53 protein-coding genes and 1 tRNA gene (2 of these 54 cut by a window edge) are annotated in these 55,503 nt (G+C 68.1%); 21 read left to right on the plus strand and 33 right to left on the minus strand.

The window, feature by feature from the left end; translation table 11 throughout:
• Positions 1-812: the 3' portion of a Bug family tripartite tricarboxylate transporter substrate binding protein gene (locus BMY35_RS25335; protein WP_093205329.1), read on the plus strand. It extends 181 nt beyond the left edge of the window; 812 of the gene's 993 nt are visible here — the last part of the coding sequence; its start codon lies beyond the left edge, outside the window; it ends in the stop codon at positions 810-812.
• 13 nt (positions 813-825) lie between these two features.
• Here the strand turns inward: BMY35_RS25335 and BMY35_RS25340 are convergent, their stop codons facing one another.
• Positions 826-1,398, minus strand: coding sequence for a putative glycolipid-binding domain-containing protein (locus BMY35_RS25340; protein ID WP_240652123.1), 573 nt, complete (start codon positions 1,396-1,398; stop codon positions 826-828).
• Positions 1,399-1,513: 115 nt separating this feature from the next.
• Here BMY35_RS25340 and BMY35_RS25345 point away from each other — a divergent pair, with 115 nt between their 5' ends.
• The 5 genes from BMY35_RS25345 to BMY35_RS25365 are packed head-to-tail and all read left to right on the plus strand — an operon-like array spanning position 1,514 to position 6,183.
• Positions 1,514-2,056: a TRAP transporter small permease subunit gene (locus BMY35_RS25345; RefSeq protein ID WP_256229529.1), complete on the plus strand. Its 543-nt coding sequence runs from the start codon at positions 1,514-1,516 to the stop codon at positions 2,054-2,056.
• Positions 2,057-3,541, plus strand: a complete 1,485-nt coding sequence (locus BMY35_RS25350; protein ID WP_093205333.1) for a TRAP transporter large permease subunit — start codon at positions 2,057-2,059, stop codon at positions 3,539-3,541.
• A gap of 33 nt (positions 3,542-3,574) precedes the next feature.
• Complete coding sequence (locus BMY35_RS25355) at positions 3,575-4,192, plus strand: YiiX family permuted papain-like enzyme (protein WP_093205335.1); 618 nt, start codon at positions 3,575-3,577, stop codon at positions 4,190-4,192.
• A gap of 52 nt (positions 4,193-4,244) precedes the next feature.
• The gene (locus tag BMY35_RS25360) at positions 4,245-5,492 is read left to right on the plus strand and encodes a Y-family DNA polymerase (RefSeq protein ID WP_093205338.1); all 1,248 of its coding nucleotides are present in this window, start codon (positions 4,245-4,247) and stop codon (positions 5,490-5,492) included.
• Between the two features lie 7 nt (positions 5,493-5,499).
• Positions 5,500-6,183 carry a TIGR02117 family protein gene (locus tag BMY35_RS25365; RefSeq protein WP_093205340.1) on the plus strand — a complete coding sequence of 228 codons (684 nt, stop codon included), beginning with the start codon at positions 5,500-5,502 and terminating at the stop codon, positions 6,181-6,183.
• A gap of 18 nt (positions 6,184-6,201) precedes the next feature.
• On the opposite strand, the gene BMY35_RS25370 is transcribed toward BMY35_RS25365, so the two are convergent.
• Complete coding sequence (locus BMY35_RS25370; protein ID WP_093205343.1) at positions 6,202-7,251, minus strand: purine-nucleoside phosphorylase; 1,050 nt, start codon at positions 7,249-7,251, stop codon at positions 6,202-6,204.
• A 137-nt stretch (positions 7,252-7,388) separates the two neighbouring features.
• On the opposite strand from BMY35_RS25370, the gene BMY35_RS25375 reads away from it, so the two are divergent.
• A complete protein-coding gene (locus BMY35_RS25375) occupies positions 7,389-8,657 on the plus strand; it encodes a DNA topoisomerase IB (protein ID WP_093205345.1) in 1,269 nt (422 codons plus the stop codon).
• Here the strand turns inward: BMY35_RS25375 and BMY35_RS25380 are convergent.
• Positions 8,600-9,280 (minus strand): hypothetical protein, encoded by a 681-nt coding sequence (locus BMY35_RS25380; protein ID WP_093205348.1) that lies wholly within the window; start codon positions 9,278-9,280, stop codon positions 8,600-8,602. The genes BMY35_RS25375 and BMY35_RS25380 overlap by 58 nt on opposite strands.
• Before the next feature lie 170 nt (positions 9,281-9,450).
• On the minus strand, positions 9,451-9,630 hold the full coding sequence (locus tag BMY35_RS25385; protein ID WP_093205350.1) for a DUF3606 domain-containing protein: 180 nt from the start codon (positions 9,628-9,630) through the stop codon (positions 9,451-9,453).
• A gap of 215 nt (positions 9,631-9,845) precedes the next feature.
• Here BMY35_RS25385 and BMY35_RS25390 point away from each other — a divergent pair, with 215 nt between their 5' ends.
• The gene (locus BMY35_RS25390) at positions 9,846-10,262 is read left to right on the plus strand and encodes a nuclear transport factor 2 family protein (protein WP_093205353.1); all 417 of its coding nucleotides are present in this window, start codon (positions 9,846-9,848) and stop codon (positions 10,260-10,262) included.
• 10 nt (positions 10,263-10,272) lie between these two features.
• Here BMY35_RS25390 and BMY35_RS25395 read toward each other — a convergent pair whose 3' ends face one another.
• The 3 genes from BMY35_RS25395 to BMY35_RS25405 all read right to left on the minus strand — a co-directional run bounded on the left by BMY35_RS25395 (position 10,273) and on the right by BMY35_RS25405 (position 15,254).
• A complete protein-coding gene (locus tag BMY35_RS25395; protein ID WP_093205356.1) occupies positions 10,273-11,775 on the minus strand; it encodes a class I adenylate-forming enzyme family protein in 1,503 nt (500 codons plus the stop codon).
• A 3-nt stretch (positions 11,776-11,778) separates the two neighbouring features.
• Positions 11,779-12,765 carry a Bug family tripartite tricarboxylate transporter substrate binding protein gene (locus BMY35_RS25400; protein WP_093205358.1) on the minus strand — a complete coding sequence of 329 codons (987 nt, stop codon included), beginning with the start codon at positions 12,763-12,765 and terminating at the stop codon, positions 11,779-11,781.
• A gap of 161 nt (positions 12,766-12,926) precedes the next feature.
• Positions 12,927-15,254, minus strand: coding sequence for an acyl-CoA dehydrogenase family protein (locus BMY35_RS25405; protein ID WP_093205525.1), 2,328 nt, complete (start codon positions 15,252-15,254; stop codon positions 12,927-12,929).
• 106 nt (positions 15,255-15,360) lie between these two features.
• On the opposite strand from BMY35_RS25405, the gene BMY35_RS25410 reads away from it, so the two are divergent.
• Genes BMY35_RS25410 through BMY35_RS25420 form a run of 3 tightly spaced genes read left to right on the plus strand, consistent with a single transcriptional unit; the run spans position 15,361 to position 18,692 of the window.
• On the plus strand, positions 15,361-16,146 hold the full coding sequence (locus tag BMY35_RS25410) for a citryl-CoA lyase (protein WP_093205361.1): 786 nt from the start codon (positions 15,361-15,363) through the stop codon (positions 16,144-16,146).
• 10 nt (positions 16,147-16,156) lie between these two features.
• Positions 16,157-17,320, plus strand: a complete 1,164-nt coding sequence (locus BMY35_RS25415; RefSeq protein ID WP_093205363.1) for an acyl-CoA dehydrogenase family protein — start codon at positions 16,157-16,159, stop codon at positions 17,318-17,320.
• A 10-nt stretch (positions 17,321-17,330) separates the two neighbouring features.
• Positions 17,331-18,692 (plus strand): MmgE/PrpD family protein, encoded by a 1,362-nt coding sequence (locus tag BMY35_RS25420; RefSeq protein WP_093205365.1) that lies wholly within the window; start codon positions 17,331-17,333, stop codon positions 18,690-18,692.
• An 18-nt stretch (positions 18,693-18,710) separates the two neighbouring features.
• Here BMY35_RS25420 and BMY35_RS25425 read toward each other — a convergent pair whose 3' ends face one another.
• The 10 genes from BMY35_RS25425 to yaaA all read right to left on the minus strand — a co-directional run bounded on the left by BMY35_RS25425 (position 18,711) and on the right by yaaA (position 28,290).
• On the minus strand, positions 18,711-19,436 hold the full coding sequence (locus BMY35_RS25425) for an arylmalonate decarboxylase (RefSeq protein WP_093205368.1): 726 nt from the start codon (positions 19,434-19,436) through the stop codon (positions 18,711-18,713).
• 2 nt (positions 19,437-19,438) lie between these two features.
• Entirely contained in the window at positions 19,439-20,446 is a 1,008-nt protein-coding gene (locus BMY35_RS25430) for a Bug family tripartite tricarboxylate transporter substrate binding protein (protein ID WP_093205528.1), read from the minus strand.
• A 91-nt stretch (positions 20,447-20,537) separates the two neighbouring features.
• A complete protein-coding gene (locus tag BMY35_RS25435) occupies positions 20,538-21,692 on the minus strand; it encodes a mandelate racemase/muconate lactonizing enzyme family protein (RefSeq protein WP_093205370.1) in 1,155 nt (384 codons plus the stop codon).
• A gap of 111 nt (positions 21,693-21,803) precedes the next feature.
• Positions 21,804-22,691: a LysR family transcriptional regulator gene (locus BMY35_RS25440; protein WP_093205373.1), complete on the minus strand. Its 888-nt coding sequence runs from the start codon at positions 22,689-22,691 to the stop codon at positions 21,804-21,806.
• 13 nt (positions 22,692-22,704) lie between these two features.
• Positions 22,705-23,595 (minus strand): LysR family transcriptional regulator, encoded by an 891-nt coding sequence (locus BMY35_RS25445; protein WP_093205376.1) that lies wholly within the window; start codon positions 23,593-23,595, stop codon positions 22,705-22,707.
• Between the two features lie 79 nt (positions 23,596-23,674).
• Entirely contained in the window at positions 23,675-24,580 is a 906-nt protein-coding gene (locus BMY35_RS25450) for an SDR family NAD(P)-dependent oxidoreductase (RefSeq protein ID WP_093205377.1), read from the minus strand.
• Between the two features lie 131 nt (positions 24,581-24,711).
• The gene (gene queF / locus BMY35_RS25455; RefSeq protein ID WP_093205378.1) at positions 24,712-25,581 is read right to left on the minus strand and encodes an NADPH-dependent 7-cyano-7-deazaguanine reductase QueF; all 870 of its coding nucleotides are present in this window, start codon (positions 25,579-25,581) and stop codon (positions 24,712-24,714) included.
• Positions 25,578-26,483, minus strand: a complete 906-nt coding sequence (locus tag BMY35_RS25460; RefSeq protein ID WP_093205380.1) for an alpha/beta fold hydrolase — start codon at positions 26,481-26,483, stop codon at positions 25,578-25,580. Before BMY35_RS25460 ends, queF begins: the two co-directional genes overlap by 4 nt.
• Before the next feature lie 22 nt (positions 26,484-26,505).
• Complete coding sequence (locus BMY35_RS25465; RefSeq protein WP_093205381.1) at positions 26,506-27,348, minus strand: 2OG-Fe(II) oxygenase; 843 nt, start codon at positions 27,346-27,348, stop codon at positions 26,506-26,508.
• Positions 27,349-27,504: 156 nt separating this feature from the next.
• A complete protein-coding gene (yaaA, locus tag BMY35_RS25470) occupies positions 27,505-28,290 on the minus strand; it encodes a peroxide stress protein YaaA (RefSeq protein ID WP_093205384.1) in 786 nt (261 codons plus the stop codon).
• 108 nt (positions 28,291-28,398) lie between these two features.
• Between yaaA and BMY35_RS25475 the strand changes: the two genes are divergently transcribed.
• Positions 28,399-31,278: a valine--tRNA ligase gene (locus BMY35_RS25475; RefSeq protein ID WP_093205386.1), complete on the plus strand. Its 2,880-nt coding sequence runs from the start codon at positions 28,399-28,401 to the stop codon at positions 31,276-31,278.
• 99 nt (positions 31,279-31,377) lie between these two features.
• Positions 31,378-32,268, plus strand: coding sequence for a UTP--glucose-1-phosphate uridylyltransferase GalU (gene galU / locus BMY35_RS25480; protein ID WP_093205389.1), 891 nt, complete (start codon positions 31,378-31,380; stop codon positions 32,266-32,268).
• Between the two features lie 72 nt (positions 32,269-32,340).
• Here the strand turns inward: galU and BMY35_RS25485 are convergent, their stop codons facing one another.
• From BMY35_RS25485 to cysM, 3 genes are all read right to left on the minus strand, one after another.
• Complete coding sequence (locus BMY35_RS25485) at positions 32,341-32,568, minus strand: sulfurtransferase TusA family protein (RefSeq protein ID WP_093205394.1); 228 nt, start codon at positions 32,566-32,568, stop codon at positions 32,341-32,343.
• The gene (locus BMY35_RS25490; protein WP_093205397.1) at positions 32,558-33,133 is read right to left on the minus strand and encodes an NUDIX domain-containing protein; all 576 of its coding nucleotides are present in this window, start codon (positions 33,131-33,133) and stop codon (positions 32,558-32,560) included. The genes BMY35_RS25485 and BMY35_RS25490 overlap by 11 nt, the downstream gene beginning before the upstream one ends.
• Positions 33,134-33,204: 71 nt before the next feature.
• On the minus strand, positions 33,205-34,107 hold the full coding sequence (gene cysM, locus BMY35_RS25495; RefSeq protein WP_093205399.1) for a cysteine synthase CysM: 903 nt from the start codon (positions 34,105-34,107) through the stop codon (positions 33,205-33,207).
• A gap of 42 nt (positions 34,108-34,149) precedes the next feature.
• Here cysM and BMY35_RS25500 point away from each other — a divergent pair.
• Positions 34,150-34,234, plus strand: a tRNA-Leu gene (locus BMY35_RS25500).
• Positions 34,235-34,359: 125 nt separating this feature from the next.
• Here the strand turns inward: BMY35_RS25500 and BMY35_RS25505 are convergent.
• The gene (locus tag BMY35_RS25505) at positions 34,360-35,301 is read right to left on the minus strand and encodes an SDR family oxidoreductase (protein ID WP_093205402.1); all 942 of its coding nucleotides are present in this window, start codon (positions 35,299-35,301) and stop codon (positions 34,360-34,362) included.
• 80 nt (positions 35,302-35,381) lie between these two features.
• Between BMY35_RS25505 and BMY35_RS25510 the strand changes: the two genes are divergently transcribed.
• Both BMY35_RS25510 and BMY35_RS25515 read left to right on the plus strand, forming a co-directional pair.
• Positions 35,382-36,446, plus strand: a complete 1,065-nt coding sequence (locus BMY35_RS25510; protein WP_093205404.1) for a CDP-6-deoxy-delta-3,4-glucoseen reductase — start codon at positions 35,382-35,384, stop codon at positions 36,444-36,446.
• A 34-nt stretch (positions 36,447-36,480) separates the two neighbouring features.
• The gene (locus BMY35_RS25515; RefSeq protein WP_093205407.1) at positions 36,481-37,461 is read left to right on the plus strand and encodes a Bug family tripartite tricarboxylate transporter substrate binding protein; all 981 of its coding nucleotides are present in this window, start codon (positions 36,481-36,483) and stop codon (positions 37,459-37,461) included.
• Here BMY35_RS25515 and BMY35_RS25520 read toward each other — a convergent pair.
• Positions 37,433-38,188, minus strand: a complete 756-nt coding sequence (locus BMY35_RS25520) for a Crp/Fnr family transcriptional regulator (RefSeq protein ID WP_093205409.1) — start codon at positions 38,186-38,188, stop codon at positions 37,433-37,435. The genes BMY35_RS25515 and BMY35_RS25520 overlap by 29 nt on opposite strands.
• Before the next feature lie 156 nt (positions 38,189-38,344).
• On the opposite strand from BMY35_RS25520, the gene BMY35_RS25525 reads away from it, so the two are divergent.
• Both BMY35_RS25525 and BMY35_RS25530 read left to right on the plus strand, forming a co-directional pair.
• Positions 38,345-40,549, plus strand: a complete 2,205-nt coding sequence (locus BMY35_RS25525) for a xanthine dehydrogenase family protein molybdopterin-binding subunit (RefSeq protein WP_093205412.1) — start codon at positions 38,345-38,347, stop codon at positions 40,547-40,549.
• Between the two features lie 11 nt (positions 40,550-40,560).
• Complete coding sequence (locus tag BMY35_RS25530; RefSeq protein ID WP_093205415.1) at positions 40,561-41,016, plus strand: (2Fe-2S)-binding protein; 456 nt, start codon at positions 40,561-40,563, stop codon at positions 41,014-41,016.
• A gap of 84 nt (positions 41,017-41,100) precedes the next feature.
• Here the strand turns inward: BMY35_RS25530 and BMY35_RS25535 are convergent, their stop codons facing one another.
• The 8 genes from BMY35_RS25535 to BMY35_RS25570 form a co-directional block, all read right to left on the minus strand.
• Entirely contained in the window at positions 41,101-41,865 is a 765-nt protein-coding gene (locus BMY35_RS25535) for an ABC transporter ATP-binding protein (RefSeq protein WP_256229546.1), read from the minus strand.
• Position 41,866: 1 nt separating this feature from the next.
• The gene (locus BMY35_RS25540; RefSeq protein WP_093205417.1) at positions 41,867-42,640 is read right to left on the minus strand and encodes an ABC transporter ATP-binding protein; all 774 of its coding nucleotides are present in this window, start codon (positions 42,638-42,640) and stop codon (positions 41,867-41,869) included.
• Positions 42,641-42,660: 20 nt separating this feature from the next.
• Positions 42,661-43,869, minus strand: coding sequence for a branched-chain amino acid ABC transporter permease (locus BMY35_RS25545; RefSeq protein WP_093205420.1), 1,209 nt, complete (start codon positions 43,867-43,869; stop codon positions 42,661-42,663).
• Positions 43,870-43,882: 13 nt separating this feature from the next.
• A complete protein-coding gene (locus BMY35_RS25550) occupies positions 43,883-44,812 on the minus strand; it encodes a branched-chain amino acid ABC transporter permease (RefSeq protein ID WP_019654264.1) in 930 nt (309 codons plus the stop codon).
• A gap of 251 nt (positions 44,813-45,063) precedes the next feature.
• Positions 45,064-46,356, minus strand: coding sequence for a replication-associated recombination protein A (locus BMY35_RS25555; protein ID WP_093205423.1), 1,293 nt, complete (start codon positions 46,354-46,356; stop codon positions 45,064-45,066).
• Positions 46,357-46,375: 19 nt separating this feature from the next.
• Positions 46,376-47,008, minus strand: coding sequence for an outer membrane lipoprotein periplasmic chaperone LolA (lolA, locus tag BMY35_RS25560; RefSeq protein ID WP_093205426.1), 633 nt, complete (start codon positions 47,006-47,008; stop codon positions 46,376-46,378).
• 165 nt (positions 47,009-47,173) lie between these two features.
• Positions 47,174-49,615, minus strand: coding sequence for a DNA translocase FtsK (locus BMY35_RS25565; protein ID WP_093205427.1), 2,442 nt, complete (start codon positions 49,613-49,615; stop codon positions 47,174-47,176).
• Positions 49,616-49,715: 100 nt separating this feature from the next.
• Positions 49,716-50,390, minus strand: coding sequence for a Crp/Fnr family transcriptional regulator (locus BMY35_RS25570; RefSeq protein ID WP_007830295.1), 675 nt, complete (start codon positions 50,388-50,390; stop codon positions 49,716-49,718).
• Positions 50,391-50,574: 184 nt separating this feature from the next.
• Here BMY35_RS25570 and trxB point away from each other — a divergent pair, with 184 nt between their 5' ends.
• The 3 genes from trxB (at position 50,575) to rpmG (ending at position 52,125) form a co-directional block, all read left to right on the plus strand.
• On the plus strand, positions 50,575-51,534 hold the full coding sequence (gene trxB / locus BMY35_RS25575) for a thioredoxin-disulfide reductase (RefSeq protein WP_093205428.1): 960 nt from the start codon (positions 50,575-50,577) through the stop codon (positions 51,532-51,534).
• A 172-nt stretch (positions 51,535-51,706) separates the two neighbouring features.
• On the plus strand, positions 51,707-51,940 hold the full coding sequence (gene rpmB, locus BMY35_RS25580) for a 50S ribosomal protein L28 (RefSeq protein WP_081265743.1): 234 nt from the start codon (positions 51,707-51,709) through the stop codon (positions 51,938-51,940).
• Between the two features lie 11 nt (positions 51,941-51,951).
• Positions 51,952-52,125 carry a 50S ribosomal protein L33 gene (rpmG, locus tag BMY35_RS25585; RefSeq protein ID WP_007830291.1) on the plus strand — a complete coding sequence of 58 codons (174 nt, stop codon included), beginning with the start codon at positions 51,952-51,954 and terminating at the stop codon, positions 52,123-52,125.
• A 157-nt stretch (positions 52,126-52,282) separates the two neighbouring features.
• Here the strand turns inward: rpmG and BMY35_RS25590 are convergent, their stop codons facing one another.
• From BMY35_RS25590 to BMY35_RS25600, 3 genes are all read right to left on the minus strand, one after another.
• On the minus strand, positions 52,283-53,497 hold the full coding sequence (locus BMY35_RS25590) for a DesA family fatty acid desaturase (protein WP_093205430.1): 1,215 nt from the start codon (positions 53,495-53,497) through the stop codon (positions 52,283-52,285).
• Between the two features lie 136 nt (positions 53,498-53,633).
• On the minus strand, positions 53,634-54,905 hold the full coding sequence (locus BMY35_RS25595; protein ID WP_093205432.1) for an RsmB/NOP family class I SAM-dependent RNA methyltransferase: 1,272 nt from the start codon (positions 54,903-54,905) through the stop codon (positions 53,634-53,636).
• Between the two features lie 40 nt (positions 54,906-54,945).
• On the minus strand, positions 54,946-55,503 hold the final stretch of the coding sequence (locus BMY35_RS25600; protein ID WP_093205434.1) for a M48 family metallopeptidase. It continues 1,296 nt past the right edge of the window; 558 of the gene's 1,854 nt are visible here — the last part of the coding sequence; the start codon falls outside the window, past its right edge; the stop codon is at positions 54,946-54,948.

Consider the following 55,503-nt stretch of genomic DNA (forward strand, 5'->3'; position numbering starts at 1 on the left):
TCGCACGTTCGCTCGGCGTGCCAGTGCTCATCGAGAACCGCCCCGGCGCGGGCGGCAGCCTCGGCATGGATGCGCTCGCCCGCGCCGCGCCCGACGGCTGCACGCTGGCCTTCTCGGCCATCAGCCCGCTCACGCTGCACCCGCTGCTGGCGCGCGTTCCCTACGACCCGATGCGCACCTTCGTGCCCGTGGCCAGCGTGATGCGCACGCCGGTGCTGGTGGTGGGCACGCCGGCCTTCACCGGTCGCGGATTCGGCGAGCTGATCGCGCAGGCGCGCAGGCAGCCGGGCGCGGTGCGCTGGGCGACATCGGGCGTGGCCACCATCGGCCACCTGGTGCTGGCGCAGGTCCGCGTGCAAAGCGGCACCGACATCACGCACATCCCCTACCAGGGCGGCGGCCCACAGCTCAACGATGCGCTGAGCGGCCAGTTCGAGGTGCTGTCGACCAATGTCGCCGCGCAGCAGCTGCAGTACATCGAGGGCGGCCGCTTCCAGGCGCTGGCGGTGGGCGCGCCCGCGCGCATCGAGGCACTGCCCACGGTGCCCACGCTCGCGGAGCTGGGCTTCGATAAGGCAAACCGCGACTCGCTCTTCGGCATCTTTGCGCCGGCACGCACGCCGGGCGCCGTGGTGCAGATGCTCAATGCGGAGATCAACCGGGTGCTGGAAAGCGATGCGGTGCGCTCGCGGCTGCGTGCGGCCTACAACCTGCCGGCCGGAGGCGGCACCGAGGCGTTCGCGCACGAGATCGCGATCGACCGGCGGCGCAACCGCGATCTGGTCGCGGGTGATCGGTCGCAGTTCGACTGAGCGTTGTGGGTGGCTACTTCTCGGCCACCCAGAGCCGGGGGTAGTCGCTGACGAAGCAGTCGGGCGTCACGCTCAGCGTGGCCGCATAGTCGAAGCGCTTCGCCTCGTAGGCGTACTCGTTGTCGCTGCGCCGCTCGTAGCGCTGCATCAGCTCGCTGAGCACGCCGCCGCCGTCGATGTCGACCCATGCGGCGGGTGCATCCGCGCCCTCGCCTTTCGAGAGCCCGAGGCGGCGCAGCTGCAGCAGGTTGGTGGCGGGCGTGAAGCCCAGGTCGAGGTCGATGCAGTGCGACAGGTCGGGCACGGGCTCGTCGTTGAGCTTCCAGTGGCCGCGCGCGTCGCGGGCGATCGACAGGTCGACTGCCGAGTCGCCGAGCCAGCCGCGCACCGTGCCCCACTGGGTGTGCCATAGCAGGTCGCAGCGCACGCGGTAGTGCAGCTGGCCGATACGGCCGTCTTCAAGACGGAACACGGCGGCTCCGTCGAGTTGCCAGGCCGAGGCGTTGCGTTCGAGGCGACAGGCGTCGTGGCCCGGTACATCGAGCCTGCGCCAGAGGATGGAGGCGACCGTTTGCATGGCGCGCATGATGGCACCTGCATGCTGCGGCGCGCAAGCAATGACCCGCCGCCCCGCAGGTGCCAGTCAGGTTCGGGGAAGACGATTTCCCCGCATGACGCCTCCGGCAGACACCCCTCCCCCCGTGGACTCCGCGGAGCCCTCCGGCCCGCCCGCGCCGCGCTGGCTCGACTGGATCGACCGCGTGGCGATGACTTTCGCCGTCGCCATCGCGCTGCTGCTGTTCGCCCAATGGCCGTTGCGCGACCTGGCCGGCTCCGGCAACGGGCCGACGCAGGCCAACGACCTGGCGCAGTGGCTGTTCGCGCTTTACGTGGCGGTGGCGCTGCGGCACGCAGGCCGGCGCGGCGCGCATCTGGTGGCCCGTCCCGACCTGGCGGCCGACAACGCCGGGCGCCGTGCGCGGCTGCGCCGCATCGGCGCGGCGCTGTGCGTGCTGCCCTGGGCGCTGTTCCTGGTCTTCACGGCGGCGGCACCGGTGATGCGCTCGGTGGAGGCGCTCGAACTTTTTCCCGACACCTTCAACCCCGGCTATTTCATGATCAAGGTGGCCCTGCTGCTGCTCGCCGCGCTGCTGGCCCTGCAGAGCGCGCTCGACCTCTGGCAGGAGCTGCGCCCAGCGAACCCGCCCGAGGACACCGGCCAACCCGGACAGCCCGGCCCGTAGATGCCCTGGCTCGGACTCGCACTCCTCGCGCTGGCCCTGGCGCTGATGATGACCACCGGCTGGCCGACCTACGCCGTGCTGCTGGGCACATGCACGATCGGCGCGCTGGCCGGCCTGGCATTGGGCACCTTCGACCTGGCGCTGCTGCAGAACCTGCCCTGGCGCATCGTCGGCCTGCTGGAGCACGACCTGCTGCAGGCACTGGCGCTCTATGCGCTGGTGGGCGCACTGCTCAACCGGCTGTCGCTCGCCGGCTACCTGTACAACGGCCTGCGCAAGGTGCTGGCCTTCGTCGCGCCGCGCGCCGCACCCGAGCTCGCCGGCATGGTTCTGGGACTGCTGCTCGCGCCGATGAACGGCTCGGTGGGCGCCAGCCTGCTGACGCTGGCGCGCACCGCTGGCCAGGGCTGGGCGAGCGAGGGCCTGCCCCCCGCGCGCCGCACCGCGCTCGTGGCCGTGACCAGTACGCTGGGCGTGATCGTGCCGCCATCCCTGGTGCTCCTGCTGCTCGGCGACGCGATGCTGCGCGCCCACACCGAGGGCATGAACATGGCGCGCGAACTGGCGCTGCCCTCGGCGAGCGCGGCCAGCCGCGTCGTCAACACGCAGGACATCCTCCAGGCCGCGCTGGTGCCGGCGGCGGCGCTGCTGCTGGGCTGGCTGGCCGTGGCGTGGTTCGGTGCGCGGAGCAAGCCGAAGAGCGCCGCACCGCGCGAGCCGCTGGAGCGGCGCGAGGGCTGGACGCTGCTTGTCGTGCCTTCGCTGATCGGTGCCCTGCTGGTGCTGGTCACGCTCGGCAAGGTGCGCGCGGTCGAAGGCGCGGCCGCCGCCTGCGTGCTGCTGCTGGGTTGGGGCGCGGTGTCGCGCCAGCTCACGCGCGCCGTGTTGCGGCAAGTGCTCGACGACGCGATGGCGCTCACCGGCGCGCTCTATGCGCTGCTGGTGGCCGCCACCACCTTCTCGCTGCTGCTGCGCGGCTTCGGCACCGACGGGCTGATCGCGCGGCTCATGCTGTCGCTGCAGGACCATCCGGTGATCGGGCTCGCGGTGGTGCTGGCCGTGCTGCTGGCCTTCGCCTTCGTGCTCGACGCCTTCGAGCTGATCTTCCTGATCGTGCCCATCGTCATGCCGCCTGTGCTCGCGCAGCTCGACGACGCGGCATGGATCGCCACGCTCACGCTGCTGGTGCTGCAGGCCGGCTTCCTGCTGCCGCCCTTCGGCTACGCGCTGGTGCTGGCGCGCGGGCAGGTGAAGCCGCGCCCGCCGGCGGTCGCCGTCGGCCGGGTGCTGGTGCCGTACCTCGCGGTGCTCGCGGCGGTGACGGTGCTGGTGATGGCGCTGCCCCAGACCACGCGCTGGCTTCGCACCTCGCCCACCGCGCTCGCGCCCGCCCAACCGATGAACGACGAGGCGGTGGAGCGTCTGATGCGCGAGATGGCGCCGCCCGACACTGGCGACAGTGCCCCTCCGCCAGAAGAGAAATAGATTGCCGCGCGGCGTGCCGCACAATGCGCGCCCATGACCTTCAAGCTCCCTGCAGCCGTCGCGCTCGTGCTGTCCGCTCTCCTGGCAGGCGCCGCCCATGCCTCGACGGAGCTGAAGGACGGCGACATCATCTTCCACACCTCGCGCTCGGCGCAGAGCATCGCGGTGCAGCGCGCGACCGGCTCGCGCTACAGCCACATGGGCATCGTGCTGATGCGCAACGGCAAGCCCCATGTGTTCGAGGCCGTGTCCACGGTGCGCTACACGCCGCTCGCGCAATGGACGGCGCGCGGCAACGGCGGGCACTACGTGGTGAAGCGGCTGCGCAACGCCGACACGCTGCTCACGCCGGGCGCGATCGCGAAGCTGCGCGCCGGCACATCCGACTTCGAGGGCCGGCCCTACGACCTGACCTTCGAGTGGTCGGACAAGCGCATCTACTGCTCCGAGCTCGTGTGGAAGCTCTACCAGCGCGCGCTGGGCGTGCGCATCGGCGAGCTGCAGAAGATCCGCGAGTTCAACCTCACCGACCCGGCGGTGCGCGCCAAGATGCGCGAGCGCTACGGCGACAAGGTGCCGATGGACGAGCCCGTGATCTCCCCCGTGGCGATGTTCGAATCGCCCCTGCTGGTGACGGTGGAAACGCGCTGATCGAATCGCCCCCGGCGCACACGTGGCGCCCAGCCGCGAGACAATTGTTTCCGTGAGCTCCCAGACCCCGACGGCACCGCCGATCCGCCGCATCGCGCACCTCGACATGGACGCCTTCTATGCGTCCGTCGAGTTGCTTCGCTATCCGCAGCTCAAGGGCCTGCCGGTGGTGATCGGCGGCGGGCGGCGGCGCGTGGACGAGGCCATCCGCAACCTGCCCGAGGGCGGCACGCTGGCCGACATTCCGGTCGATTCGTTCCCGCTGCTGAAGGACTACACCGGCCGCGGCGTGATCACCACCGCCACCTACCCCGCGCGGCAGTTCGGCGTGGGTTCCGCGATGGGGCTCATGAAGGCGGCCAAGCTGTGCCCGCAGGCCATCATCCTGCCGGTGGACTTCGACGAATACCGGCGCTACTCGCGCACCTTCAAGAAGATCATCCTGGAGGTCGCGCCGCTCATGGAAGACCGGGGCGTGGACGAGGTGTACATCGACTTCACCGACGTGCCCGGCGGGCAGCGCGACGGCGGGCGCTCGCTGGCGCGGCTGCTGCAGAAGGCCATCCTCGACGCCACCGGCCTCACTTGTTCCATCGGCGTGGCGCCCAACAAGCTCATCGCCAAGATGGCGAGCGAGTTCAACAAGCCCAACGGCATCTCGGTCGTCTACGAGGACGACCTGGAAAAACTCATCTGGCCCCTGCCCTGCCGCAAGGTGAACGGCATCGGCCCCAAGGCCGACGAGAAGCTCAAGCGCTTCGGCATCGAGACCGTGGGGCAGCTCGCGGCGCGCGATCGCGACTGGCTCGTCGCCAACTTCGGCAAGGCCACCGGCGCTTGGATGCACGAGGTCTCGTGGGGCCGCGACAGCCGCCCGGTGGTGACCGAGAGCGAGCCCGTGTCGATGAGCCGCGAGACCACCTTCGACCGCGACCTGCACGCGGTGCGCGACCGCGCCGAGCTGGGCGCGATCTTCACGAAGCTGTGCGAGCAACTGGCCGCCGACCTGCAGCGCAAGGGCTACGTGGGCAAGACCATCGGCATCAAGCTGCGCTACGACGACTTCAGGATCGCCACCCGCGACCAGACCATCGACCGCTTCACCGACGACGCGAAGACCATCCGCCACACCGGCGGCCTGTGCCTGAAGCGCGTGCCGCTGGAGCGCCCGCTGCGCCTGCTGGGCGTGCGCGTGGGCACGCTGGCGAAGGCCGGCAGCCCCGAGGCGCTGGCGCCCGCAGGTTCCGGCACGCACCGCGCGACGGCGGAACCGGTGGCCACCACCGCTTCGCTCTTCTGAGTACGCGATGGTCCGACGCTGGCTGCGCCGCATCGCCTTCACGCTGCTGGGCTTCTTCGCGCTGGTGGGCCTGTACGTGGCGACGGCCTGCGCGCTCGTGTTCTGGCCCGCCAATCCTGAGCCTCCGCAGAGCACCAAGGCAGAAGTGCAGGCCTGGGTCCTGAGCAACGGCGTGCATACCGACTACGTGTTCCCGATCCGCACGGCCACCATCGACTGGCTGCAGCTCTTTCCGCTGAAGGACTTCAAGGCGCCGCCGCCCGACGCCGAATTCATCGCCATCGGCTGGGGCGACCGCGAGTTCTACCTGAACACGCCCACCTGGGCCGACCTGACGGCGGCACGCGCGTTCGGCGCGCTCGTCGGCGGCAACCGCGCGCTGATGCACGTGAGCTACCTGCGGCGCAACCAGCTGGGGCAAGGCGCATATGCGCTGCCGCTCACGCAGGCGCAGTACGCGCAGCTCGCAGACTACGTGCGCGCCGCGCTGCCTTCCGGCCGGGCAACGCCCATCGCCGGCGCGCACTACGACAACCAGGACGCCTTCTACGAGGCCGAGGGCGGCTACAACCTCTTCGAGACCTGCAACACCTGGACCGGCCGCGGCCTGCGGCGCGCAGGCGTCACCGCCAGCCGCTGGACGCCCTTCGACTTCACGGTGACGTGGCACCTGAAGCCGGCGCGGCCCTGACCAGCTTCGGATTCAGGCTCAGGGCTTCGGCACGCCGCCCGACCACTTGGGCCAGTTCGCGACGATGTGATCGACCACGCGCGAGCCCACCAGCTCGATGTTCTCCACCGTCTCGGCGAAGCCGCCGGCCGTCTCGCCCGGCGCGGGGTCGAGGTGCTGCAGCGTGGTTTCCTTCGGGTTGCCCTGGTCGAAGTTGACGGCGCCGCGCAGGCTCATCACGCGGTCGGTGCCGTGGGTGCGCTTGATGACGAGGGTGATGGCGGCGGCCTCCATCTCGGTGATGACGTAGTCGTCGGCGCCGTAGAGCTTGGCGATGTACTGCGCCTGCTTCGACATGCCGGGGCCGTGGAAGAAGGTGTCGCCGGTCATGTGCGTGCCGGTGCCGACGAAGGGCGCGCGGCGCGCCGCGGCGTCGGGGTAGCGCAGGCGGTACTTGCGGGCCGAGTCGGAGTCCTTCAGCGGCGTGTCGGCCGAGAGCTTCATGGCCCAGCCCACGAGGTCGGGGTTGAGCTTGAAGCGGCGGTATTCCTCGTAGCCCTTGCGCGGCATGAAGGTGGGCTCGCCGGGCTTGTTCTCCTCGGGCGCCCAGCGGTGGCCGAGGTCGTAGTCGACCAGCCAGGTGGCCCAGCTCACTTCGCCGATGGTGCCGCGCGAGGGCGGCGTGCCGGCCACGCCGGAGATGACGTAGTAGCTCTGCGAGAAGTCGAACTGCGGGTTCAGCAGGATGGCCTGCATCGACGACGACGAGTTCACCTTGCCCATGCCGAGCACCGAGCCGCACACGCCGTCGGCGTTGCAGTACACGGGCTGCAGCGCGCCGGGCACGGCGATGGGCTTGGCGTCCTTCCAGTAGCGCTCGTACCAGTGCTGGAACTCGCCGGCGCGGTCGCCGGTGTTCTTGCCGATCTCGAACATGGCGGCGACGAAGACCTTGACCTTCACCGGCGCGGCCGGGGCCTGCGTCGAGGCGGTCGTGGTGGACGTGGAGGCGCAGGCCGTGAAGAGCAGCGCCGCGGCGGGCACGGCCAGCCAGCGGACGGCGAGAAGGGAAGGCTTGAAAGAACTCATTCTGGAACCCGGTGAGAAAGAAAAAACGGCATGGCCGGCGGCACAAGCGCGCCCGGCGCACCGCCGGCGCCTGCGGCGTCCTACAACCGGCGATTGTCGGTGCTGGCAAAAGCGCGGTGTACCACCACGCAAGCCCCATGCCGGCCTCTTCCCCTCCTTCCTCTTCGCCCTCCACCGCCAAGCCTCCGTCCAGGCCGACGCCCATCTCCAACGGCCTGGTCTACGTGAACCCCGACATGCCCGGCATCCGCCGCCTGAAGAACGGCGAGCGCTTCCGCTACCGCGATGCCCGCGGCAGATGGGTGCGCGACGCGGACGATCTCTCGCGCATCCGCATGCTGGCCATTCCGCCGGCCTACACGCAGGTGTGGATCTGCCCGCTGCCCAACGGCCACCTGCAGGCCACCGGCATCGACGCGCGCGGGCGCAAGCAGTACCGCTACCACGCCGACTGGCGCTCGATGCAGGACGAGACCAAGTTCGACCGCCTCGAGGCCTTCGCGCTCGCGCTGCCGGGCATCCGCGCCCGCGTGGCGCGCGACCTGCAACTGCCTGCGGGCCGCAAGGCGCCCGGCCGCGCCCAGGTGCTCGCGGCGCTGGTGCGCCTTCTCGACACCACGCTGCTGCGCGTGGGCAACGAGGAATATGCGAACAGCAACGGCTCCTTCGGCCTCACCACGCTGCGCAACCGGCACGCGGCGGTGAAGGGCCAGGCGCTCAGGCTGCGCTTCCGCGGCAAGAGCGGCGTGATGCACGAGGCGCAGCTCGACGACCCGCGCGTGGCGAAGGTGGTGCGGCAGTGCCAGCAGCTGCCGGGGCAGGCGCTCTTCCAGTACGTGGATGCCGGCGACGAAGGCGATGACGGAGAAGGCGAACTGCGCGGCGTCTCGTCCACCGACGTGAACGACTACCTCGCCGAAGCCGCCGGCGGCGAGCGCTTCACCGCGAAGGATTTCCGTACCTGGCACGGCACGGTGCAGGCGCTGGAACTCACCCGGCTGGCCTGCGAGCCCGGCCGCACCGCCGCCGACGGCAGCCGCTACAGCGCCAGGGACATCCTCGGCGCGGTGGCGAAGCAGCTGGGCAACACGCCGGCGGTCTGCAGGAAGGCCTACGTGCACCCGGCCGTGCTGGCACTAGGCAGCGCGCTGTCGGACGGCGACGAGGCCACCGCCGCGCTGTTCGAAAAGATCGGCGGCAGCCGCAGCGCGAGGCCTTCGCGCGGGCTGCATGCAGCCGAGCGCCGGCTGATGGCGTTCCTGAAGGCGCACCGGCGCGAACAGGGGCGCGCCAGCGCGAGCACCTCAGCCGCCAGGAGACAGAGAAAAGGGAAGGAAAAGGAAAAGGCTCAGGTCCGCGTCACGAGCACCAGGCGCACGCTGGCGGCATCGAGCGCCACCGCGTAGCCCAGGTCTTCCGCGAGGTTCTGCAGCGCCACGGCGTCGATGGCCAGCGCGCGCGGCGCGCGGTGGGCGTCGAGCACGGCCTCGGAGGCGCCCGGCTCGCGCGGCAGCGCCGTGAGGCGCAGCGCGTTCGCGCCATCGGCCTCGATGCGGATGGCACCGGCCTCGTCCGCGCCGTCATGCAGGTAGCCCATTGCGCCGAGGAACAGGTAGCGCAGCGCGGCCGCGGCGGGCCAGAGGTGTTCGTCGTCGGACGGCGCCAGCGAAGGGTCCGTTTCCAGCGCCACGCCGTGCAGGTCGAAGGCCGAGCGCATCAGCGTCACGCATTGCGCCACCAGCGCGCTGCGGGTGATGCCGTCGTCGACGGTGGCGAGCTCCCAGTCGCGCAGCGAGCGGATGGCTTCCACCAGTTCCGAAACCTGGCTGTCGATCAGCCCCACCCGCTCCTCGCAGGCCGCCGCATCGACGGTGGCGGCGCCGATCTGCCGCTTGAGCATCAGCAGTGCCATGCGGATCACCGAGACCGGAGCGGCCATGTCGTGTCGCAGGGCGGGCAATGCGCGGGTGAGAAGTTCGTGGCGCACGCCGGCGGCGATCCAACTGCGCGCGCTGGGGGAGGATTTCATTGGGCGGTGGCCACGGGCTTCGGGTTCATCATCGGCAGGATCAAGAACTGCTTGGCTCCAGAAACGTTCTGGTAACAAGTATGAAGTATGGCGCGCGCCCGCAGATGTAGGAGGGTGCCTACCATGACGCCACCACGGCGCGCCGGGCCTTCCGGCCGCCGCCGGCTCGCTCAGGGCTTGCCGAGGTAGGCGCGCACGTCCTTCACCTCGACGCCCGCCGCGGCAATGGCCGAGCGCAGCTGCGCCTCGGTCACGCCCAGCGTCCGGGTCCAGTAGCGCACCTCGTGCGCCTCGTTCACGTTGATGCGGGAGGCATCCTGCGGCCCGCGCTTGTTCAGGTCATCGGCCATGATTGGGTTTCCCTATCGGTGGAGGTCCTGTTTGCATGGAACCCCACCATGCGGCGCTCGCGCGGTGCGTGCTGGAGGACTTCGGCGCGCCCGCTTGCAGGAGAAGGCCGAAGCGGGGCCGAAGCGGCGCCCGGGTTGGGAATGTCCGGAAACGGCGTGCCGGCGCCCTCCTCCGCTCCTAACTTCGGGCTGCACCAACTCCCGACCCTCACGTGATGACCCCGGAACAGAACAAGCGCGCCGTCACCGACGCCTGGAAAGCCTTCGCGAGCCGCGACCGGCAACGCATCGAGGCCGTCTTCACAGACGACGCCGAATGGCTCGCGCCGAAGGGCAACGCCACGGCCGTGGCACTCGGCGTGCCCGACCACATGATCGGCCCGGTCGCCATCGCGCGCTTTCTCGTGGACGACTTTCCGAGGCTCTTCGTGGCCGACGTCGCCGTGAGCTTCTCGCACCTGCATTGCGACGGCGACACCGTGATCCTCGAGGAGCGCATGCAGGCCACGCTGGCCGGCGGCAGGCACTACGACAACGACTACTGCTTCGTCTTCGAGCTGCGCGAAGGCCGCATCGCCCGCGTGCGCGAGTACATGGACACGCGCAAGGGCCACGCGGCGATCTTCGGCTGAACCCGTTCGCTCAACTCACGGCCGCGACGCAGCGCGCCTTCAGCTCCCGCTTGAGCAGCTTGCCGTTGGCCGTGGTGGGCATCGCGTCGATCAGCTCGATGCGCGCCGGGCGCTTGTAGGGCGACAGGTTCTCGGCAAGATGCGCGCGCAGCGCCGTCTCGTCGAGCGCCGCGCCGGGCTTCAGCTCGATGAAGGCGACCACCTGCTCGTTGCCATCGGCCTCGGGCACGCCGATCACCGCGCACAGGTGCACGCCCTCGAAGCGGCCGATGACCGCCTCGATCTCCGCCGGGTACACGTTGAAGCCCGAGCGGATGATCATTTCCTTCAGCCGGCCCACCACGAAGAGCGCGCCGTCGTCACCGAAGCGCCCGAGGTCGCCGGAGGCGTACCACCCGCCGGGCCGCATCACCTGTGCCGTGGCGGCGGCGTCGCGGAAATAGCCGAGCATGAGGCCGGGGCCGCGCAGCCAGATCTCGCCGGTGTCGCCTGGCGGCACGTCGTTGCCGTCGGGGCCCACGATGCGGGCCTCGCCGCCCTCCACCGCATGACCGGCCGAGGTGTCTGAGCGCGGAGACTCGGTGCGCGTGAGAAACACCGAGCCCGCGTACTCCGACAGCCCGTAGCCGTAGTGCAGCGGCTGGCCGAAGAGCCCCTCCACGCGCTGCTTGAGCGCCGGATCGAGCGGCGCCGAGCCGGTGTAGACGTAGCGCAGCTGCGGAAAGCGCGGCGCGGCGCCTTCGGCCTCGATGTGGGCAAGCAGGCGCGCGTACATCGTCGGCGGGCCGAGCAGGTTCGACACCTGCTCGTTCGCCAGCGCCTGCAGCACGTCGGCCGGCGAGAAGCTGCCGCGCAGCACCAGCGCGGCGCCGCCCGTGAGCGCGGCCATCAGCACGGTGCCGATGCCGAAGATGTGCGTCATCGGCAGGAAGGCATAGACGCGGTCGTTCTCGTCCAGCGCACGCACCCGCGCCGACACGCGCCCGAAATGCAGCAGGCCGCGGTGCGACACCATCACGCCCTTGGGCGTGCCCGATGTGCCGGAGGTGAAGATGATGGCGGCCGTGTCGGCCAGCGCCGGGTCGGGCTCGGTGCGCGCGTCGTCGCGGGCGGCCGAGCACATCACGCCTGCAAGCGAGGTCGGTTTCGCACCGACCCTCTGCGCATGCTTTGCGGCGGCCTCGGAGGCTCCGGTCGTGAAGCAGCAAAGCCGCGCATCCGCCCGTTCGGCGATGGCCGCGATCTCGCCCGGCGACATGCGCGCGTTCACGCCGCACGACCACGCGCCCACGCGGCTGCAGGCCATGAGCAGCGCGATGTGCGCGGCGCAGTTCTCGGCCACCAGCAGCACGCGGTCGGTGGGCCGCACGCCGGCCGCGAGCAGGTCCTGTGCGGCGACGTCGACCATGGACTGCAGCTGCGCGTAGGTCGTGGTGTTTCCGGGCTCGAGGAGAAAGACCGCATCCGGCGTTCGCTCCGCGCGCTCTTCCAGCAATTGGTGAATCCGCTGCATCTTCTATTCCGCCTCGATGCCCTTGGAGGCCGTCGCCCACAGCTGGCGGTCGGCCTTGCCCTTGGTCGCCAGCACATCGGCCGCGCCCGACCACACGTCGTAGCCCTGCTCGCGCAGCCGGCTGGCGATGTCCTCGCGCGCCAGCATCTTCTGCGCGGCGGCGTTCATGCGCGCGACCATCGCGGGGTCCATGCGCGCCGGGCCGTAGAGGCCGAACCAGCCGCCCACGTCGTAGCCGGGCACGCCCGACTCGACCATGGTCGGCACCTCCGGCAGCATGCGGTTGCGCTGGCGCGAGGTGACGGCCAGCGCGCGCACCTTGCCCGTCTGGATGAAGGGCTTGGAGGTGGCGATGATGTCGAACATCATGGTCACGGTGCCGGCCATCACGTCGGCCAGCGCCGGTGCGCTGCCCTTGTACGGCACGTGCGTGAGCTGCACCCCCGTCATCTTCTCCAGCAGCGCGCCGCTCAGGTGGTTGGAGGCGCCCACGCCGGCCGAGCCGTAGAACACCTTGCCCGGCCGCGCCTTCGCATAGGCCAGCAGCTCGGACACGCTGCGCACCGGCACATCGTTGTTGACGACCAGCACGTTGGTGTAGTCCACCAGCGGCGCTATGGGCACCAGGTCCTTCATCGGGTCGAAGGCCATTCTGCGCTGCACGTTGGGGTTGATGGTGATGGTCGGGCTCGCGCCGAAGAACAGCGTCGCGCCGTCGGGCGCGGCCTTGGCCACCGCGTCGCCGCCCAGCGAGCCGCTGGCGCCGGGGCGGTTGTCCACGATCACCTGCGTGCCCAGTTCCTGGCTCAGCGCGGGCGCGAGCAGGCGCGCCGCCCCATCCACCGGACCGCCGGCCGAATAGCCCACCACCAGCTTGATGAGCGAAGGCAAGGGCTGCTGCGCGAATGCACGCTGCGACAGCACGCCGAGTGCCGCACCGCCGGTCAGCGCGGCCATGAGTTGGCGGCGCGAGAAGTGAATCGATGTCATGAGCGTTGTCTCCTGTTGTTGATCTACAAGTCAGGCTCAAAAGCCAAGCAGGACTGTTCTTTCGTGAAACACCGCGGAACCGGCTTTGCCGGGCCGCAGGTGTTGCCCCCGGTAGGGGGTTGGCGAAGCGACACGAAGTGCGCGAAGACTGGGGGCGAGCCTCATACGGGCAAGTCCAGAACCTGCCGCGCGAGGATGTTGCGCTGTATCTCGTTGGTACCGCCGTAGATCATTGCGGCCGTGGAGCCGATGAGCGGCGAGAGCACGTTGAAGCTCTGGCCGTCGAGCACCTGGTCGCCGGCCACCGCGCCCTGCTCCTCGCCGGCCTCGACCAGCAGCGCGCCGATGCGGTGATAGGTCTCGCTCGCCCAGACCTTCAGCAACGACACCGAAGCCGGCAGCGGCTTGCCCGCGCGCACGATGTTCGCGAAGCCGGTGTAGGCGGCTGAGAGGTCGAGCACGTCGAGCCGCAGCGCCGCGAAGCGCTGCGCGAACACCGGGTCGGCAAAGAGCCGCCGCGCCTGCGCCAGCCGCGCGAGCTGGCCCAGCGCGTACTGCGACTGCTTGGGGCTGCCGAGGAAGATTCGCTCGAAGCCCAGCAGCGCCTTCGCGATGCTCCAGCCGCCGTGCAGCTTGCCCACGAGGTTCTCCGCCGGCACGCGTACGTTGTCGAAGAACACCTCGCAGAACTCCGGCTCACCCGCCAGCGTATGGATCGGCCGGATGGTGATGCCCGGCGTGCGCAGGTCGCACAGCAGGAAGCTGATGCCCTCCTGCTTGCGCGCGTCCTTGTCGGTGCGCACCAGCATGAAGATGTGGTTGGCATCCTGCGCGAGCGTGGTCCAGATCTTCTGGCCGTTGACGACGAAATGCTCGCCCTGCGCGTCGCGCGCCGGCATGGCCTCGGTGCGCAGGCCCGCGAGATCGGAGCCGGCGTTGGGCTCCGAATAGCCCTGGCACCAGACATGCTCGCCGCTGAGGATGCGCGGCAGAAAGCGCTGCTGCTGCTGTGGCGTGCCGTGCTGGATCAGCAGCGGTCCGATCATCACGATGCCCTGGTCGGGCGCGCGCGCCACGCCGTACTGCTCCAGCTCCTCGATCCACGCGATGAGCTTGTCGGCCGGCAGGCCCATGCCGCCGTGCACCTGCGGCCACGCGGGTGCGATCCAGCCTTGCGCCGACAGCGTGAGGTACCAATCGCGCATCTCGCTCCAGCGCGCACGGTGCGAGAGGTAGCGCAGTTGCTGCGGGTAGCGCTGCTGCAGGAAGGCGCGCACCATGCGGCGGAAATCGGCCTCGGACATCGAGGACCAATCGGCGGTGCGCGGGAATTCGCCTTCCCATGCGGCGGAGACCGCCACCGTGTCCGCATCGCCGCTCAGCGCCGCATGCCTGCGCTGATGCGCGCTCACATTGCCCAGCCACGCCGAAAGGCACAGCACGCGCTTGTAGAACAGGCTCAGGTCGCACTCCTGCGTGTAGCCGATGGCGCCGTGCAGCTGCACGGAAGCGCGCGAGGCCTGCAGCGCGGCGGCGGTGCAGCGCGCGTTGACGCGGCTCGCCTCGGCCTCGAGCCTCTGCGCCGGCAGGCCCTGCGCCGCCAGCGCCAGCACCTCGTCCAGCGTGGCCTTCGCCACTTCGAGATGGATGAACATGTCGACGCAGCGGTGCTGCAGCGCCTGGAAGCTGCCGATGGGCTTGCCGAACTGCGAGCGCGTGCGCAGGTAGGCCAGCGTCTGTGCCAGCATGGCCTGCCCCGCGCCCAGCAGCTCGGCCGACTGCAGGATCTGGCCGGCCGCGAGCGCATGGCGCAGGGCCTCCTGCGCGGCCGGGCCTTCGGCCAGCACCGCATCGGCCGGCAGCGCCACCTGCTCGAAGCGCAGGTTCGAGGCCTGGCTGCCGTCGACCAGCGGCACCGGCGTTTCGATCACGCCTTCGGTGCCGCGCGGCACCCACAGCAGCACGGCATCGTCTTCGCCGCGCGCCGACACCAGCCAGCCGCTGGCGGCCGCGCCGGGCAGCACCATGAGCTTTTCGCCCTGCAGCAGCACGCCGCCCCGGTGCCCGGGCCGTGCCTCGCAACCGCAGGCCAGCGGCACGGCGCTCAGGTCGCCGGCGCTTTCCTGCCAGGCCAGCGCGGGCAGGTTGCGGCCCGCGACCAGTTCGGCGAGCAGCGCGCCCGCACCGGGCGTGCCCAGCCGAGCCAGCAGCAGCGCGCCGAGGCCTGCCACGGCCAGCAGCGGTTCGGGCGCGGCATGCTCGCCCGCTGCGCGGAAGATCTCGGCCGCGCCGTCGAGGCCCAGTGCCAGCCCTTCCGCGGACTCGGGCGCCAGCATGCCGGTCCAGCCGAGCCCTGCGATGTCCTGCCAGCCCTCGGCCTCGTCGCCGCCGGGGTGTTCCATGCGTGCACGCCGCCGCTGGATGGCACGGCTGCGGGTGAAGTAGTCGAGCGCCGATTCGCGCACTGCCGAAAGTGATTCGAGGTCCATCGCCGCAGCGTGCCCGAAGACCCCGCCGGGCGGCATTTGCATTTGCCGAAGGGAGGGTTTCGCAATCAGAGAGCCGCTGCGCGCGCGTGCGGGCTAGATTCGGCCCATGACCACCAAGATCAAGAAATCCCTGCACACGGAGCTGGGCCACAGCACGCCCGACAGGATCACCGTGCGCGGGCGCGACCTGCCCTCGGAGATCCTCGGCCACCTCAACCTCGGCGACATGGCCTTCCTGGAGCTGACCGGGCGCATCCCGACGCCGCAGGAGTCGGTGACCTTCAACGCCATCGTCGTCACGCTGGTGGAGCACGGTGTCACGCCCAGCGCGCTGGCCGCGCGCCTCACCTATGCAGGCGCGCCCGAGGCGCTGCAGGCGGCCGTGGCGGCCGGCCTGTGCGGGCTGGGCACGGTGTTCGTCGGCAGCACCGAGGGCGCCGCGAAGATGCTCTACGAGGCGATCCCCTTCGGCGAGAAGCCCTCGCGTCCGCTGGCCGACATGGCGAAGGACATCGTGGCCGACCACCGCGCGCGCAAGCTGATCGTGCCGGGGCTGGGCCATCCGCTGCACAAGCCCATCGATCCGCGCACGCCGAGGCTCTTCCAGATCGCGGCGGAGAACGGCCTTTCCACGCACTACGTCGCGCTGATGCAGGCGGTGCAGGAAGAGGCCGAGCGCGTGTCGGGCAAGTCGCTGCCGATCAATGCGACGGGTGCCATCGGCGCCATCGCGGCCGAGTTCGGCTTTCCCTGGAAGATCATCCGCGGCTTCGGCGTGATGGCGCGCGCCATCGGCCTGGTGGGCCACATCCTGGAGGAGATCGACGACCCGATGGCCATCGAGATCTGGCAGCGCGTGGAAAAAGAGGCGGGCGGCCCCCGCCAGGATTGAGCCAAGACCGATGAACAACGCCAACGACAAGAACTTTCCCGACATCCGCGACGCGGTGCGCGACCTGTGCGCGCAGTTTCCCGACGCCTACTTCCGCAAGATCGACGAGGAGCGCGGCTACCCCGCCGACTTCGTCGACGCGCTCACCAAGGCCGGCTGGATGGCCGCGCTGATCCCGCAGGAGTACGGCGGCTCGGGTCTGGGCCTGACCGAGGCCTCGGTCATCATGGAAGAGATCAACCGCTGCGGCGGCAACTCCGGCGCCTGCCACGGCCAGATGTACAACATGGGCACGCTGCTGCGCCACGGCAGCGAGGCGCAGAAGCGCGCCTACCTGCCCAAGATCGCCAACGGCGAACTGCGCCTGCAGTCCATGGGCGTGACCGAGCCCACCACCGGCACCGACACCACCAAGATCAAGACCACCGCCGTGAAGAAGGGCGACCGCTACGTCGTCAACGGCCAGAAGGTGTGGATCTCGCGCATCCAGCACTCCGACCTGATGATCCTGCTGGCGCGCACCACGCCGCTTTCGGAGGTGAAGAAGAAGTCCGAGGGCATGTCGATCTTCATCGTCGACCTGCGCGAGGCCATCGGCAAGGGGCTGGAGGTGCGACCCATCCTGAACATGGTGAACCACGAGACCAACGAGCTGTTCTTCGAGAACCTGGAGATTCCGGCCGAGAACCTGATCGGCGAGGAAGGCCAGGGCTTCAAGTACATCCTCGACGGGCTCAACGCGGAGCGTACGCTGATCGCGGCCGAGTGCATCGGCGACGGCTACTGGTTCATCGACCGGGTCACGAAGTACACGAAGGAGCGCGTGGTGTTCGGCCGCCCCATCGGCCAGAACCAGGGCGTGCAGTTCCCGATCGCCGAATCGTTCATCGAGGTGGAAGCCGCCAACCTCATGCGCTACGAGGCCTGCCGCCTGTTCGATGCGCACCAGCCCTGCGGCGCGCAGGCCAACATGGCGAAGTACCTCGCGGCCAAGGCGAGCTGGGAGGCGGCCAACGCCTGCCTGCAGTTCCACGGCGGCTTCGGCTTCGCCTGCGAATACGACATCGAGCGCAAGTTCAGGGAGACGCGGCTGTACCAGGTGGCGCCGATCTCGACCAACCTGATCCTGAGCTACGTGGCCGAGCACATGCTCGGCCTCCCCCGTTCGTTCTGAAGGACTTCCCATGAACTCCATCGACCATCCGAGCAAGGTGCTCGCGACTTTCGCGGCCGACCTGAAGTTCGCCGACATTCCCGCCCCCGTGCTGCGCCGCACAGAAGACCTGATGCTCGACTGGCTGGGCTCGGTGCTCGCGGCCCGTACGGCGCGGCCGGTGCGCAGCATCGAGCGCTTCGCGCAGATGATGGGCCCCGCCGAAGGGCCGAGCGAGCTGCTGACCTCGCGGCGCACCACGTCGCCGGTGTTCGCCGCGCTGGTCAACGCGGCGGCCTCGCATTTCGTGGAGCAGGACGACGTGCACAACGGCTCGGTGTTCCACCCGGCCGCCGTCGTCATCGCGCCCGCGCTCGCGGTGGCGCAGAGCATCGGCGCGAGCGGCGCGCAACTGCTCACGGCCGTGGTCGCGGGCTACGAGGTCGGCATCCGCGTCGGCGAGTTCCTCGGCCGCTCGCACTACAAGACCTTCCACACGACGGCGACCGCGGGCACGCTCGCGGCCGCTGCTGCAGTGGGACGCCTGCTTGAACTCACGCCGCAGCAGATGCTGCATGCCTTCGGCTCCGCGGGCACGCAATCGGCCGGCGTGTGGGAGTTCCTGCGCGACGCGGCCGATTCCAAGCAGCTGCACTGCGCGCACGCTGCGGCAAGCGGGCTGATGTCGGCCTACCTCGCGCAGGACGGCTTCACGGGCGCCGCGAAGATCCTCGAAGGCGCGCAGGGCCTGGGCGTGGGCATGTCGAGCGACGCCGACCCGGCGAAGCTCATCGACGGCCTGGGCACGCGCTGGACGCTGGCCGAGACTTCCTTCAAGTACCACGCCTCCTGCCGCCACACGCACCCCGCCGCCGACGCGCTGCTGCAGGTGATGACGCAGAACAGGCTGAAGCCCGCGGACGTGTCGCGCGTGACCACGCACGTGCACCAGGGTGCCATCGACGTGCTGGGCCGCGTCGACGTGCCCGCCACGGTGCACCAGGGCAAGTTCTCGATGGGCACGGTGCTGGGCCTCATCGCCGTGCACGGCCGCGCGGGCCTGGGCGAGTTCGACCGCGACTTCCTCGCGCCCGAGGTCTCGGCCTTCCGCGAGAAGGTGGCGATGCAGCTCGACGAGGAGGTCGACACGGCCTACCCCGCGCGCTGGATCGGCAAGGTCAGCGTGCAGACCGCCGACGGCCGCACGCTGCAGGGCCGCGTGGACGAGCCCAAAGGCGACCCCGGCAACAGCCTGAGCCGCGCGGAGATCGAGGACAAGATGCTGCGCCTCGCGCACTACGGCGAAGGCGCGACCGCCGACGAGGCCAAGGCGCTGTGCCAGCGTGTCTGGCAGCTGGCCGACACGCCGCGCGTGGGGCGCTGGCTGGCCTGAGGGCTCTCGGGAGGGCGTTCAGGCCGGCGCGGTCCAGGCGAAGAGCCGTCCGCAGCCGGGCGAGCGCGCATCGAGCCCCGCGGTGCGCGCCAGGTCCCAGAAGCCGGCTGGCGAGCTGGACACCACGGGCACCTGCAGGCGCTCCTCCACCTCGCGCACCGCATCGAGCGTGACCAGCCCGCCGCACGAGATCAGGATGCCGTCGGCTCCCGGCTGCGCCTCGAACACCTTCACGCACAGGTCCACCAGTGCCCTGGTCGGCACCTTGCCCACGGCCTGCACGTCGGAGATCGAAAGGCCTTCGAGTGCCAAGGGCTCGAAGTCGCTCTGCTCCAGGTAGCCGCGCAGCTGCGCGTTGACCTCGTCGATGTAGGCCGTCGCCACCGCCACGCGCCGCACCTTCAGGTGACGCAGCCCGTTGACGATGGCGTTGCTCATGGTCGTGCACGGCAGGCCCGTGGCGCGCGCCATCTCGACCTCGAGCTGGCGGTTGAAGGTCGCGCCGCGGAAGAAGCTCAGCGAGGTGCCCATGAGCGAGATCGCGGAAACGCCCTCTTCCTTCTTCAGCTCGACCGCCTTCGCGACCACCGAGTCGATCACGTCGAGGTAGCCGCGCGTGGAGATTTCTCCCAGGCCCAGCCCGCGCGCGCTGAAGCGGATGCGCTCGCCGTACAGCAGCGGCCCGTCCACCGGCACAGCGCCCGCGGCGGGCGGCACGATCAGGCCCAGATGAGGCTGCGCCATGCTCAGCTCCCCTCGGCGACGATGCGCTGGTCCTCGATGATCTTCTTCCACCGCGAGGTCTCCGCCGCCATGTCCTTGCCGAGCTGGGCCGGCGTGGAGTAGGCGCGCAGCGTGCCCTGCGCGGCGGCAGCGGTGCCGGCTTCCGGCGTGTCGAGCACCGACTTCACCGCGGCCGAGAGCTTGTCGACGATGTCGTTCGGCGTGCCGGCCGGCGCCAGCACGAAGATGCGCGGCGCCACGTCGAAGCCGGGCAAGGCGTCGGCCAGCGGCGGCACGTTCTCCGCGCCTTCGAGCTTGGCCGTGTTCATCATCGCCAGCGCGCGCAGCTTGCCCGCCTTGGCCTGCGCCATGCCGGCCGTGGCGCTCACCACGCCCAGGGGAATCTGGCCGCCGATCACGTCGGGCACGATCTGCGCCGCGCCCCGGTACGGCACGTGCACCACCGGGCTGCCGGTGGCCTGCTTGAGCATCTCGAAGCCCAGGTGCTGCACGGTGCCCACGCCCGAAGTGGCGTACGAATAGCGCGAGGCGTTGGCCTTGAGCTCCTTCACCAGCTCGGCCGGCGTCTTCGCGGGGAAGTCGTTGCTGGCCACGATCATCAGCGGCGAGATGAAGGCCCCCGCCACCGGCCTGAAGCTGGTGAGCGGGTCGATCGCGATCTTCGGCTGCAGCAGCTTGGCGGCGAGCAAGGCGCTGTCGCCCATCATCAACGTGTAGCCGTCGGGCGGCGCCTTGGCGACGAAGTCGGCCGCGATGAGCCCCGTTGCACCGGTGCGGTTCTCCACCAGCACCTGCTGGCCCAGCACGTTCGACAGGCGCGTGCCGAGCAGCCGCGCCACCGCATCGACGCCGCCGCCGGCGGAATAGCCGACGATGAGGCGAATGGGCTTGTCGGGGTATTTCTGGGCCCAGGCCGCGGGCGCAGCGAAGGCGGCCGCGAGGCCCAGGGCGGCCATCGCGCGCAATGCATGGCGGCGCGCGGGTGGTCGAATCGCTTGTCTGGCTTTCATCATGTCTCCGTTGTCTTGATCGGACGCCGGCCGTCTGTCGCGGCCCGGTCGTGAAGGAAGAAAGTGTCGCCCCCGCGGCGACGCGGGCCGCTCAGGCCTTGCCCTTGCCGTGCGAGGTCGGCAGCTTCGCCAGCTCGCGCACGCGCTCGGCATTGGGCGCGAAGCCCAGGCCGGGCGTCTCGGGCAGCGTGAGCCAGCCCTGCTCGGGCACCGGCAGGCCGTCGAAGATCTGCTTGAGCATCTGCACCGCCACGTAGTGGTACTCGACCAGCCCGCCGTTCGACACGCCCGCATGCAGGTGCATGTTGTGGAAGGGCCAGGCGCCGCCGTTGTCGATGGGCACGTTGAAGGCCTGCGCCATGCCCGCGATCTTCAGCACCTGCGAATAGCCGCCCGAGATGGTCACGTTGGGCTGCAGCACGTCGGCCGCCTGGTTCACCAGCAGATCGCGGAAGCGGAAGGCCAGGCCCTCGTTCTGGCCGCAGGCCAGCGGGATGCGGGTGCGCGCGCGCAGCTGGGCCATCTGCCGCACGTCGTTCTGCGTGAGCGGCTCCTCGAAGAAGCTGATGCCGTAGGGTTCGATGCGGTGCGCCAGTTCGGTGGCGTGGAACAGGTCGAGGCCGCAGTTGGCGTCGACGTAGAGCTTCACGTCGGGGCCGACCGCCTCGCGCACGGCGGCGACGCGGCGCACGTCTTCGGCGATGACCTCGTCGAGCGGGCGCGGCTCATCGCGGCGCGCGAGCGCATGGTTGCCGACAGTCATCTTCAGCCGCTGGAAGCCCTGCGAGACCCACAGCTTCGCCGCCGCCGCGAGCTGGTCGCGCTCGAAGAAGCCGAAGCCGAAGGTGGCGTACACCGGCACCTTCGCGCGCGCGCCGCCGAGCAGGCGCCACAGCGGCTGGCCCAGCGCGCGGGCCTTGATGTCCCACAGCGCGATGTCGAGCGCGGCGATGGTGTGGCTGGCGTAGCCGGTCTGGCCGCGCGGCGAAAGCAGCCAGTAGAGCTTTTCCCACAGGCGCTCGGTGGCCATCGGGTCTTCGCCGATCAGCGCCGGGCCGGCCACCTCGCGCACGGCGGCGGCGATGATCTCCTCCTCGGTGATGGCCGTCATGCCATGGCCGACGAGGCCGGTGTCGGTCTCGATCTCGGTGAGGCACAGCGACAGCGAGGTCTGCTTGTTCATGCCGACCACGTCGATGGTGACGGGAATGTTCAGCGGCGTGGCGCTGACGCGAACGATCTTCAAGAGTGTCTCCTTTGTTGGTGCGCGCATCTTTGCGTGCGAACCGCGGGAGAACAATTCGTTTTTGGCGAGTTCGAGCCTTCGCGTGGCGCGAAGGCTGACGCAAGAACCCGCTCAGTCGGGCAGGCCCAGATGCTCCAGCACCGAGCGCGCGGCCACCGTCAGGTCCTGCTGCCTGCGCACGCACAGCAGGTGGCGCCTGTTGGCCCAGGGTGCGTCGAGCTTCAGGCAGCGCAGCTTCAGTATCTGCAGCTGCGGCAGGATGGCCGCGTAGGGCAGCACGCCGATGCCCGCACCCTGCTCCACCATGCGGCAGACCATGTCGAAGCTGCCCACCTGCATGCGCACCTTCAGCGGCACCTGCGCCTCCAGCGCCGCGGCCAGCAGCACGCGGTGCAGCGCCGTGCCTTCGCGCACCACGATGTGGTCGTGGCTCAGCACCTCGTCGACGCCGATGCGCCTGCGCCGTGCCAGCGGATGGTCGCGCGCCACCACCACGGCCAGCTCGTCGGTGCGATAGGGCAGGCATTCGAGGCCCTCGGCGGGCGTGTTGCCCTCGATCACGCCGATGTCGGCGAGGCCCGCCTGCACCGCCTTCACGACCTCGGTGCTGGCGCGCTCCTGCAGGTCGATCTTCAGCACCGGATGAAGGCGCAGGAAGGAGCCGATCTGCGCCGGAAGAAACTGCGCGATGGTCGAGGCATTGGCCGTGATGCTGACCACGCCGGCCACGCCGTTCTGGAAGTCGTCGAGCTCGGCGCCGAGGCGGTCCATGGCCGAGAGCACGGCGCGCGCATGCAGCAGCAGCCCGTGCCCCGCCGAGGTGAGCGTGACGCCGCGCGCATGACGCACCAGCAACGGCAGCCGCGCGCGGGCCTCCAGGTCGGAGATGCGCTTGCTGGCAGCCGCCAGCGCGATGTGGCAGCGCTTGGCGCCCTCGCTGATGCTGCCGTTGTCGGCAACGGCCACGAACAGGCGCAGCGACTTCAGGTCGGCCGACATGGCTGCGGCCTCCTCAGCGCGCCGCGAGGTGGTCGAACAACTCGCGCGCCAGGGCGGGCAGCTGCTCGCGGCTGCGCGCGATCAGCTTCAGCTCGCGCTCGGCCCAGGTGTCGCTGAGCGCCACGGTCGAGATGCGCATCGCCATCGAAAGCCGCTGCGCAGAAGACATCGGCAGCACGCCGATGCCCACGCCCGCTTCGATCATCAGGCAGATGGCCTCGAAGCTGCTGACCTGGATGCGCGGGTTGAAGCCGCGCCCTGCAAGCTCGGCACGGCGCTGCAGGAAGCGGTGAATGGCACTGCCGTGGTGCAGGCCCACGTGCTGTTCATCGAGCGTGTCGGCAAAGGCCACCGAGGGCGCGCCCGCGAGGCGGTGCGTGGTGGGCACCACCAGCACGAGCTGGTTGCTGCCGAAGGGCCGTGCGTCGAAGTCACCCGTGTGCACGTCGCCCGCGAGGATGCCGATGTCGGCCTCGCCATCGGCCACGGCGCGCACGATCTCTTCGCTGAGGTATTCGCGCAGATCGACCTGCACGGCCGGGTGCTGCGTGAGAAAGCCCGCCAGCTTCTGCGGTAGGTATTCGGTGATCGAGGTGGTGTTGGCGAACACCCGCACATGGCCCTTGATGCCCTTGCCGAAGTCCTGCATGTCGCAACGCAGGTGCTCCATCTGCTGCATCACGCGCTTGGCGTGGTAGAGCACCGCCTGCCCCGCCGCTGTGAGGCTCACGCCCTGCGCGCTGCGGTGCAGCAGCTTGCCGCCCACGGCCTCCTCCATCTGCTTGATGCGCGTGGAGGCGGCGGCCAGCGAGATGCAGGCCTTCTCCGCGCCGCGCGTAAGGCTGTGCGCGTCCGCCACGTAGACGAACAGTTTCAGGTCGAACAGGTCGAAGTGCAGGTTCACCGGGCGCCGGTATCAAGGGGAAACGGAACGCGCATTGTCCGGCGAATGAGGCTGCTCGCCGCCCTCTGCGGGTTTGTCCTCAGACCGGGTCCCAGCTGAACACGTCGGCCGAGCGGTCCAGCGGGTAGAAGCTGGCGCGCATCGCGGGCATGGCGTGCTCGGCGATGCTCTGCGGCGTCCAGCCCTCCGAGCGGTGGATGGAGCGAACCGGGCGCGGCTGGCTGATGAGCGAGATCTCGTTGTTGCGCACCGAGAAGATCTGGCCGTTGACTGCCGCGGCGGCATCGCTCGCGAGATAGACGGCCAGCGGAGCGACCTTGGCCGGCGTCATCTGCTTGATCTTGTCGACGCGGGCGCGCTGCTCGTCGGTGTCGGTGGGAATGGCGCCGATCATGCGGCTCCAGGCGAAGGGCGCGATGCAGTTGGAGCGCACGTTGAATTTCTGCATGTCCAGCGCGATCGACTTCGACAGCGCGGCAATGCCGAGCTTGGCCGCCGCGTAGTTGGCCTGGCCGAAGTTGCCGATGAGGCCCGAGGTCGAGGTCATGTGCACCAGCGCGCCCGACTCCTGCTCCTTGAAATGCGTGGCGGCGGCACGGCTCACGTAGTACGCGCCGTACAGGTGCACCTTGAGCACCGAGTCCCATTCGTCCACCGACATCTTGTGGAAGAAGCGGTCGCGCAGGATGCCGGCGTTGTTGACCACCGCGTCGATGCGCCCGAAGTTCTCGACCGCGCATTCCACGATGCGCGCCGCGCTCGCGGCATCGGCCACGCTGTCGGTGTTGGGCACGGCCTGTCCGCCGGCCGAGCGGATCTCGTCGACCACCTGCTGCGCGGGGCCTGCGCTGCCGCCGGCACCATCGAGCGCCGCGCCGATGTCGTTGACCACCACCTTCGCGCCATGCGCCGCCATCGCCAGCGCGATGTCTCGCCCGATGCCGCCGCCAGCGCCGGTGACGACGACCACTTTTCCTTCAACCATGCTTGTCTGCGCTCCAGATGTTCGTTCGCCCACGGGGTCGGGGGCGAAATCCAGAATGCCACAGGGAGGGGTGAAGCGGGTTTCGGTTTTCCGAAGAGGGGCTTCGGCGGCGGGCCCGCAGGCCCGTCGGTTTACTGCCTCGCCGTCCGGATGTTCGGCGGCAGCGCCTGCGGCCAGCTCGTGCGGAACGGGTTGATGTCCAGGCCGCCGCGCCGCGTGTAGCGCGCGTACACCGCGAGCTTGTTCGGCTTGCAGCGGGTCCAGATGTCCGTGAACATGCGCTCGGCGCAGGGCTCGTGGAACTCGTTGTGGTTGCGGAAGCTGATGATGTACGCGAGCAGCCCCGCCTGGTCGATGGGCGGGCCGCTGTAGCGGATCTGCACGCTGCCCCAGTCGGGCTGGCCGGTGACGAGGCAGTTGCTCTTCAGCAGGCGGCTGGTGAGCGTTTCGTTGACGGGCGCCTGCGTGGTGTCGCTGCTCAGCAGCTCGGGCGTGGGCTGGTAGTGGGTGCACTCGATGTCGAGGCGGTCGAGGTCGAGGCCGTCGAGTTCGTGCACCGGCTCGCGGTCGAACATGTCGGGCGCGAGCAGGCTCACGCCGATGGTGGCCTGCTGGTCGCTGCCGCGCCATGCGGCTTCCGACAGGTCGGCGCGCAGGCGCTCGCGCACGGCGTCTGCGCTCGCGAACTGGCTGTTGTTGAAGCTGTTGAGGTAGAGCTTGAAGCTCTTGCTCTCGATGATGTTGGGCGTCTCGCAGGGAATGGTGAAGTGCGCGATGGCCAGCTGCGGCTTGCCGCGAAGGTTGAGCCAGCTCACCTCGAAGGCGGTCCAGAGGTCGGCGCCGAAGAACGGCAGCGCGCCGGTCTTGATGCCCATGGCCTCGCGCTGCGTGGCTCGTGCGATGGGAAAGAGCAGCGTCGGGTCGTAGCGGTCGGCGTAGGCCGAGGCGCGGCCCAGTTGCGATTGCTCGGGAGTATTGGGGTTGTGCGGGTCGTGGCTCATGATGGTCTCGTATCTGCGGCATCCGCCGCCTGGGCGAACGGTGCGATGTGGTTGGCGAGGATGTTGCACACCTCGGGCGGCAGGTCGTGGCCCATGCCGGGAATGGAAACGAATTGCGAACCCGGAATGCGCCGGGCCGTGTCTTCGCCGCAGGCGATGGGCACGAGCGCATCGGCGTCGCCGTGCAGCACCAGCGTGGGCGAGCGGATGCCCTGCAGTATGCGGGGGCGCTCGTCGTCGGCGCCGATGGCCAGCATCTGCCGCAGCAGTCCGGCCGGGTGGTACGCGCGACGCAGGCCGAAGGTGAGGCGCTCGGCCAGTTCCTCGTCGGTCTGCGGGTAGGCCGGGCTCTGGATGAGCCGCAGCAGCCGGATGCTGTGCGCGACCAGCGCGGCCTCGTCGCGGCTGGCCGGGCGGCGCATGAGCATGGTGGTGACCTCGCGGCGCGGGCCGGGCAGTCCGCGCGCGCCGCTGGAGCTCATGATGCTCACGAGGCTGGTCGTGCGCTGCGGCGCGAAGGCCGCGATGCGCTGCGCGATCATGCCGCCCATGGAGGCGCCGACGATGTGGGCCTTCTGGATGCCCAGCGCGTCGAGCACGCCGAGCGAATCGATGGCCATGTCCTGCAGGGTGTAGGCCGAGCGCACCTTCAGGCCGAGGCGGTGGCGGATGGTCTCCCACACGATGTTGCCGGTGCCGGCATGGTCGAAGCCCTGGCTCAGGCCGATGTCTCGATTGTCGTGACGTATCACGCGAAAGCCCGCGTCCGCCAGCTGCCGCACGAAGGCCGTCGGCCACGCGACGAGCTGCATGCCCAGGCCCATGATGAGCAGGATGACGGGGCGCCCCTCGCCTCCGGTGTCGTCGACTTCGATCTGCAGCCCGTTGGCGGTGACTTTCATCGGGTCCTTGCTTGTTCTTCCGCTACTTGAACTCGCGCTCGCGCAGCCACTTGGTGGCGACCCACTTCTCGCCCGCCAGCACCGGCGCGCCGCCGTGCAGGGTGCGGGTGACGGGGTCGGGCCGGTCATAGCTGAAGAACACGCCGCAGCCCCGCGCCGGGGCCACTTCGAGGCCCACGTCGGGGAAGGTGGTGGCGCCGCCGCCCTCGGGCTCCTGCAGGTACATCACCAGCGTGGCGACGCGCTGCCCGCCGCGCTTGAGGATGGTGGGCGTGCCGGACTCGTTCGGGTCGAAATAGTCGTAGTGCGGGCGGTATTGCGCGCCGGGAGCGTAGCGCAGGATCTGCAGGCCCTCGCCGAACTCGAGCGGCCAGCGCAGCAGCGCGGCAATGCGCTGCTCGAGGCGCGCGACGATCTCGTTCTCGCCGCGCTCGAAGAACATGCCGTCGCTGGTGCGATCGACGTTGAGCACCTCGCCGCCGGTGCGCGTCTCGACGGTGAGCGAGCGCGCGAGCCGCACGCGCGCGGCGGCGATCAGGCCTTCGCACTCCTCGGCAGACAGCAGGTTGCCGAAAACCACCACGCGCGGGTGCCGCATGGTCTGCAGCACCTGCACGCGGCGGTCGCCCGCATCGATGTACAGGGGCGCGCCGTCGAGGTCGGGCCCGGGCATCTTCGCCTGCACGGAAGGCAGCGCGACTTCCACGTTGGGGAAGCCGGCTTCGAGCTGGGCCAGCGCCACGTCGGCGGCGGCGTCGTGCCAGCCGGCCGCGCGCATCGAGGCGCGCAGGGCCGGCACCGAATGCCCGGCGGCGAGCTGGGCAACCAGCCATTCGCGCAGTTCCGGACTGATCGCTTGGGACATCTCAATACTCCTCCACGCCGCGGCAATCCCCGCAACGCATGAAAAAACCGCCACGCCCCATTCCGGGAACACCGCGGAACCGGCTTTGCCGGGCCGCCGGTGTCGCCGCCTGCAAGACAGGCTGGCGCAGCGACACGAAGTGCGCGAAGGCCGGGGTCAGTCCAGCCTTCTCCTGAACACCAACCTGTCGGGTTTGGACACTTCCGCGTCGAAACCATAACCCTCGAGGTCGAACTTTTCCAGTGCCTTGGGCGTGGCCGCCTTGTGCTGCACGGCCCAGCGCGCCAGCAGGCCGCGGGCGCGCTTGGCGAAGAAGCTCACGATCTTGTACCGGTCGCCCTTCCATTCCTCGAACACGCATTCGACCACGCGGGCCTTGAGCACCTTGCGGTCGACCGACTTGAAGTATTCCTGCGAGGCGACGTTGACCACCACGGGGGTGCGGTCGGCCGCGAGGCGTTCGTTCAGGTGCTCGGCGATGCGCGGGCCCCAGAAGGCGTAGAGGTCCTTGCCGTGGCGGTTGGCCAGCTGGGTGCCCATTTCGAGACGGTAGGGCTGCAGCAGGTCGAGCGGGCGCAGCAGGCCGTAGAGGCCGCTGAGGATGCAGACGTGGTCCTGCGCCCAGGCCAGCTGGGTTTTCGTGAGGGTGCGGGCGTCGAGGCCGCCGTAGACGTCGCCGTCGAAGGCGAAGGCGGCCTGGCGGGCGTTCTTCGGGGTGCTCTTGCTCGACCAGGCCTCGTAGCGGGCCACGTTCAGTGCCGAGAGCTTGTCCGACAGGCTCATGAGCTCGGAAATCTGCTGGGGCGACTTCTCGCGCAGCAGCTTGATGAGTTCGACCGAGGGGCCGCGGGGCGATTCGAAATGGGGTTGGGTGGCGGGGAGTTCGGAGGGGACCGGGGTGTCGTAGTCGAGTGACTTTGCAGGGGAAAGCAGGAACAGCATCCCGGAATTATCAGTGGCTGCCGTGACACGGGGCCGCCCCGGTAAAATCGCCGGCTACCCACCTGTGTCCCCCCAACGGCTCCCCGAAGGGCCGTTCCTGCATTTCCCATGAGCGAACCCACCACCCCTCCCGCCCAGCCTGGACTGGACAGCCTTTCCAAATCGTTCGAGCCCGCCGCCATCGAGGCGCACTGGGGCCCCGAATGGGAGAAGCGCGGCTACGCCAAGGCCGGCTTCAGAGGCACGCAGCAACCCAAGGATGGCGCCGAGTCGTTCGCGATCCAGCTGCCGCCGCCCAACGTGACGGGCACGCTGCACATGGGCCATGCGTTCAACCAGACGATCATGGACAGCCTCACGCGGTACCACCGCATGAAGGGCGACAACACGCTGTGGGTGCCCGGCACCGACCACGCCGGCATCGCGACTCAGATCGTGGTGGAGCGCCAGCTGCAGGAGCAGAAGGTCAGCCGCCACGACCTGGGCCGCAAGAACTTCGTGGCGCGCGTGTGGGAGTGGAAGGAAAAATCGGGCAACACCATCACCCAGCAGATGCGCCGCATGGGCGACACGGTGGACTGGAGCCGCGAGTACTTCACGATGGACGACGACCTCTCCAAGGTCGTGACGCATACCTTCGTGAAGCTGTATGAAGAGGGCCTGATCTACCGCGGCAAGCGCCTGGGCAACTGGGACCCGGTGCTCAAGACCTCCGTGAGCGACCTCGAAGTCGAGAGCGAGGAAGAAGACGGCTCGCTCTGGCACATCGCCTATCCGCTCGAAGACGGCAGCGGCACGCTGACCGTAGCCACCACCCGGCCCGAAACCATGCTCGGCGACACGGCCGTGATGGTTCACCCCGAGGACGAGCGCTACAGGCACCTCATCGGCAAGCGCGTGAAGCTGCCGCTGGTGGACCGGCTGATCCCGATCATTGCCGACGACTACGTCGACAAGGAATTCGGCACCGGCGTCGTGAAGGTCACGCCCGCGCACGATTACAACGACTACGCCGTCGGCCAGCGCCACAAGCTCGAGATGATCGGCGTGCTGACGCTCGACGCGACCATCAACGACAACGCGCCCGAGAAGTACCGCGGCCTCGACCGCTTCGTGGCGCGCAAGGCCATCGTGGCCGACCTCGACGCGCTGGGCCTGCTGGTCGAGGTGAAGAAGCACAGGCTGATGGTGCCGCGCTGCGCGCGCTCGGGCGCCATCGTCGAGCCCATGCTCACCGACCAGTGGTACGTGGCCATGACGCGCCCCGGCGCCGACGGCCAGTCGATCGCGCAGAAGGCCATCGACGTGGTGAAGTCGGGCGAAGTGCGCTTCGTGCCCGAGAACTGGGTCAACACCTACAACCACTGGATGGAGAACATCCAGGACTGGACCATCTCGCGCCAGCTCTGGTGGGGCCACCAGATTCCCGCCTGGTACGACGAGGAAGGCAACGTGTACGTGGCGGAGGACGAAGCCGCCGCCCAGGCCAAGGCGCCCGGCAAGAAGCTGACGCGCGACGAGGACGTGCTCGACACCTGGTATTCGTCGGCGCTGGTGCCCTTCTCTTCGCTGGGCTGGCCCGAGAAGACACAGGACCTCGACCTGTACCTGCCCTCGACCGTGCTGGTGACCGGCTACGACATCATCTTCTTCTGGGTCGCCCGGATGATCATGATGACCAAGCACTTCATCGGCAAGGTGCCCTTCAAGCACGTGTACATCCACGGCCTGGTGCGCGACGCGCAGGGCAAGAAGATGAGCAAGTCGGAAGGCAACGTGCTCGACCCGGTGGACCTGATCGACGGCATCGAGCTGCCCGCGCTGCTCGACAAGCGCACGCAAGGCCTGCGCAAGCCCGAGACGGCGCCCGCCGTGCGCAAGAACACGCAGAAGGAGTTTCCGGACGGCATTCCGGCCTTCGGCGCCGATGCGCTTCGTTTCACCTTTGCCTCGCTCGCCTCGCTGGGCCGCAGCATCAACTTCGATTCGAAGCGCTGCGAGGGCTATCGCAACTTCTGCAACAAGCTGTGGAACGCCACGCGCTTCGTGCTGATGAACTGCGAAGGCCAGGACTGCGGCCTGCTGGAGCACACGAAGGAAGAGTGCAAGGTCGGCGGCCCGGCGCACGGCTACCTGAAGTTCAGCCGCGCCGACTACTGGATCGTGTCGAAGCTGCAGCGCGTGGAGGCCGAAGTGGCTCAGGGCTTCGAGGAATACCGCCTCGACAACGTGGCCACCACGATCTACCAGTTCGCCTGGGACGAGTTCTGCGACTGGTACCTCGAGATCGCCAAGGTGCAGATCCAGACCGGCGACGACGCACAGAAGCGCGCCACGCGCCGCACGCTCATCCGCGTGCTCGAGACGCTGCTGCGCCTGGCGCACCCCATCATTCCGTTCATCACGGAAGAGCTGTGGCAGAAGGTGTCGAAGGTTGCAGGACGTGAGGGCGAGTCGATCATGATCGCGGCCTATCCGAAGAGCCAGCCCGAGAAGATCGACGAGGCGGCCGAGGCTTACGTGGCGCGGTTGAAGGCACTGGTGGATGCGTGCCGCACGCTGCGTGGCGAAATGAACGTGTCGCCCGCCACGCGCCTGCCGCTCTACGCGGTGGCAGACGATGCCGAAGGCGCGGCTTTCCTGCGCGAATCGGCCTCGGTGCTGCAGGCGCTCGCCAAGCTCAAGGAAGTGAAGGTCTTCGACGACGAGGCCTCGTGGTCGGCTGCCGCCGAAGCCGCACCCGTCGCCGTGGTGGGCGCCGCACGCCTGTGCCTGCACATGGAGATCGACAAGGCTGCGGAGAAAGTTCGCATTGGCAAGGAAGTTGCACGCGTCGAAGGCGAAATTGCCAAGGTGCACTCCAAGTTGGGCAACGAAGCCTTCGTCGCGAAGGCCCCTCCGGCCGTGATCGAGCAGGAACGTAAACGTCTGACTGACTTCACTGCCACTCTGGAGCGCTTGCGCGACCAGCTTGTGCGCCTCGGCTGACAGACTCGGAGTTTCGAAGGCGTTTAGGATGCTTGGAGCGGCCCCGCGCCGTTCTGCATCCTGCCATCCCTACCTTTGACGAAAGACGCTGAACTGCCCATGTCCACATCCGCGACCCGCATCCGCAAGGCCGTATTTCCTGTTGCAGGCTTCGGCACCCGCTTCCTGCCGGCCACCAAGGCGCAACCCAAGGAAATGCTGCCGGTGGTCGACAAGCCGCTGATCCAGTACGCCGTCGAGGAAGCGTACGCAGCCGGCATCCGCGACATGATCTTCGTGACCGGTCGCAACAAGCGCGCCATCGAAGACCACTACGACACCGCCTACGAGCTCGAGAGCCAGCTCGAGGCCAGCGGCAAGACCGCTCTGCTCAACATCGCGCGTTCGGTCATGCCCGACGACATGACCTGCTCGTATGTGCGCCAGCCGCGCATGCTGGGCTTGGGCCATGCGGTGCTGTGCGCCGAGCACCTGGTCGGCAACGAACCCTTCGCCGTGCTGCTGGCGGACGACCTGATGGTCGGCCCCGATGGCGGACAACCCGTGCTGGCGCAGATGACCGAAGCCTTCGGCCGCCTCGGCGGCTCGCTGCTGGCAGTGCAGGAAGTGCCGCTCGCGCACGTCAAGCGCTACGGCATCGTGGCTGGCGACGCGATCGAGGAAGGCCTCGTGAAGGTCAGCCGCATGGTCGAGAAGCCGAAGCCCGAAGAGGCGCCTTCACGTCTCGGTGTGGCAGGCCGCTACATCCTCACGCCGGGCGTGTTCGACGAGATCCGCAACCAGCCCAAGGGCGCGGGTGGCGAGATCCAGCTCACCGACGGCATCGCGGCGCTGATGAAGAAGGAATCGGTCTACGCGTACTCGTACAAGGGCATCCGCTACGACTGCGGCAGCAAGGAAGGCTTCCTGCAGGCATCGGTGGAACTGGCGCTGGCGCACCCGGAAGTGGGCGCGGATTTCCGCGAGTACCTCAAGAGCCTGAAGCTGTAATCGCCGCTTCGAGCACACGAACAAAAAGGGCCGCGACTGCGGCCCTTTTTCTTTGCTGCTTCTGCAGCCTCGTCAGCGGCGTTTCAGCACGTGGATGAAGTCGGTGCCGACAGTTTCCTGCTCCATCAGCTCGTTGCCCGTCTGGCGCGCGAAGGCCTGGAAGTCGCGGATCGATCCCGGGTCTGTCGACACCACCTTCAGCAGCTGGCCGCTCGCCATCTCGTTGAGCGACTTCTTCGCCTTGAGGATGGGCAGCGGGCAGTTCAACCCGCGCGTGTCGAGCTCGCGATCAACTTGCATTGCCAGGCTCCGGCGGCAGGTTCAGGCCGCGGCGGCGCTCCTCGTTCTCGGCGGCCGTGAAGAACACAGGCTCGTGTCCGCGCGTGCGCAGCCAGTCGGCCAGCGCGTAGCCGGTGCCGGCGGGCCAGCACTTGAGATCGGGCAGGTCGTAGAGGCGGTAGTCGACCAGTTCGGGCGAGAGCTTCACCTCGCCGTCGGCCACCACGTGGTAGGCGATGATGACCTGATTCATGCGCTGGAAGTCGTAGGCGCCGACGATCCTGGCGGCGCTCACGTCGAGGTTGGTTTCTTCCTTCACCTCGCGCGCGATGCCTTCCTCGGGCGTCTCGCCGGCCTCCATGAAGCCGGTGATGAGCGCGAACATCTTGCCCGGCCACGCGGCATTGCGCGCCAGCAGCACCTGTCCGCGGTACTCGACGATGGCGGCGAGCACGGGCGTCGGGTTGTTCCAGTGCGTGTGACCGCAGTTGGGGCAGCGCAGGCGCTCCTTGGGGCCGCCGTCTTCCATCAACGCGATCCACTCGAGCGGCGTGGCACAGACCTGGCAGAACTTGGGATGGGGCATGGGGTCTCTTTTCTTTCTTGTCTTGTCGCGGCCCGGCGGGCCGTCGGGCCGTCGGGCATGCGGGCGGATGCCTATGCGGGAAAGACGCCGGTCGACAGGTAACGGTCGCCGCGGTCGCAGACCACGAACACGATGGTCGCGTTCTCGACCGTCTTCGACACTTCCAATGCAGCCCACAGCGCACCGGCTGCGGAGATGCCGCCGAAGATGCCCTCCTCGCGCGCGAGGCGACGGCACATTTCCTCCGCGTCGCTCTGGCTCACATTGATTTCCTCGTCGACGCGGCTCGGATCGAAGATCTTCGGCAGGTACTCGGCAGGCCACTTGCGGATGCCCGGAATGCGCGAGCCCTCGGCCGGCTGCGCGCCGATGATGCGCACCGCCGGGTTTTTCTCCTTGAGGAAGCGCGACACGCCGGTGATGGTGCCGGTGGTGCCCATGGCGCTCACGAAGTGCGTGACCTTGCCCTTGGTGTCGGCCCAGATCTCGGGGCCGGTAGTCTCGTAGTGGATGCGCGGGTTGTCTGGGTTGGCGAACTGGTCGAGCACCCGGCCCTTGCCCTGGGCCACCATCTGCTCGGCGAGATCGCGTGCGTATTCCATGCCGCCGCTCTTGGGCGTGAGCACAAGCTCGGCGCCGAAGGCCTTCATGGTCTGCGCGCGCTCCACGGAGAGGTCCTCCGGCATGATGAGCACCATGCGGTAGCCCTTGATGGCCGCGGCCATCGCGAGGGCGATGCCGGTGTTGCCGGAGGTGGCTTCGATCAGGGTGTCGCCGGGCTTGATTTCGCCGCGCTCTTCCGCGCGCCGGATCATCGAGAGAGCCGGCCTGTCTTTCACGGAACCGGCGGGATTGTTGCCTTCGAGCTTGCCGAGAATCACGTTGCCGCGCCTGGCGTTTTCTGCGGCATTGATGCGTTGCAGCGCGACCAGAGGGGTCTTGCCGATGGCGTCTTCGATCGTCGGATAGTTCATGCCAGCCACTGTGCCATAATTTTGGGCTTCGTTCAGAACCCTGCCCGGGTGGTGAAATTGGTAGACGCAGGGGACTCAAAATCCCCCGCCGCAAGGCGTGCCGGTTCGATTCCGGCCCCGGGCACCACAAGCTGGCTCTCCCCCCAGGCTTCGCGCACTTCGTGTCGCTGCGCCAACCCCCTTCCGGGGGCGACACCGGTGGACCGGCGGAGCCGGATCCACGGTGTCCCTGGAATGGGCCCCTCCCCTGCCTTATCTCGACTCGGTCTGTTCTTGCAGACCTGTATGCACTGTCGGATGCGCCAGCCGCACTCTCAGCTCGCGCTTCAGCCTTGTGTTGTCGAGGCGGCGCGATTCCCCCATGAAGCTCAGCAGTTGCAGCGGAAGCTGCCGCTCGGCTTCGCCGCGGGCCACGCGCGGCGGGCGGGGCATGCCGTAGATGTCGGCGGCGAGGTCGATGTAGTCGCCCATGCGCAGCTCGGTGTCGTCCGAGGCGTGCACGACGCGCTGCGGCTTGCCTCGGAACAGCGCGGCGATGCAGGCACGGGCGAGGTCGTCGGCGTGGATGTGGCTGGTGTAGACGTCGTCCTCTTGCCGCAGGACGGGCGTGCCGCGCTGCAGGCGGGCACGGGGGGTGCCGTTCTCGCGGTCGGGGGCGTAGATGCCCGGGATGCGCAGGATGCTGGCGCGCACGCCCGCGCTGCGGCCCAGCCAGCGCACTGCCCGTTCGGCATCCACGCGGCGGTGGGAGCGCGGCGTGTCGGGGCGCACGGTGCGGGTTTCGTCGATGCGGGCGCCGCCACAGTCGCCGTAGACGCCGCTGGTCGATCCGTAGACGAAGGTCGAGGGCATGGACCGCAGGCGCAGGGCCCTCGCGAGATCCGTGGTGCGCTGGTCGCGCCACCAGGCGGCTCCGCCGTCGCGGGCGGGCGGCGCGAGATGCAGCACCCGTGTGGCGATGCCCGCCAGCCGGCGCAGGGTGGCCGGGTCGTCCAGGTTGCCCGTCAGCGGGCGTATTCCGGCCGCGCGCAGGGCTCCCACGCGCTCGGCCGATGAAGTGAGCGCCACCAGCTGCATGCGGCCGCGCAGGTCGCGCACCACGCGCTGGCCCACGTCGCCGCAACCTACGATCAGCAGGCGTTCTCGCCGGAACCGCGCTGGCAGCGCGCCGGAGGGGCTATTGATTGAAGGCAAAATCCTGTTCCCGTCTTCCCAATTCAGTTGCTCCCGGGCCGTTTGCGGCCGGAAAGAGCGTTACCCCTCGAAGAATACCGATGACTGTCCCGGCGCCGCATGAAGCGGGCTTTTCCATCACCGTCGAACCCAGCGGACGCCATTTCGTGGTCCAGGGCGACGAAACCATCCTGGCCGCCGGCATCCGCCAGGGCATCGGCCTGCCCTACGGCTGCAAGGACGGCGCCTGCGGCTCGTGCAAGTGCAAGAAGCTCTCGGGCGAGGTCACCCTCGGCCCGCACCAGAGCAAGGCCCTGAGCGCCGAGGAGCAACTCGCCGGCTACGTCCTGACCTGCTGCGCCCACCCCACGAGCGACGTGGTGCTCGAATCGCGCCAGGTCACCGAGGCCGGCGCGCTGCCGATCCGCAAGATGCCGGTGCGCGTGATGGCCCTCACTCGCCAGTCGCACGACGTGATGCTGGTGCGCCTGCAGCTGCCGGCCGGCGAGCCGCTGCAGTTCTACGCGGGCCAGTACGTCGAATTCATCCTGCGCGACGGCGCGCGCCGCAGCTATTCGATGGCCAACGCGCCGCACACCGTGGGCCAGCCCGGCACGGGCATCGAGCTGCACCTGCGGCACCTGCCCGGCGGCAAGTTCACCGACCACGTGTTCGGCACGATGAAGGAAAAGGAAATCCTGCGCATCGAAGGCCCCTTCGGCAGCTTCTTCCTGCGCGAGGACTCCGACAAGCCGATGATCCTGCTGGCCTCCGGCACCGGCTTCGCGCCCATCAAGGCGCTGCTGGAGCACATGCAGTTCAAGAGCATCGACCGCCCTGCCACGCTGTACTGGGGCGGTCGCCGCCCCGAAGACCTGTACATGGACGGCTGGCTGCGCGAGCAGATGGCCCAGATGCCGAACCTGCGCTACGTGCCGGTGGTCTCCAACGCCACGCCCGAGGACAACTGGACCGGCCGCACCGGCTTCGTCCACAAGGCCGTGCTCGAAGACTTCGCCGACCTCTCGGGCCACCAGGTGTATGCCTGCGGCGCGCCCATCGTGGTCGACTCGGCCAAGCGCGACTACGTGGCGCTGGCGGGCCTGCCAGAAGAAGAATTCTTCGCCGACGCATTCACCACGGAGGCGGACAAGGCCCTCCCCTGATCCCCCGACCCCCGAGAACAGACCCAAGAACAAAATGAAGACGAGACACTTCCTCCTCACCCTCCTCGCAAGCGCCACCGCCCTGCTGGGCTCCGGCCAGGCCACGGCGCAGCAACAGCAGCGCCCCATCCGCCTCGTCGTGCCCTACGCGGCGGGCGGCCCGATCGACAACACCGCACGCATCCTGGCCGAGCGCGTGAAGGACTCGCTGGGCACGGTCATCATCGACAACAAGCCCGGCGCGGGCGGCAACATCGGCGCCGACGTGGTGGCCAAGGCCCCCGCGGACGGCCTGACGATCGGCATCGCGGCCACCGCCACCAACGCGGTGAACCCGTGGCTCTACAGCAAGATGCCGTTCAACGCCGCGACCGACTTCGCGCCGATCACGCAGATGGTCCGCGTGCCCAACGTGCTGGTGATGAACGCCGACACCGCGAAGCGCCTGAACATCAACAGCGTGGCCGACCTGATCCGCTACGCCAAGGCCAACCCCGCCAAGCTCAACTACGGCAGCGGCGGCAACGGCAGCGCGGGGCATCTCGCGGGCGAGCTGTTCAAGAAGGAAGCTGGCATCTTCGCGCTGCACATCCCGTACAACGGCGGCAGCCCGGCGCAGCTGGCGCTGATCTCGGGGCAGGTCGACTTCAACTTCGACAACCTCGCCACCGCCGCGCCGAACATCCGCTCGGGCAAGCTCAAGGCGCTCGCGGTGACGACGCTTCAGCGCAGCAGCTCGCTGCCCGAGGTGCCGCCCGTGGCCGACACGCTCAAGGGCTTCTCGATCGACACCTGGTGGGGACTGGTCGCACCGGCCGGCACGCCGCACGACGTGGTGGTGAAGCTCAATCAGGCTTTCGTGGCGGCACTGAACGCGCCCGAAACGAAAACCCGCTTCGCATCGCTGCTGGCCGAGCCGGTCGGCAGCTCGCCCGAGCAGTTCGGCGCCTTCATGAAAAGCGAGCTCGGCAAGTACGAGAAGGTCGTCAAGGCCACCGGCGCGAAGGTGGACTGACGAGGTCCCCGGACAAGGCATCAGCGCCGCGCCCCGCCGTCGAAGCCTCGCCCGAGTAGCTGCGCAGCCCCGCCAGGTCGAGCACCTCGACACCGCCGTGCTCCACGCGCAGCAGGCCGTCGCGCTGCAGGGCGTGCAGCGCCCGGTTGGCGCGCTGGCGCGACACCGCCGACAGCAGGCCGATCTCGTCCTGGCTCAGCCGCACGAAACGGTCGGCGCGCGGATACAGGATCGGATCGAACAGGCTGGCGAGGCAACGCGCCACGCGCGCGTCCGGCCCCAGCAGTCGGTCGAATTCCATGAGCCCGATGAACAGGCTCAATCGCGCATTGATGTGTAACAACAGAAACCGATTGAATTCGATGTTCGAGGCCAGCAGGCGCTCGAAGCTGTGCCGCGGAATGCATGCAACGCGCGTCGGGCGCAATGCCACGCCGTCGTAGCGCCAGCATCCGGGGGTGAGCAGGGAGCCCTCTCCGCTCCAGCCTCCGGCTGTGACGCCGGTGAAGGTGGAAACGCGCCCGTCGGGCAGCGACACGGACATCTTCAGCAGGCCGTCCATCACGCCGACCCAGTGATCGGCGGGCTCGCCGCGCCGCACGACAAAACCGCCGGCGGGAACCGCGCGCTCGTGAGACTCCTGCACGACGCGATCGAGCTCCTCGCTCGTGAGGGCTCGTGCCCACAGGCTCTCGCGGAGCATGTTCTCCAGCGCGCTCGTCGACATCGTCAGGCCTCCTCCTGCGGTCTCCTCCCAAGACAGCTGGCGGCCCGTCGCGGGGGCCGGCCACCGGGGCCGTAAGAAATGTCGTTCCAACGACATCCTCGGCGCGGCCATGATGCCACAGTGGCCCGCGTTCGCCACCACAACAAGGAGACAACGATGAAGCGCTCGAACGAGAGCCCGCGTCCTTCATGCCCCCCGCGCGGGCCGGACGACGGTGATGCGCCGGGCCTGCGCCGGCGCGATGTGCTGGGCTACGCGACAGCCGCGCCGCTGGTGTCGGCAACAGCCGGAGTCGCCGGACTTGCCGGCCTCGCGGCGCCCTCCACCGCAGCCGCCGCGCTGCTGCCGATGACGCCGCCCGACACCACCGACCTGATCGACATCGGCGACGCGGTGACGGTGACTTCGCTGCCGACCATGCCCCTTGTGAAAGTGACGAACGGCGAGAACGGCCGCGTGCGGCTCGCGCTGCCGCGCCTGGAGGTGGGCCAGGGCATCGCCACGGCCACCGCGATGATGCTGGCCGACAAGCTGCGGCTGCCGCTGAGCGCCATCGAGGTGACCTCGGCCGACGCCAGCCCCGAGCTGATCTGGAACCAGCTCACCGGCGGCTCGTCGAGCGTGCGCTCGCTGCATGCCGGGATGCCCGTGCTGGGCGGACTGGGCGGACTGCTCTCGGGCTCCACGCCCTCGGTGGTCGGGCAGCGCGTCACGCGGCTCGACGCGCTCGACATCGTCACCGGGCGCAAGAAGTTCACGCTCGACCAGTCAGTGCCCGGCGCGATGCCGACGATGGTGCGGCGCCCGCCGACCATCAACGGCAAGTTCGTGAGCATCAACAACATGAACACGGTGACGGCCATGCCGGGCGTGATCGGCGTGGTGCCGATTCCATCGACCAACGGCATCACGCCGACGCCGCCCGGCGTGGCCGTGATGGCCGAGACCTTCGGGCAGGCATGGGCCGCGGTGAACGCGCTCGACGTGACCTGGGCCGCCGGCCCTATCGACGGCGAATCGAACGCCACCATCATGCGCAAGCTGAAGTCGGCGCTCTTGCCGTTCGCGCTGCCGCCGCTGGGCGCGCTGACGGTCGAGGGCGAGTTCGAGTTCGCACCCGCCGCGCACTGCCCGATGGAAGTCGAATGCGCAATCGCCGACGTGCGCCCCGACCGGGCCGAGATCTGGGCCGGGCTGCAGAGTCCCATCGTCACGCAGCAGGCCGTGGCGGCCGAACTCGGCCTGCCGTTGAGCAAGGTGATCGTGCATGCGGTGCCCTCGGGCGGCTCCTTCGGCCGGCGTCTCTTCTGGGACCCGGTGCTGCAGGCGATCCAGGTCTCCAAGGCACTCGGGCGCCCCTGCCGCCTGATGTACCACCGCACCGACGACATGCGCCACACGCGCGTGCGCCCGCCGATGTTCCACAAGGCGCGCGCCACGATGCTGCTGGGCCAGGTGATCGCCTTCGAGCAACGCATCGCCGGCGTGCGGCTCGACACGCGCCACGGCTTCGGCAACATGCTGGAAGCCGCGGCCATCGCGCTGCCCAACGCCTTTCCGCAGACGGTGGGCAACTTCGCGATCGAGCAGATCATGTTCAAGACCATGGTCACCTCGCCCTACAACTTCGGCGTCACGACCAAGCTGCTGACGCCGGTGGCGATGGACATGAACACCTGCTCGTACCGCTCGGTGCACATCCAGCCTTCGCGGCTGGTCGAGGAGATCCTGGTCGACGAGATGGCCAAGGCGGCGGGCAAGGACCCGGTCGCCTTCCGGCTCGAGTACCTGCGCCTGCCGCGCGCCCGCGCGGTGCTCAAGGCGGTGGCCGAGGCGGCGCAGTGGGGCAAGGCGATGCCCGCGGGCTTCGCGCAGGGCGTGGGCGTGCACCAGGAGTCGAAGTCGTTCACGGCCTGCATCGTCGAGATCGACGCGCGGGTGCCCTCGGCCGCGAAGGTGGTGCGCGCGACCATCGCCATCGACGTCGGCACGCCGATCAACCCATCGGGCATCGAGGCGCAGATGCAGGGCGGCCTGTGCGAGTCGATCGCGCTGGTGCTCAGCGCGGGACTGCACATCCAGAACGGGCTGCCGCTGGAAGGCAGCTATTCGCAGTACCACTTCTCGCGCATGAAGCACTACCCGAAGGACGTGAAGGTCATCATCATGCCGGCCAGCGGCGAGGCCATCGGCGGCCTGGGCGAGGTCGGCCTGTCGGCAAGCTCGGGTGCCATCGCCAACGCATACGCGCGCGCCACCGGCACCAAGCCGCGCAGCTTTCCGCTGAACTTTCCGGTCGACTTCACGCCGATCCCGCCGGGCAAGCTGCCCACCCCCGTCAACGTTCCGATCCCGACCTGAGGAGGTTCCCCATGCCCGTGCAATCTTTCAAGGTGAACGGCCAGAACGTCAACGTCGAGGCGCCCGACGACATGGCCCTGCTCTGGGTGCTGCGCGACAAGCTAGGCATCACCGGGCCGAAGTACGGCTGCGGCATCAACGTCTGCAAGGCCTGCACATGCCACGTGGACGGCAAGGCGGTGACGGTGTGCTCGGTACGCGTCTCCGACGTGCGCGGCCGGCAGGTGACCACCATCGAAGGGCTGGCCAACGGCAACACGCTGCACCCGGTGCAGCAGGCCTGGCTGAACCTCGACGTGCCGCAATGCGGCTTCTGCCAGCCGGGGCAGATCATGGCGGCGGTGGACCTGCTGCGCCGCACGCGCAACCCGACGGACGCCGACATCGACGCCATCGAGAACGTGTGCCGCTGCGGCACCTACGGCCGCATCCGCGAGGCGATCAAGGCCGCCGCGGCAATGATGTAGCCGGCAGGAAAAAGAAAAAGGCGGTGCGTACCGCCGCGCCATCCGGGCGCGGCCCGCACCGCCTGTGGCGAACGGAACGTCCGCTTATTCGCCGAGGTACGCGGCCCGCACGCGCGGATCGCTCAGCAAGGCCTTGGCCTCGCCGCTCATGGTGATGAGCCCCGACTCCATCACGTAGCCGCGGTCGGCCAGCTGCAGCGCGCGGTTGGCGTTCTGCTCTACCAGCAGGATGGTCACGCCCTGCGAGGCAACGGTCTGCACCACCTCGAAGATCTTGTCGCACATGATCGGCGACAGGCCCATGGTGGGCTCATCCAGCAGCAGCACCTTGGGGCGCGCCATCAGCGCACGGCCCATGGCCAGCATCTGCTGCTCGCCGCCCGACATCGTGCCGGCCAGCTGGTCCTTGCGTTCACGCAGGCGCGGGAAGGTGACGAACACGCGCTCCATGTCGCTCGCGATCGCGGCCTTGTCCTTGCGGATGTAGGCGCCGATCTGCAGGTTCTCGGTGATGGTCATGCGCGTGAACACGCCACGGCCTTCCGGCACCATCACGAGGCCCTCTTCCACCAGGTCCCACGCGCCGCGGCCCTTGATGCTGCGGCCCAGGAACTCGATGTGGCCGGCCCCGGCCGGCAGCGTGCCGGTGATGGCTTTCATGGTGGTGGTCTTGCCGGCGCCGTTGGAGCCGATCAGCGAGACCAGCTCGCCTTCGCGCACCTCGAAGTCCACGCCCTTGACGGCCTGGATGCCGCCGTAGCCCACCTTCAGGCCGTTGACCTTCAGCAGCACCTTGCCCGCCGTCTTCGTCGCGGTGTCTTGTTCGCTCATCATCGTTGCTGCGCTCATCTCAATGTCCTCCGGTGCCGAGGTAGGCCTCGATCACCTTCTCGTTCTTCTGCACGTCCACCGGCGTTCCCTCGGCGATCTGCTTGCCGTAGTCCAGCACGGTGACGCGGTCGCACAGGCCCATGATGAGCTTGACGTCGTGCTCGATGATCAGGATGGTGCGGTTGTCGCGGCGGATGCGGTCGATCAGCTCGCGCAGCGCCACCTTCTCGGTGGAATTCATGCCGGCGGCGGGCTCGTCCAGCGCGATGAGCTGCGGGTCGGTGGCCAGCGCGCGCGCGATCTCGAGGCGGCGCTGGTCGCCGTACGACAGCGTGCGCGCCTTGTAGTCGGCGAACTTGCCGATGCCCACGTAGTCGAGCAGTTCGTGCGCGCGGTCGGCGATGGCCTTTTCCTCGGCCTTGAAGCCGCCGGTGCGGAACATCGCGCCGAGCACGCCCGAATGGGTGCGGATGTGGCGCCCGACCATCACGTTCTCGAGCGCCGTCATTTCGGCGAAGAGGCGGATGTTCTGGAAGGTGCGCGCGATGCCGGCCTTGGCCACTTCATGCACGGCCGTCGGCTGGTAGGGCTTGCCCGCGAGCTCGAAGGTGCCGCTGTCGGGCGTGTACAGGCCGGTGATCACGTTGAAGAACGTGGTCTTGCCGGCGCCGTTGGGGCCGATCAGGCCGTAGACCTGGCCGCGCTTGATGGTGATGCCCACGTCGGACAGGGCCTGCAGCCCGCCGAAGCGCTTGGAGATGCCTCGGACGTCGAGGATGGTGTCTGCCGTCATGTTGATTTCTCCTTCGGCGTTCAGGGATTGATCGACATGGGACGGTTGGCGCCGCCAGGCAGCTCGTCGGCGGGCGAATCGACGCCCGGTGCGTGAGTCTGCAGCGAGCCGGGGGCCACTGCGGCATGGGTCGGGTCGACGGGCACGCCGCCCTTTTTGGTCAGCGACTTGCCGTGCTCCGGCGAGGGCCACAGGCCGCGCGGGCGCACCAGCATGATGATGATCATGGCCAGCGCGATGAACAGCTGGCGCAGGATGGACGCGTCGAGGCGGCCGTCGGTCAGCGACTGCAGCGGACCGGCCACGTAGCGCAGCACTTCAGGCAGCGCCGCCAGCAGGATGGCGCCCAGGATCACGCCGGGCAGGTGGCCGATGCCGCCGAGCACGACCATGGCCACGATCATCACCGACTCCATCAGGCTGAAGGACTCGGGCGACACGAAGCCCTGGAAGGCCGCGAACATCGCGCCGGAGACACCGCCGAAGCTCGCGCCCATGCCGAAGGCCAGCAGCTTCATGTTGCGGGTGTTGATACCCATGGCCTTGGCGGCGATCTCGTCTTCGCGAATGGCCATCCAGGCGCGGCCGATGCGCGAGAGCTGCAGGCGGTGCGAGATGAGGATGGTGGCCAGCACCAGTGCCAGGAACAGGTAGTAGTAGAGCGTGACCGACGAGATGGTGAAGCCGTCGAACTTCAGCGCCTTGCCCAGGTCGAGCCCCCAGAACTTGATCGAGTCGATCGAGGTGATGCCCTTCGGACCGTTGGTGATGTTCACCGGCTGGTCGAGGTTGTTCAGGAACACGCGGATGATTTCGCCGAAGCCGAGCGTGACGATGGCGAGGTAGTCGCCGCGCAGCTTGAGCGTGGGCGCGCCCAGCAGCACGCCGAGCACCGCGGCCAGCACGAAGGCCAGCGGTATCACGATCAGCAGCGAGGTGTGCATGCCGTTCGGAAACGTGATCTTGAACCACTCGAAGGTCTCGGACAGGTGCGTGGAGCCCATCAGCGCGAAGAGGTAGGCCCCCACCGCGAAGAAGGCGACGTAGCCCAGGTCGAGCAGGCCGGCGTAGCCGACCACGATGTTCAGGCCCAGGGCCAGCAGCACATAGAGCAGTGCGATGTCGGCGATGCGCACCCAGGCGTTGCCCTGCATCTGCAGCAGCAGCGGCAGCGCGAGCACGGCGATGGCGCCGATGACGTAGAGGGCGAGGTTCTTGCTGTTCTTCATGATGGCGAGCTCCTCAGGCGCGGTCGGCCACGCGTTCGCCCAGCAGGCCCGACGGGCGCAGCGTGAGCATGGCGATCAGCACGATGAACGCGAAGATGTCGCTGTAGTTGCTGCCGAGCACGCCGCCGGTCAGCGTTCCGATGTAGCCCGAGCCGATGGCCTCGATGAGGCCCAGCAGGATGCCGCCGACCACTGCGCCGGCCAGGTTGCCGATGCCGCCGAACACGGCCGCGGTGAAGGCCTTGAGGCCGGGCAGGAAGCCCATGGCGTGCTGCGCGATGCCGTAGTTGGAGGCGTACATCACGCCGGCGATGGCGGCGAGCACGGCGCCGATGATGAAGGTGGCCGAGATGACCATGTCGGGGCGGATGCCCATGAGCGCTGCAACGCGGGGGTTCTCGGCGGTGGCGCGCATCGCGCGGCCGAGCTTGGTGTAGTTGACCAGCCACATGAGCACCACGAGCGAGAACGCCGTGACGCTGAGGATCATGACCTGGGTGGGAGAGATGACCGCGCCGCCGAGGTGAATGGGGTCGGAGGGAAGGAGGGTCGGGTATGCCTTGTTGGTCGGCTTCCAGATGATCATTGCCAGCGTCTGCAGCAGGATCGACATGCCGATGGCGGTGATGAGCGGCGCGAGCTTGGGGCTGTTGCGCAGCGGCCGGTAGGCCACTTTCTCGATCACGAAGTTCAGGGTTGCCGCGACGACGCAGGCGATGATCAGCGCGATGAAGAGGATGAGCCAGCCCGGCGTGTTGGGCATGCCGTCCTTCATGAGGCCGATGATGGTCCAGCTCGTGAGAGCCCCCACCATCAGCACTTCACCGTGCGCAAAGTTGATCAGATTGATGATGCCGTACACCATTGTGTAGCCCAGGGCTATCAAGGCGTACATGCTGCCGAGAACCAGACCGTTGATGATCTGCTGCAGCAAAATGTCCATAACGCGATTTCCTATGTGTTGCACCGTTGGGGTGCCATTCACCCACCGGGTCACCGGTTTGGCGCCCCTGGCTTGACAAGCAAAAAACCAGCCAGCATGTGTCGCCGGCGGATTTGTGGGCGGGATTGTAGTCACGCACCAGCGCTGATTTGGTGCGCGCGGACCGGGGTTTACCCGCTCACGTCATGCTGTATGCGCGTGGGGTCATGCACGCTTCGCGCGCATGCTGCAACAGGGTATAGACGGCTGTATCAGCCCTTGGCTTCGTCGTTGCGCCGGCGCAGGTCGCGCAGCTTTTCCGCGATGCGGATTTCGAGTCCACGCTCTACCGGTTCGTAGAAAACCTGGCCCTCCAGGCCATCGGGAAGGTATCGCTCGCCGGCGGCGAAACCGCCCTCCTCATCGTGCGCGTAGCGGTAGCCCTTGCCGTAGTCGAGCTCCTTCATGAGCTTGGTCGGCGCATTGCGCAGGTGCATGGGCACCGGGCGCGTGCTGTCGGTCTTCACGAGTGCGCGCACCGCGTTGTAGGCCTTGTAGACGGCGTTCGACTTGGGCGCGATCGCGAGATACACCACGCATTCGGCCAGCGCCAGTTCGCCCTCGGGGGTACCCAGTCGCTCGTAGACCTCGGCGGCATCGAGCGCGAGGCGCAACGCGCGCGGGTCGGCCAGGCCGATGTCCTCGCTGGCCATGCGCACCAGCCGGCGCGCCATGTAGCGCGGGTCGGCGCCGCCGTCGAGCATGCGCACGAACCAGTAGAGAGCGGCGTCAGGGTCGCTGCCGCGCACGGACTTGTGCAGCGCGCTGATGGTGTCGTAGAACTGCTCGCCGCCCTTGTCGTAGCGCCGCATGCGCTCGCCGAGCACGCGCAGCAGCCACTCGTCGGTGATGTGGTCGAGCTTCTCGGCGCGGGCCGCGACCGCGAGCGTTTCGAGGGTGTTGAGCAGCCGGCGGGCATCGCCGTCGGCATAGGCCACGAGGCGATCGACCGCGACGTCGTCGATGGCGGGCACGGCCTGTATGGCCTGCGCACGCGCCACGATCTGCTTGAGGTTGCCTTCGTCGAGCGACTGCAGCACGTAGACGGCAGCCCGCGACAGCAACGCCGAGTTGACTTCGAACGAAGGGTTCTCGGTGGTCGCGCCGATGAAGGTGAAGAGACCCGACTCCACGTGCGGCAGGAAGGCGTCCTGCTGGCTCTTGTTGAAGCGGTGCACTTCGTCGACGAAAACGATCGTGCGCTGCTGCGTCAGCCCGTCGCGCGCGGCGGTGGCGCGCTCCACCGCTTCGCGGATGTCCTTCACGCCACCGAGCACGGCGCTGATGCTCAGGAACTGCGCATCGAAGGCATCGGCCATCAGGCGCGCGATGGTTGTCTTGCCGGTGCCCGGCGGCCCCCAGAGGATGCAGGAATGCGGCTGGCCCGACTCGAAGGCGATGCGCAGCGGCATGCCCGGGCCGAGCAGGTGCTGCTGGCCGATCACCTCGCCCAGCGTCTTGGGACGCAGGCGTTCGGCAAGGGGTTGATGCGCGGTGGAGGCCAATCCCGTGGGCTTTTTACTTTTACTGCTTGACGACGTCGGCGCCGGCCGGCGGCTTGAAGTCGAACACGCTGGCGGGCAGCGAGGGATTCACCTCGACCTTGCTGAACTTGAGCACCGAGCGCTGGCCGAAGCTGTCGAGGATCTCGAGCGCCGCCAGTGCATCGCCCTGGAAGCCGACTTGCACGCTTTGCAGCTGTCCGTCCTTGTTCTTCGGCGTGGCCTTGACCCACTGAAGGCCGTCGCGCTCGGGCGCGGCTTCGAGCATGAAATCGGCCTGCAGGGCCTTCAGGTCGGGTGCCGCGGCGATCAGTGCCGCGGGCGTGGAACCCAGTGCCTGTGCCTGCGCGCGCTGCGTGACCTGGTTCAGGTCGGCGTCGTAGAGCCAGAGCGTCTTTCCGTCGGCCACGATGCTCTGCGCAAAGGGCTTCTGGTAGTCGAACTTGAACTTGCCGGGACGCTGGAATTCGAAGGTGCCGGCCGAGGTCTTGGTACGGCCCGGCTGCCCTTCACGCGCGGGGGCGGTGACGGTCTGGGTGAAGTCGGCGCGGCCGGACTTCACCGTCCTCACGAAGGTTTCGAGGCTCTCGAGCCCGCCCGCCCAGGCGTTGGCGGAACTCAGGAGGCCGATCAGTAGCCAGTGACGCAATTTCAATTTGGATTCCTCTGAATGGCTGTGCATCAGGCTTTCGACCCTACCCGCCGCGAATTGCGGCAGGTGTAGGCCTTGATGAAGATTTGCAATGCCGCAAGGCGCTTTTGCAAATTGCCTTTCAGCACGTAACCCGGGTGGTTGCCGCTCGCCGCTCCTCGCAGCCGGTCATTCGGCAGCTCGTGCCGGCACCAGGATCTCGCGCTGGCCGCTACCGCTCATGGCGCTGACCAGGCCGGCCTTCTCCATGTCCTCGACGAGGCGGGCCGCGCGGTTGTAGCCGATCTTCAGGTGGCGCTGCACCAGCGAGATGCTGGCCTTGCGGTTCTTGAGCACCACTTCGACCGCCTGGTCGTACATGGGATCCTTCTCGCCGTCGCCACCGCCGCCGAGCAGGTCGCCGTCACCGTCGCCATCGACCGTGCCGCCTTCGAGCACGCCTTCGATGTAGTCGGGCTCGCCCTGGCTCTTGAGGTAGGCCACCACGCGGTGCACCTCGTCGTCGCTGACGAAGGCGCCGTGCACGCGGATCGGCAGGCCCGTGCCGCTGGGCATGTAGAGCATGTCGCCCATGCCGAGCAGCGCCTCGGCGCCCATCTGGTCGAGGATGGTGCGGCTGTCGATCTTGCTCGACACCTGGAAGGCGATGCGGGTCGGAATGTTGGCCTTGATGAGGCCGGTGATCACGTCCACGCTGGGGCGCTGGGTGGCAAGAATGAGGTGGATGCCGGCGGCGCGCGCCTTCTGCGCGAGGCGGGCGATGAGTTCTTCGATCTTCTTGCCGACCACCATCATCAGGTCGGCCAGCTCGTCGATCACCACGACGATGTGCGGCTCGCGCTTGAGCGGCTCCGGATCATCGGGCGTGAGGCTGAAGGGGTTGTAGATGAACTCCTCGCGCGCCTTCGCTTCGTCGATCTTGGTGTTGTAGCCGGCCAGGTTGCGCACGCCGAGCTTGCTCATGAGCTTGTAGCGGCGCTCCATCTCGGCCACGCACCAGTTCAGGCCGTGCGCGGCCTGGCGCATGTCGGTGACCACGGGCGCCAGCAGGTGCGGGATGCCCTCGTAGACCGACATCTCAAGCATCTTCGGGTCGATCATGAGCAGGCGCACGTCGCGCGCCTCGGCCTTGTACAGCAGCGACAGGATCATCGCGTTGATACCCACCGACTTGCCCGAGCCGGTGGTACCGGCCACCAGCACGTGCGGCATCTTCGCGAGGTCGGCCACCACGGGGTTGCCGATGATGTCCTTGCCGAGGCCCATGGTGAGCATCGACTTGCCTTCGTTGTAGACCTGCGAGCCCAGGATCTCGCTGAGCTTGATCGACTGGCGCTTGGCGTTCGGCAGCTCGAGCGCCATGTAGTTCTTGCCCGGGATGGTCTCGACCACGCGGATCGACACCAGCGAGAGCGAGCGCGCCAGGTCTTTCGCGAGGTTGACGATCTGCGAGCCCTTGACGCCGGTGGCAGGCTCGATCTCGTAGCGCGTGATGACGGGACCCGGCGAGGCGAGCACCACGCGCACCTCGACGCCGAAGTCCTTGAGCTTCTTCTCGATCATGCGCGAGGTCATCTCGAGCGTGTCGGCCGACACCGTCTCCTGGCGCGCCTGCGCGGGGTCGAGCAGGTCGACCTGCGGCAGCTTGCTGTCGGGCAGTTCCTTGAAGAGCGGCTTCTGGCGCTCCTTGACGACGCGATCACTGCGAGGCACCTCGGTCATCGCCGGCTCGATCTGGACCGGTGGCGAAGGGGCGCGGCGCTTGGGGGGCGGGTCGATGCGGATTTCGTCGTCGTCGCCGGCAAAGGCGCCGTGTGACGGGGCCATCGAGGGCTCGGACCGGCCGGAATCGACATCGCCACGCGTGAAAGCGGGTTCGTCGGCTTCGGCGCGCTCGCGGGCTGCCTGCTTGCCCATCGCGATGTCGGCTGCCAGCTCACGCTTCTCGCGGCGCGACTCGAACAGGGAGTAGAACCGGGCGCCGATGCGCTCGGCGATCAGGCTCCAGGAGAAACGGAACACCAGCGCGGAGCCGATCACTCCGCCGGCGATGGCCACCAGCGCCGAACCGGTGAAGCCCATCCAGCGCACGCTGGCGGGCCCCACGAGATAACCCAGCGCACCGCCGCCGGAGCCCGGCAGATGGGCTTCGAGCCGGTACAGGCGCGACCATTCGAGCATGGTGCTCGCGCACAGCAGCAGGATCAGGCCGAGCCAGAAGGCAAGGCGGCTGCGGTTGAAGCGCCCGCGCGGCGTTGCCTGCTCAGCCGCAGAGGGCTCGCCGCCGCGCAGCCAGTTGGCCAGCGACGACAGCCAGGCGCGCAGCCCCGCGAAGAGGCACCACCAGACGGAATAGCCGGCGGCGTAGTAGCTGCCATCGGCCAGCCAGGCGCCGATGCGCCCGCCCCAGTTCTTGATTTCGCCCCCGGTGCCCGAGGTGGACCAAGCGGCATCCGAAGGCGTGAAGCTCAGCATCGACAGCAGCCAGAACAGCAGCGCTGCGAATCCCGCGATCAGCGTGATCTCGTGGGCGAAGCGCATCGCGCGCACGCGAACGGGTTGCCCTTCGGCGGCAGAGGAGGATTGAAGCGTATTCAGCGAATAGGTCATGAAAAACACGGCACCCGGCCCCGAAAAGCAGGGGCCGGACGCACGAACACTACAACAAAAGGCCGGGGCCGCCTGCAACGGCGGCCCCGGCCCTGGAGGCTCATGCCAGAGACAGGAGCCGTTCCTTGACGATCATCGAGCCGTCGTCGAGCGTCTGGACGAAGCCGCGCTCTTCCAGGTCCTTCATCACGCGGCTCACCATTTCGCGCGAGGCACCGACCATCTTGGCCAGGTCCTGGCGGGAGATCTTGTCGCGCACCTTGAGATTGCCGGCACCGTCTTCCACGGCGAATTCGAGCAGCGAGCGGGCCACGCGCCCGTAGACATCCATCAGCGCCAGCGACTCGATCTTGCGGTCGGCATGGCGCAGGCGCTGCACCAGGCCGCGCATGATGTTGTAGGCCATGGAGGAGTTCTCGGGCAGGCAGCGCGCGAAGGCGTCGCGGCCCAGCATGAGCACGTCGCACTGGATCTCGGTGCGTACGGTCGCCGAATGCGGTTCATCGTCGATCAGGCTCATCTCGCCCAGGTAGTCGCCCGGATGCAGCGTGGCGAGGATGACCTCGCGGCCCCGGCTGTCGGCGCTCGTGACGCGTGCCCGGCCGGTCAGGATGATGTAGAGCGCATCGGACTTCTTGCCCTGCTCCACGACGACTTCCGCGCGCTTGAAGCGCTTCTTGATGATCGCGTCCGCGATGCTAGCGGACTGCGTGGCCGTCAACGACGCGAACAATGGAACGCGCCGAAGCAATTCGAGGTTGGACAGCATCGACATTTATTCAATCCCTGAGACAGCGGGCGGAGCAATCCAGAAAGCAGCAAGCCGATGGATTACTACAATCGCGCGCATTGAAAACACCGTTCACCCGGTGTTGAACCGGGCAGTGATACTCCATATATATCGCTACCACCCTGAAAATGTACACGCTGAAGCAGCGTCCATCCTAGGTTTTCTACTCATGTCCGCACCCCAACACGCCAAGGTTTTGATTCTGGGCTCCGGCCCCGCCGGCTATACCGCAGCCGTCTATGCGGCACGCGCAAACCTGCAACCACTGCTCATCACCGGCATTGCCCAGGGCGGACAGCTGATGACCACGACCGAGGTCGACAACTGGCCGGCCGACGTTCACGGCGTGCAGGGCCCCGACCTGATGCAGCGCTTTCTTGAACACGCCGAGCGCTTCAAGACGCAGATCGTGTTCGACCACATCAACAAGGTCGACCTGAGCAAGCGCCCCTTCACACTCACCGGCGACAGCGGCACCTACACCTGCGACGCACTGATCATCGCCACCGGCGCTTCGGCCAAGTACCTGGGCCTGGATTCCGAACAGAAGTTCATGGGCCGCGGCGTCTCCGCCTGCGCGACCTGCGACGGCTTCTTCTATCGCGAGCAGGAGGTCTGCGTGATCGGTGGCGGCAACACGGCCGTCGAGGAGGCGCTCTACCTCTCCAACATCGCGAACAAGGTCACGCTGGTGCATCGCCGCGACAAGTTCCGCGCGGAGCCCATCCTGATCGACAAGGTCAAGGAGAAGGTCGCCGAAGGCAAGATCGTGCTGAAGCTGCACAACGAGCTCGACCAGGTGCTGGGCGACGACTCGGGCGTGACGGGCATCCGCATCAAGAACACGCAGACCGGCGCCACGGAGCAGATCGACCTCAAGGGCTGCTTCATCGCGATCGGACACCACCCGAACACCGACATCTTCCAGGGCCAGCTGGAGATGAAGGACAACTACATCCTGACCCGCTCCGGCCTGCAGGGCTTCGCCACGATGACCAGCATTCCGGGCGTCTTCGCCGCCGGCGACGTGCAGGACAACATCTACCGCCAGGCCATCACCAGCGCCGGCACGGGCTGCATGGCGGCGCTCGACGCACAGCGCTTCCTGGAGCAGGACGGCACGCTGTAACCAACGGAGAGCCCAAAAGGGCTATAATCCGAGGCTTTGCCGAAACAGGGCTCTCCCACGAGTCGCGGCAAAGCCGGGGTACCGCCACCCGTTTTCTGGCGAGGTCAAGCTGCAAAACACCTGCAATCACCCTGATTGCACCGGTGCCAGCTGTTCAAGAAAGAGTGTCCTCATGGCACGCGTATGCGACGTAACGGGCAAAGGCCCGATGGTCGGAAACAACGTTTCCCACGCCAACAACAAAACCAAGCGCCGGTTCCTGCCGAACCTGCAATATCGCCGTTTCTGGGTCGAGACTGAAAACCGCTGGGTTCGCCTGCGTGTTTCGAGCGCCGCACTGCGCCTGATCGACAAGAACGGTATCGACTCCGTGCTCGCAGACCTGCGCGCACGCGGCCAAGCCTAAGGAGCTGAATCATGGCAACGAGCAAAGGCGGACGCGAAAAGATCAAGCTGGAATCCACCGCGGGTACCGGCCACTTCTACACGACCAGCAAGAACAAGAAGACGATGCCTGAAAAGATGTCGATCATGAAGTTCGACCCCAAGGCGCGCAAGCACGTCGAATACAAGGAAATCAAGCTGAAGTAATTCGGCTCCGGTTTTCCCAAATAAAAAACCCGCTGTTGATCCAGCGGGTTTTTTATTGCCCGTTTATTTATTCGATCGATCAAATCGGCCGGATTTACGACGGGCACAAAAAAGCCGGCCCGCAGGCCGGCTTTTTAGATCGAGAGACTGAAACGCCTCAGGCGCGGGCAGCGCGCAGGCGGGTCGAGAAGTCGCGCAGACCGGCAATGCCGCTGGCTTCCGCCCGATGGCACCAAGCCGCCAGATCGGCCGCCAGCTGCTCGCGCGACTGCGAGGTGTTGAGCCACAGCTGACGCAGCTCTTCGCGCATCGTGACCATCTTGTCGAGCACCGGATGGGCAGCACGGGCCTGCACGACATGCGAGCGGGCCGAGGCAGGCACCTTGTCGTCGTCGCGATGCAGCCAGCGCTTGGCGGCCTTGAGCACCGACAGGTCGGCACCCTTGTTCTTCAGGGCAGCCAGTTCCAGGCTGGTGGCACGGCGCATTTCGCGCGCATAGCCGGCCATGACTTCGTAGCGGTTCGCGATGACGGCTTCGAGCGTCTTCTCGTTGGCCACGGGCTGGATGTCGCCCATCAGCATCTTCGGCGGCACCTTCTTGACCTTGGCCCAGCCCAGCTTCTGCAGCGCCTGGATATAGATCCAGCCGATGTCGAACTCGTACTTCTTGACCGAGAACTTGGCCGAGGTGGGGTACGTGTGGTGATTGTTGTGCAGTTCCTCGCCGCCGATGATCAGGCCCCAGGGCATGATGTTGCGGCTGGCGTCGGGCGCCTCGAAGTTGCGATAGCCCCAGTAGTGGCCGATGCCGTTGATGACGCCGGCGGCGGTGATCGGAATCCAGAGCATCTGCACGGCCCACACGGCCAGGCCGAGTGCGCCGAACAGCGCCAGGTTCAGGACCAGCATCAGGCCGACGCCCTGCCAGCTGTAGCGCGAATACAGGTTGCGCTCGATCCAGTCATCGGGCGTGCCGTGACCGTAGCGCTCCATCGTTTCCTTGTTCTTCGACTCGGCGCGATACAGCTCGGCGCCGCGCCAGAGCACCTCTTCGATACCCTTGACCTGCGGGCTATGCGGGTCGTCCTGGGTTTCGCACTTGGCGTGGTGCTTGCGGTGGATGGCGACCCACTCCTTCGTCACCATGCCGGTGCCGATCCAGAGCCAGAAGCGGAAGAAATGCGAAGGGATCGGGCCCAGATCCATGGCCCGGTGCGTCTGCGTGCGGTGCAGGAAGATCGTGACCGCGGCAATCGTGATGTGCGTGGTGGCGAGCGTGTACAGCACGACCTGCCACCAGGTGAGATCCCACAGGCCGTGTCCGAGCCATTCGATGGCCGCATTCAGAACGGCGGAGTCAGGAAGCAACATTGAATCAGGTACTCCATCATGGCCACACGAAGATGCAGCCTTCAGATAACCTGCGATTTTAAGGTGGCAGGGCTTAAAACAAGCCCTTTAAACCTTCAAGAAAGGCGCAGATTAACCCTAGTTTGGAGTCCGGCACCTATTTGCGGTTCCACACCGCGGCAAAGAAACCGTCGGTCGCATGACGGTGCGGCCACAGCCGCAGGTAGCGCCTGGCGCCCTCCCCGCCCGAGCAAAGCGCCTCGAAACCGTCGACCTTGAGCCCTTGCAACAGCTCCGCCGCGTCCACGGGCACGAAATCGGGATTGGCGGCGCCGAAAGCCTCCGCGATCGCCTCGTTTTCCTCCGGCAGCACGCTGCACGTGGCGTAAACCAGACGCCCACCCGATTTAACAAGCCGTGCCGCGCTCTGCAGAATGGCCGACTGCTTGACCGTCAGCTCCTCCACCGCCTTGGGCGACTGGCGCCATTTCAGATCGGGATTCCGCCTCAGCGTACCCAGCCCCGAGCAGGGCGCGTCGACCAGCACACGGTCGATCTTGCCCGCCAGGCGCTTGATCCGGTCGTCGCGCTCGTGAGCGATGGCCGCCGGATGCACGTTCGACAGCTTGCTGCGTGCCAGCCGCGGCTTGAGCGCGTCCAGCCGGTGCGCAGAGGTGTCGAACGCGTAAAGCCGGCCGGTGTTGCGCATGGTCGCGCCGATGGCCAGCGTCTTGCCGCCGGCACCAGCGCAGAAATCGACCACCATCTCCCCGCGCTTGGCATCCAGCAGCAGAGCCAGCAGTTGCGAGCCTTCGTCCTGCACCTCGATGGCGCCGCGCGCGAAGGCGTCCAGCTTGGTCAGCGCCGGCTTGCCTTCGATGCGCAGGCCCCAGGGCGAGAACGGAGTCGCTTCCGATTTGATAGCAGCCAGAGCAAGCTCGGCCTTCACATCCGCGCGCTTGTCGGTCAGCGCATTGACGCGCAGGTCGAGCGGCGCGGGCTGCTGCAGCGTTTCGACCAGCGGCCAGAAACCGTCGCCGAGCTGCGCCTTCAGCGGCGCGACCAGCCACTCGGGCAGGTTGTGGCGGTGCCGCTCCAGCAGGTCGTCCGGCTTGACGGCGTCGCAGTTGTCGAGCCAGCGCTTCTCGGTGTCGTTGAGCGCGCTCTTCAGGAAATCCCGCGGGCCGTGAAAGCCCAGGATCGCCATTCGCCGCTCCTTCGAGCCGCTGCCCGAAGGCGAAAGGTGATCGAAGAGCAGCTTCTTGCGAAGCACGGTGTAGACGGTTTCGGCGAGCGTCGCGCGCTCGCGCGGGCCGAACTCGCGGTGCTCGCGGAAAAAGCGCGAGACGACCTGGTCGGCGGGGTGATCGAATTTCAGGACGAGGCCGACCAGATCGGCGGCGGCCTCCAACAAGGCTTTGGGATGCATCCCCCGATTGTCTCAGCCGCAGGCGGCCCGGCCCCGGAGCCTACGCGCCGCGCGTCCAGACCACCCCGAAAGCCTCGCGCTCGATGTCTTCCAGCTTCGGCGAATGCCCCGCCCACAGCACCAGCGCGGCGCCCGGCAGCGTGAGGGTCTGCTCCAGCTCGCGGCACAGGTGCCAGCGGTCTTCGTCGTCGAGCCCCGGCAGCTCGACGAACACGATGTAGGCCCGGCGCCACGGAAATTCGCGCAGATTCTTCCGCACCAGCCAGGCTCGCGAAGCCGGCAGGCAACGCACAAGGTCGGCCCGCAGTTCGCCGAGCTCGTAGTCGTTGAGGTCGTGTCGCGAGATCTGGCTGAAGAACGGCGTGCCGGTGATCTCCTCCCAGGCACGCGCCTCCGCCTCTTCCGCGTCCTTGAGACGGCCGCGCCACAGCTTCAGCGCCTCCTCGTCGTGCGGACCCGTGTCGGGGTCCTCCAGCGAGGCGACGGCGCTCCTGGCAGCCCACCACCGGCTGGCCGCACCCGAGCCATGCAGCCGCTCGAGCACTGCGAGGCGCGCTTCGCGGTCGCTCGCCGGCAGCATCTGGGCCAGTCCGCGCAG

The organism is Variovorax sp. YR750 (assembly GCF_900109805.1).
Taxonomy (GTDB): domain Bacteria; phylum Pseudomonadota; class Gammaproteobacteria; order Burkholderiales; family Burkholderiaceae_C; genus Variovorax; species Variovorax gossypii.

Coding starts and splice junctions, on each gene's coding strand:
- BMY35_RS25340 (WP_240652123.1), bottom strand. CDS start 1,398: ATGCGCGCCATGCAAACGGTCGCCTCCATCCTCTGGCGCAGGCTCGAT.
- BMY35_RS25350 (WP_093205333.1), top strand. CDS start 2,057: ATGCCCTGGCTCGGACTCGCACTCCTCGCGCTGGCCCTGGCGCTGATG.
- BMY35_RS25355 (WP_093205335.1), top strand. CDS start 3,575: ATGACCTTCAAGCTCCCTGCAGCCGTCGCGCTCGTGCTGTCCGCTCTC.
- BMY35_RS25365 (WP_093205340.1), top strand. CDS start 5,500: ATGGTCCGACGCTGGCTGCGCCGCATCGCCTTCACGCTGCTGGGCTTC.
- BMY35_RS25370 (WP_093205343.1), bottom strand. CDS start 7,251: ATGAGTTCTTTCAAGCCTTCCCTTCTCGCCGTCCGCTGGCTGGCCGTG.
- BMY35_RS25375 (WP_093205345.1), top strand. CDS start 7,389: ATGCCGGCCTCTTCCCCTCCTTCCTCTTCGCCCTCCACCGCCAAGCCT.
- BMY35_RS25380 (WP_093205348.1), bottom strand. CDS start 9,280: ATGAAATCCTCCCCCAGCGCGCGCAGTTGGATCGCCGCCGGCGTGCGC.
- BMY35_RS25385 (WP_093205350.1), bottom strand. CDS start 9,630: ATGGCCGATGACCTGAACAAGCGCGGGCCGCAGGATGCCTCCCGCATC.
- BMY35_RS25390 (WP_093205353.1), top strand. CDS start 9,846: ATGACCCCGGAACAGAACAAGCGCGCCGTCACCGACGCCTGGAAAGCC.
- BMY35_RS25395 (WP_093205356.1), bottom strand. CDS start 11,775: ATGCAGCGGATTCACCAATTGCTGGAAGAGCGCGCGGAGCGAACGCCG.
- BMY35_RS25400 (WP_093205358.1), bottom strand. CDS start 12,765: ATGACATCGATTCACTTCTCGCGCCGCCAACTCATGGCCGCGCTGACC.
- BMY35_RS25405 (WP_093205525.1), bottom strand. CDS start 15,254: ATGGACCTCGAATCACTTTCGGCAGTGCGCGAATCGGCGCTCGACTAC.
- BMY35_RS25410 (WP_093205361.1), top strand. CDS start 15,361: ATGACCACCAAGATCAAGAAATCCCTGCACACGGAGCTGGGCCACAGC.
- BMY35_RS25415 (WP_093205363.1), top strand. CDS start 16,157: ATGAACAACGCCAACGACAAGAACTTTCCCGACATCCGCGACGCGGTG.
- BMY35_RS25420 (WP_093205365.1), top strand. CDS start 17,331: ATGAACTCCATCGACCATCCGAGCAAGGTGCTCGCGACTTTCGCGGCC.
- BMY35_RS25425 (WP_093205368.1), bottom strand. CDS start 19,436: ATGGCGCAGCCTCATCTGGGCCTGATCGTGCCGCCCGCCGCGGGCGCT.
- BMY35_RS25430 (WP_093205528.1), bottom strand. CDS start 20,446: ATGAAAGCCAGACAAGCGATTCGACCACCCGCGCGCCGCCATGCATTG.
- BMY35_RS25440 (WP_093205373.1), bottom strand. CDS start 22,691: ATGTCGGCCGACCTGAAGTCGCTGCGCCTGTTCGTGGCCGTTGCCGAC.
- BMY35_RS25450 (WP_093205377.1), bottom strand. CDS start 24,580: ATGGTTGAAGGAAAAGTGGTCGTCGTCACCGGCGCTGGCGGCGGCATC.
- queF (WP_093205378.1), bottom strand. CDS start 25,581: ATGAGCCACGACCCGCACAACCCCAATACTCCCGAGCAATCGCAACTG.
- BMY35_RS25460 (WP_093205380.1), bottom strand. CDS start 26,483: ATGAAAGTCACCGCCAACGGGCTGCAGATCGAAGTCGACGACACCGGA.
- BMY35_RS25465 (WP_093205381.1), bottom strand. CDS start 27,348: ATGTCCCAAGCGATCAGTCCGGAACTGCGCGAATGGCTGGTTGCCCAG.
- yaaA (WP_093205384.1), bottom strand. CDS start 28,290: ATGCTGTTCCTGCTTTCCCCTGCAAAGTCACTCGACTACGACACCCCG.
- BMY35_RS25475 (WP_093205386.1), top strand. CDS start 28,399: ATGAGCGAACCCACCACCCCTCCCGCCCAGCCTGGACTGGACAGCCTT.
- galU (WP_093205389.1), top strand. CDS start 31,378: ATGTCCACATCCGCGACCCGCATCCGCAAGGCCGTATTTCCTGTTGCA.
- BMY35_RS25485 (WP_093205394.1), bottom strand. CDS start 32,568: ATGCAAGTTGATCGCGAGCTCGACACGCGCGGGTTGAACTGCCCGCTG.
- BMY35_RS25490 (WP_093205397.1), bottom strand. CDS start 33,133: ATGCCCCATCCCAAGTTCTGCCAGGTCTGTGCCACGCCGCTCGAGTGG.
- cysM (WP_093205399.1), bottom strand. CDS start 34,107: ATGAACTATCCGACGATCGAAGACGCCATCGGCAAGACCCCTCTGGTC.
- BMY35_RS25510 (WP_093205404.1), top strand. CDS start 35,382: ATGACTGTCCCGGCGCCGCATGAAGCGGGCTTTTCCATCACCGTCGAA.
- BMY35_RS25515 (WP_093205407.1), top strand. CDS start 36,481: ATGAAGACGAGACACTTCCTCCTCACCCTCCTCGCAAGCGCCACCGCC.
- BMY35_RS25520 (WP_093205409.1), bottom strand. CDS start 38,188: ATGTCGACGAGCGCGCTGGAGAACATGCTCCGCGAGAGCCTGTGGGCA.
- BMY35_RS25525 (WP_093205412.1), top strand. CDS start 38,345: ATGAAGCGCTCGAACGAGAGCCCGCGTCCTTCATGCCCCCCGCGCGGG.
- BMY35_RS25530 (WP_093205415.1), top strand. CDS start 40,561: ATGCCCGTGCAATCTTTCAAGGTGAACGGCCAGAACGTCAACGTCGAG.
- BMY35_RS25535 (WP_256229546.1), bottom strand. CDS start 41,865: ATGAGCGCAGCAACGATGATGAGCGAACAAGACACCGCGACGAAGACG.
- BMY35_RS25540 (WP_093205417.1), bottom strand. CDS start 42,640: ATGACGGCAGACACCATCCTCGACGTCCGAGGCATCTCCAAGCGCTTC.
- BMY35_RS25545 (WP_093205420.1), bottom strand. CDS start 43,869: ATGAAGAACAGCAAGAACCTCGCCCTCTACGTCATCGGCGCCATCGCC.
- BMY35_RS25550 (WP_019654264.1), bottom strand. CDS start 44,812: ATGGACATTTTGCTGCAGCAGATCATCAACGGTCTGGTTCTCGGCAGC.
- BMY35_RS25565 (WP_093205427.1), bottom strand. CDS start 49,615: ATGACCTATTCGCTGAATACGCTTCAATCCTCCTCTGCCGCCGAAGGG.
- BMY35_RS25570 (WP_007830295.1), bottom strand. CDS start 50,390: ATGTCGATGCTGTCCAACCTCGAATTGCTTCGGCGCGTTCCATTGTTC.
- trxB (WP_093205428.1), top strand. CDS start 50,575: ATGTCCGCACCCCAACACGCCAAGGTTTTGATTCTGGGCTCCGGCCCC.
- rpmB (WP_081265743.1), top strand. CDS start 51,707: ATGGCACGCGTATGCGACGTAACGGGCAAAGGCCCGATGGTCGGAAAC.
- rpmG (WP_007830291.1), top strand. CDS start 51,952: ATGGCAACGAGCAAAGGCGGACGCGAAAAGATCAAGCTGGAATCCACC.
- BMY35_RS25590 (WP_093205430.1), bottom strand. CDS start 53,497: ATGTTGCTTCCTGACTCCGCCGTTCTGAATGCGGCCATCGAATGGCTC.
- BMY35_RS25595 (WP_093205432.1), bottom strand. CDS start 54,905: ATGCATCCCAAAGCCTTGTTGGAGGCCGCCGCCGATCTGGTCGGCCTC.